This window comes from Curtobacterium sp. PhB137 (assembly GCF_003814955.1).
Lineage (GTDB): Bacteria > Actinomycetota > Actinomycetes > Actinomycetales > Microbacteriaceae > Curtobacterium.
Genome location: NZ_RKQO01000001.1, coordinates 1 through 51,132, shown reverse-complemented (window position 1 = coordinate 51,132; position 51,132 = coordinate 1). Strand labels below are relative to the sequence as shown.

Annotated in this window: 51 protein-coding genes; 18 read left to right on the top strand and 33 right to left on the bottom strand. The window is 71.7% G+C overall.

Annotated features, from left to right (window positions below; all coding sequences use genetic code 11):
• Positions 1–290: 290 nt before the first annotated feature.
• The 3 genes from rlmN to EDF28_RS00240 form a co-directional block, all read right to left on the bottom strand.
• Positions 291–1,523, bottom strand: coding sequence for a 23S rRNA (adenine(2503)-C(2))-methyltransferase RlmN (gene rlmN, locus EDF28_RS00250; RefSeq protein ID WP_111086542.1), 1,233 nt, complete (start codon positions 1,521–1,523; stop codon positions 291–293).
• Between the two features lie 90 nt (positions 1,524–1,613).
• On the bottom strand, positions 1,614–2,564 hold the full coding sequence (locus EDF28_RS00245; protein ID WP_123936788.1) for a C40 family peptidase: 951 nt from the start codon (positions 2,562–2,564) through the stop codon (positions 1,614–1,616).
• Between the two features lie 172 nt (positions 2,565–2,736).
• A complete protein-coding gene (locus tag EDF28_RS00240) occupies positions 2,737–3,471 on the bottom strand; it encodes a pyridoxamine 5'-phosphate oxidase family protein (RefSeq protein ID WP_123936787.1) in 735 nt (244 codons plus the stop codon).
• A gap of 34 nt (positions 3,472–3,505) precedes the next feature.
• Between EDF28_RS00240 and EDF28_RS00235 the strand changes: the two genes are divergently transcribed.
• Positions 3,506–5,002 carry a PLP-dependent aminotransferase family protein gene (locus EDF28_RS00235; protein WP_185094097.1) on the top strand — a complete coding sequence of 499 codons (1,497 nt, stop codon included), beginning with the start codon at positions 3,506–3,508 and terminating at the stop codon, positions 5,000–5,002.
• A 51-nt stretch (positions 5,003–5,053) separates the two neighbouring features.
• On the opposite strand, the gene EDF28_RS00230 is transcribed toward EDF28_RS00235, so the two are convergent.
• The 3 genes from EDF28_RS00230 to EDF28_RS19075 form a co-directional block, all read right to left on the bottom strand.
• The gene (locus tag EDF28_RS00230) at positions 5,054–5,569 is read right to left on the bottom strand and encodes a hypothetical protein (protein ID WP_123294941.1); all 516 of its coding nucleotides are present in this window, start codon (positions 5,567–5,569) and stop codon (positions 5,054–5,056) included.
• Positions 5,570–5,667: 98 nt separating this feature from the next.
• Positions 5,668–6,543 carry an alpha/beta fold hydrolase gene (locus tag EDF28_RS00225; protein ID WP_123936785.1) on the bottom strand — a complete coding sequence of 292 codons (876 nt, stop codon included), beginning with the start codon at positions 6,541–6,543 and terminating at the stop codon, positions 5,668–5,670.
• Between the two features lie 44 nt (positions 6,544–6,587).
• Complete coding sequence (locus tag EDF28_RS19075) at positions 6,588–6,755, bottom strand: hypothetical protein (protein WP_159572230.1); 168 nt, start codon at positions 6,753–6,755, stop codon at positions 6,588–6,590.
• A gap of 154 nt (positions 6,756–6,909) precedes the next feature.
• Here EDF28_RS19075 and EDF28_RS00220 point away from each other — a divergent pair, with 154 nt between their 5' ends.
• The gene (locus EDF28_RS00220) at positions 6,910–7,260 is read left to right on the top strand and encodes a GntR family transcriptional regulator (RefSeq protein WP_123936784.1); all 351 of its coding nucleotides are present in this window, start codon (positions 6,910–6,912) and stop codon (positions 7,258–7,260) included.
• Between the two features lie 50 nt (positions 7,261–7,310).
• Positions 7,311–8,213 carry a DUF1648 domain-containing protein gene (locus tag EDF28_RS00215; RefSeq protein ID WP_260154442.1) on the top strand — a complete coding sequence of 301 codons (903 nt, stop codon included), beginning with the start codon at positions 7,311–7,313 and terminating at the stop codon, positions 8,211–8,213.
• Between the two features lie 164 nt (positions 8,214–8,377).
• On the opposite strand, the gene EDF28_RS00210 is transcribed toward EDF28_RS00215, so the two are convergent.
• Positions 8,378–9,139, bottom strand: a complete 762-nt coding sequence (locus EDF28_RS00210) for an SDR family NAD(P)-dependent oxidoreductase (RefSeq protein ID WP_123936782.1) — start codon at positions 9,137–9,139, stop codon at positions 8,378–8,380.
• 80 nt (positions 9,140–9,219) lie between these two features.
• Here EDF28_RS00210 and EDF28_RS00205 point away from each other — a divergent pair, with 80 nt between their 5' ends.
• On the top strand, positions 9,220–10,737 hold the full coding sequence (locus EDF28_RS00205; RefSeq protein ID WP_123936781.1) for a hypothetical protein: 1,518 nt from the start codon (positions 9,220–9,222) through the stop codon (positions 10,735–10,737).
• 70 nt (positions 10,738–10,807) lie between these two features.
• Here the strand turns inward: EDF28_RS00205 and EDF28_RS00200 are convergent, their stop codons facing one another.
• Genes EDF28_RS00200 through EDF28_RS00175 form a run of 6 tightly spaced genes read right to left on the bottom strand, consistent with a single transcriptional unit; the run spans position 10,808 to position 16,988 of the window.
• Positions 10,808–11,725, bottom strand: coding sequence for a phosphogluconate dehydrogenase C-terminal domain-containing protein (locus EDF28_RS00200; protein ID WP_123936780.1), 918 nt, complete (start codon positions 11,723–11,725; stop codon positions 10,808–10,810).
• A complete protein-coding gene (locus EDF28_RS00195) occupies positions 11,722–12,567 on the bottom strand; it encodes a sugar phosphate isomerase/epimerase (protein WP_123936779.1) in 846 nt (281 codons plus the stop codon). Before EDF28_RS00195 ends, EDF28_RS00200 begins: the two co-directional genes overlap by 4 nt.
• Positions 12,564–13,379 carry a triose-phosphate isomerase family protein gene (locus tag EDF28_RS00190; RefSeq protein ID WP_123936778.1) on the bottom strand — a complete coding sequence of 272 codons (816 nt, stop codon included), beginning with the start codon at positions 13,377–13,379 and terminating at the stop codon, positions 12,564–12,566. Before EDF28_RS00190 ends, EDF28_RS00195 begins: the two co-directional genes overlap by 4 nt.
• Positions 13,379–13,864, bottom strand: a complete 486-nt coding sequence (locus tag EDF28_RS00185; RefSeq protein ID WP_123936777.1) for a ribose-5-phosphate isomerase — start codon at positions 13,862–13,864, stop codon at positions 13,379–13,381. Before EDF28_RS00185 ends, EDF28_RS00190 begins: the two co-directional genes overlap by 1 nt.
• A gap of 11 nt (positions 13,865–13,875) precedes the next feature.
• Positions 13,876–15,594, bottom strand: coding sequence for a dihydroxyacetone kinase family protein (locus EDF28_RS00180; RefSeq protein WP_123936776.1), 1,719 nt, complete (start codon positions 15,592–15,594; stop codon positions 13,876–13,878).
• Entirely contained in the window at positions 15,591–16,988 is a 1,398-nt protein-coding gene (locus EDF28_RS00175) for an MFS transporter (protein WP_123936775.1), read from the bottom strand. Before EDF28_RS00175 ends, EDF28_RS00180 begins: the two co-directional genes overlap by 4 nt.
• A 180-nt stretch (positions 16,989–17,168) precedes the next feature.
• On the opposite strand from EDF28_RS00175, the gene EDF28_RS00170 reads away from it, so the two are divergent.
• Positions 17,169–17,918 carry a FadR/GntR family transcriptional regulator gene (locus tag EDF28_RS00170; RefSeq protein ID WP_111086527.1) on the top strand — a complete coding sequence of 250 codons (750 nt, stop codon included), beginning with the start codon at positions 17,169–17,171 and terminating at the stop codon, positions 17,916–17,918.
• Positions 17,919–18,105: 187 nt separating this feature from the next.
• The gene (locus tag EDF28_RS00165; RefSeq protein WP_123936774.1) at positions 18,106–18,777 is read left to right on the top strand and encodes a bifunctional 2-polyprenyl-6-hydroxyphenol methylase/3-demethylubiquinol 3-O-methyltransferase UbiG; all 672 of its coding nucleotides are present in this window, start codon (positions 18,106–18,108) and stop codon (positions 18,775–18,777) included.
• A 37-nt stretch (positions 18,778–18,814) separates the two neighbouring features.
• On the opposite strand, the gene EDF28_RS00160 is transcribed toward EDF28_RS00165, so the two are convergent.
• From EDF28_RS00160 to EDF28_RS00145, 4 genes are all read right to left on the bottom strand, one after another.
• Positions 18,815–19,720 carry a sugar phosphate isomerase/epimerase gene (locus EDF28_RS00160; RefSeq protein ID WP_123936773.1) on the bottom strand — a complete coding sequence of 302 codons (906 nt, stop codon included), beginning with the start codon at positions 19,718–19,720 and terminating at the stop codon, positions 18,815–18,817.
• A complete protein-coding gene (locus EDF28_RS00155) occupies positions 19,717–21,021 on the bottom strand; it encodes a DUF993 family protein (protein WP_123936772.1) in 1,305 nt (434 codons plus the stop codon). The genes EDF28_RS00160 and EDF28_RS00155 overlap by 4 nt, the downstream gene beginning before the upstream one ends.
• Positions 21,018–22,220: a Gfo/Idh/MocA family protein gene (locus EDF28_RS00150; protein ID WP_260154444.1), complete on the bottom strand. Its 1,203-nt coding sequence runs from the start codon at positions 22,218–22,220 to the stop codon at positions 21,018–21,020. Before EDF28_RS00150 ends, EDF28_RS00155 begins: the two co-directional genes overlap by 4 nt.
• A gap of 587 nt (positions 22,221–22,807) precedes the next feature.
• On the bottom strand, positions 22,808–23,863 hold the full coding sequence (locus EDF28_RS00145) for a LacI family DNA-binding transcriptional regulator (RefSeq protein WP_123936770.1): 1,056 nt from the start codon (positions 23,861–23,863) through the stop codon (positions 22,808–22,810).
• Positions 23,864–24,109: 246 nt separating this feature from the next.
• On the opposite strand from EDF28_RS00145, the gene EDF28_RS00140 reads away from it, so the two are divergent.
• From EDF28_RS00140 to EDF28_RS00115, 6 genes are all read left to right on the top strand, one after another.
• The gene (locus EDF28_RS00140; RefSeq protein WP_260154441.1) at positions 24,110–25,390 is read left to right on the top strand and encodes an ABC transporter substrate-binding protein; all 1,281 of its coding nucleotides are present in this window, start codon (positions 24,110–24,112) and stop codon (positions 25,388–25,390) included.
• Between the two features lie 80 nt (positions 25,391–25,470).
• The gene (locus EDF28_RS00135) at positions 25,471–26,445 is read left to right on the top strand and encodes a carbohydrate ABC transporter permease (RefSeq protein WP_207895555.1); all 975 of its coding nucleotides are present in this window, start codon (positions 25,471–25,473) and stop codon (positions 26,443–26,445) included.
• Positions 26,442–27,365 (top strand): carbohydrate ABC transporter permease, encoded by a 924-nt coding sequence (locus EDF28_RS00130; RefSeq protein WP_260154440.1) that lies wholly within the window; start codon positions 26,442–26,444, stop codon positions 27,363–27,365. Before EDF28_RS00135 ends, EDF28_RS00130 begins: the two co-directional genes overlap by 4 nt.
• Positions 27,365–29,053, top strand: a complete 1,689-nt coding sequence (locus tag EDF28_RS00125) for a hypothetical protein (protein ID WP_123936769.1) — start codon at positions 27,365–27,367, stop codon at positions 29,051–29,053. The genes EDF28_RS00130 and EDF28_RS00125 overlap by 1 nt, the downstream gene beginning before the upstream one ends.
• Positions 29,050–31,029, top strand: a complete 1,980-nt coding sequence (locus EDF28_RS00120; RefSeq protein WP_123936768.1) for a DUF6807 family protein — start codon at positions 29,050–29,052, stop codon at positions 31,027–31,029. Before EDF28_RS00125 ends, EDF28_RS00120 begins: the two co-directional genes overlap by 4 nt.
• Positions 31,026–31,508: a tetratricopeptide repeat protein gene (locus tag EDF28_RS00115; RefSeq protein ID WP_123338400.1), complete on the top strand. Its 483-nt coding sequence runs from the start codon at positions 31,026–31,028 to the stop codon at positions 31,506–31,508. Before EDF28_RS00120 ends, EDF28_RS00115 begins: the two co-directional genes overlap by 4 nt.
• A 271-nt stretch (positions 31,509–31,779) precedes the next feature.
• Here EDF28_RS00115 and EDF28_RS00110 read toward each other — a convergent pair whose 3' ends face one another.
• From EDF28_RS00110 to EDF28_RS00100, 3 genes are all read right to left on the bottom strand, one after another.
• The gene (locus EDF28_RS00110) at positions 31,780–31,998 is read right to left on the bottom strand and encodes a PLDc N-terminal domain-containing protein (protein WP_123936791.1); all 219 of its coding nucleotides are present in this window, start codon (positions 31,996–31,998) and stop codon (positions 31,780–31,782) included.
• A 468-nt stretch (positions 31,999–32,466) separates the two neighbouring features.
• A complete protein-coding gene (locus EDF28_RS19070) occupies positions 32,467–33,900 on the bottom strand; it encodes a GAF domain-containing serine/threonine-protein kinase (RefSeq protein WP_173170924.1) in 1,434 nt (477 codons plus the stop codon).
• Between the two features lie 117 nt (positions 33,901–34,017).
• Positions 34,018–35,916 carry a family 43 glycosylhydrolase gene (locus EDF28_RS00100; protein WP_123936767.1) on the bottom strand — a complete coding sequence of 633 codons (1,899 nt, stop codon included), beginning with the start codon at positions 35,914–35,916 and terminating at the stop codon, positions 34,018–34,020.
• 106 nt (positions 35,917–36,022) lie between these two features.
• Between EDF28_RS00100 and EDF28_RS00095 the strand changes: the two genes are divergently transcribed.
• Positions 36,023–36,622, top strand: a complete 600-nt coding sequence (locus EDF28_RS00095; RefSeq protein WP_123936766.1) for a dihydrofolate reductase family protein — start codon at positions 36,023–36,025, stop codon at positions 36,620–36,622.
• Here the strand turns inward: EDF28_RS00095 and EDF28_RS00090 are convergent, their stop codons facing one another.
• The 3 genes from EDF28_RS00090 to EDF28_RS00080 all read right to left on the bottom strand — a co-directional run bounded on the left by EDF28_RS00090 (position 36,623) and on the right by EDF28_RS00080 (position 39,017).
• Complete coding sequence (locus tag EDF28_RS00090; protein ID WP_123936765.1) at positions 36,623–37,102, bottom strand: hypothetical protein; 480 nt, start codon at positions 37,100–37,102, stop codon at positions 36,623–36,625.
• A 125-nt stretch (positions 37,103–37,227) separates the two neighbouring features.
• Positions 37,228–38,088: an ABC transporter permease gene (locus tag EDF28_RS00085; RefSeq protein ID WP_123936764.1), complete on the bottom strand. Its 861-nt coding sequence runs from the start codon at positions 38,086–38,088 to the stop codon at positions 37,228–37,230.
• Positions 38,085–39,017 (bottom strand): ABC transporter ATP-binding protein, encoded by a 933-nt coding sequence (locus tag EDF28_RS00080; protein WP_123314435.1) that lies wholly within the window; start codon positions 39,015–39,017, stop codon positions 38,085–38,087. Before EDF28_RS00080 ends, EDF28_RS00085 begins: the two co-directional genes overlap by 4 nt.
• A 97-nt stretch (positions 39,018–39,114) precedes the next feature.
• On the opposite strand from EDF28_RS00080, the gene arr reads away from it, so the two are divergent.
• Positions 39,115–39,525, top strand: coding sequence for an NAD(+)--rifampin ADP-ribosyltransferase (arr, locus tag EDF28_RS00075; protein ID WP_123936763.1), 411 nt, complete (start codon positions 39,115–39,117; stop codon positions 39,523–39,525).
• 94 nt (positions 39,526–39,619) lie between these two features.
• On the opposite strand, the gene EDF28_RS00070 is transcribed toward arr, so the two are convergent.
• From EDF28_RS00070 to EDF28_RS00055, 4 genes are all read right to left on the bottom strand, one after another.
• Positions 39,620–40,162: a cysteine hydrolase family protein gene (locus EDF28_RS00070; protein WP_123936762.1), complete on the bottom strand. Its 543-nt coding sequence runs from the start codon at positions 40,160–40,162 to the stop codon at positions 39,620–39,622.
• Between the two features lie 26 nt (positions 40,163–40,188).
• Complete coding sequence (locus EDF28_RS00065) at positions 40,189–40,674, bottom strand: luciferase family protein (protein ID WP_243650159.1); 486 nt, start codon at positions 40,672–40,674, stop codon at positions 40,189–40,191.
• 35 nt (positions 40,675–40,709) lie between these two features.
• On the bottom strand, positions 40,710–41,486 hold the full coding sequence (locus EDF28_RS00060; protein WP_260154439.1) for a hypothetical protein: 777 nt from the start codon (positions 41,484–41,486) through the stop codon (positions 40,710–40,712).
• A gap of 80 nt (positions 41,487–41,566) precedes the next feature.
• Positions 41,567–42,418 carry an SDR family NAD(P)-dependent oxidoreductase gene (locus tag EDF28_RS00055; RefSeq protein ID WP_123936761.1) on the bottom strand — a complete coding sequence of 284 codons (852 nt, stop codon included), beginning with the start codon at positions 42,416–42,418 and terminating at the stop codon, positions 41,567–41,569.
• Between the two features lie 102 nt (positions 42,419–42,520).
• Here EDF28_RS00055 and EDF28_RS00050 point away from each other — a divergent pair, with 102 nt between their 5' ends.
• Complete coding sequence (locus EDF28_RS00050) at positions 42,521–43,729, top strand: MFS transporter (protein WP_123936760.1); 1,209 nt, start codon at positions 42,521–42,523, stop codon at positions 43,727–43,729.
• A gap of 39 nt (positions 43,730–43,768) precedes the next feature.
• On the opposite strand, the gene EDF28_RS00045 is transcribed toward EDF28_RS00050, so the two are convergent.
• Complete coding sequence (locus EDF28_RS00045) at positions 43,769–44,362, bottom strand: hypothetical protein (protein WP_123936759.1); 594 nt, start codon at positions 44,360–44,362, stop codon at positions 43,769–43,771.
• Between the two features lie 681 nt (positions 44,363–45,043).
• Here EDF28_RS00045 and EDF28_RS00040 point away from each other — a divergent pair.
• The gene (locus EDF28_RS00040) at positions 45,044–45,304 is read left to right on the top strand and encodes a hypothetical protein (protein ID WP_123936758.1); all 261 of its coding nucleotides are present in this window, start codon (positions 45,044–45,046) and stop codon (positions 45,302–45,304) included.
• Between the two features lie 14 nt (positions 45,305–45,318).
• Positions 45,319–45,705 carry a hypothetical protein gene (locus EDF28_RS00035; protein WP_123936757.1) on the top strand — a complete coding sequence of 129 codons (387 nt, stop codon included), beginning with the start codon at positions 45,319–45,321 and terminating at the stop codon, positions 45,703–45,705.
• A 37-nt stretch (positions 45,706–45,742) separates the two neighbouring features.
• Here EDF28_RS00035 and EDF28_RS00030 read toward each other — a convergent pair whose 3' ends face one another.
• A complete protein-coding gene (locus tag EDF28_RS00030) occupies positions 45,743–47,503 on the bottom strand; it encodes an AMP-binding protein (protein WP_123936756.1) in 1,761 nt (586 codons plus the stop codon).
• Positions 47,493–48,488 carry an amidohydrolase family protein gene (locus EDF28_RS00025; RefSeq protein ID WP_123936755.1) on the bottom strand — a complete coding sequence of 332 codons (996 nt, stop codon included), beginning with the start codon at positions 48,486–48,488 and terminating at the stop codon, positions 47,493–47,495. Before EDF28_RS00025 ends, EDF28_RS00030 begins: the two co-directional genes overlap by 11 nt.
• Positions 48,489–48,579: 91 nt before the next feature.
• Here EDF28_RS00025 and EDF28_RS00020 point away from each other — a divergent pair, with 91 nt between their 5' ends.
• Positions 48,580–49,146: a TetR/AcrR family transcriptional regulator gene (locus tag EDF28_RS00020; protein ID WP_123936754.1), complete on the top strand. Its 567-nt coding sequence runs from the start codon at positions 48,580–48,582 to the stop codon at positions 49,144–49,146.
• A gap of 6 nt (positions 49,147–49,152) precedes the next feature.
• Here the strand turns inward: EDF28_RS00020 and EDF28_RS00015 are convergent, their stop codons facing one another.
• Genes EDF28_RS00015 through EDF28_RS00005 form a run of 3 tightly spaced genes read right to left on the bottom strand, consistent with a single transcriptional unit; the run spans position 49,153 to position 50,965 of the window.
• Complete coding sequence (locus EDF28_RS00015) at positions 49,153–49,812, bottom strand: HAD family phosphatase (RefSeq protein ID WP_243834110.1); 660 nt, start codon at positions 49,810–49,812, stop codon at positions 49,153–49,155.
• The gene (locus tag EDF28_RS00010) at positions 49,809–50,450 is read right to left on the bottom strand and encodes an HAD-IA family hydrolase (RefSeq protein WP_123936753.1); all 642 of its coding nucleotides are present in this window, start codon (positions 50,448–50,450) and stop codon (positions 49,809–49,811) included. Before EDF28_RS00010 ends, EDF28_RS00015 begins: the two co-directional genes overlap by 4 nt.
• Complete coding sequence (locus EDF28_RS00005; protein ID WP_123936752.1) at positions 50,447–50,965, bottom strand: GNAT family N-acetyltransferase; 519 nt, start codon at positions 50,963–50,965, stop codon at positions 50,447–50,449. Before EDF28_RS00005 ends, EDF28_RS00010 begins: the two co-directional genes overlap by 4 nt.
• Between the last annotated feature and the right edge of the window lie 167 nt (positions 50,966–51,132).

Genomic DNA, 51,132 nt, shown 5'->3' with positions numbered 1-51,132 from the left:
AGGTCAATCAATAAATTGGCATTGACAATGTGCACGCTGTTGAGTTCTCAAGGACCAGACGCACTCCCCCGCTCGACACCCGAAGATGCTCCGCCCGAGAGGCTGGTGAATCCGCTGCCCGGGGAAGAACCGTGGCGGACAAGATCCCCGGGTAAACCCAGTGACCGTCTCAGCCGTTCCGTTCTCCGCCGCCGTGGCAACGAGAGGTAACACTACACAGGCTCCGGGGCCCTCGCCAACCGTGGTTCCTCCCGGGCGTGTCGGCTCGGCAGCCCCCGTCGGCGCCGGGGCTACTCCGCTGCAGCGAGCTGCCCGCAGGCCCCGTCGATCTCCTTGCCGCGGGTGTCGCGCAGGGTCGTCGGGATGCCCGCGGCGTTGAGCCGGCGGACGAACTCGTCCTGCACGTGCACCTCGGACGAGGTCCACACGGAGCCCGGCGTCGGGTTGAGCGGGATCGGGTTGACGTGCACCCAGCCCTTGCCGCGCTTGTTGAGCTTCTCGGCGAGCAGGTCCGCACGCCAGGCGTGGTCGTTCATGTCCTTGATGAGCGCGTACTCGATCGAGACACGGCGCCCCGTCTTGACGTAGTAGTTGTGCGCGGCGTCGATCGCCTCGTCGGCCTTCCAGCGCGAGTTCACCGGGATGAGCTCGTCGCGGAGTTCGTCGTCCGGGGCGTGCAGCGACAGCGCGAAGGTCACCGGGATGTTCTCGTCCGCCAGCTTGAGGATCGCGGGGACCAGCCCGACGGTCGAGATCGTGATGCCACGGGCGCTCATGCCGAGGCCGTTCGGCTGCGGCGCGACCATCAACCGCACGGCGTCCATCACCCGCTTGTAGTTGGCGAGCGGCTCCCCCATGCCCATGAACACGATGTTCGTCACGCGCTCGGCGTCGACGCGGTCCTTGCCGCCCTTGCGGGGATCGCCCCCGAGCTCCCCCGCGGCGATGGCCGCGTTGGCCCGGACGATCTGCTCGATGATCTCGGCGGTCGACATGTTGCGGGTCAGCCCCGCCTGGCCGGTGGCGCAGAACGGGCAGTTCATGCCGCAGCCGGCCTGCGACGAGACGCAGAGCGTGATGCGACCGGGGTACCGCATGAGCACCGACTCGACCAGGGCGCCGTCGTGCAGCTTCCACAGGAACTTGATCGTGTCGCCGTTGTCCGTCGCCAGCCGCCGGGTCTCGGTCAGCAGGGGCGGCAGCATCCCGGCGACGAGCTGCTCGCGCTGGGCGGCCGGCAGGTCGGTCATCTTGTCCGGGTCGGACGTGTAGTGCGTGAAGTAGTGGGTCGCGAGCTGCTTCGCGCGGAAGCCCGGCAGCCCGAGTTCCTTGACGCGGGCCTCGCGCTCCTCGGCCGTCAGGTCGGCCAGGTGCACGGGCGGCTTGCCGCGCTTCGGCGACGCGAACTGCAGCAGCGGACGGCCGTCGGTGTCGGTCGCCTGCTTCCAGCCCTCGGTGCGCGGGCGCACCTGCGGACGAGCAGACTGCTGCTGTTCGAACGGGGTACGGGTGTCGGAAGCCATCAGGCCAGGATACGGGAGGCCCGTGACACGTCGGTGCCGGACCCTCCGGTGGCCGGGATGGTCACCGTCGACGGCCCCGCCTGCGTCGGGTCAGCTGCCGGCGGGCAGCAGGCGCGCGAAGTGGTGCGCGGCTGAGTACATCGGCACGATGTCGACGACCTCGCCCGGGTGCGGTGCCTGCAGCACGAGCCCCTGGCCGAGGTACAGCCCGACGTGGTCCTCGTCGTCGTACACGACCATGTCGCCGGGCAGCGCCTCGGACTCGGGGATCGTCGTCGCCGCGGCGTCCTGCGTCGGGACGTAGTGCACGAGCGGGATGCCGACCGCGGCGTACGCGACCATCGTCAGGCCGGAGCAGTCGATGCCCTCGTGGCTCGCGCCGCCCTCGACGTACGGGTCCCCCATGTACTGCAGGGCGGTCTCGACGATGGTGGCGCGGTCGCCGCCGGCGGACAGCGCCGCCGACAGGGCCGACTGCGCCTGGGCCGTCGTCACCCCGAAGCGCAGGTCGAGCGTCGGGTACGAGACGACCGTGGTCGTGGTGGTCATGCCGTCGGTGGTGACGACGGGGACCTTGACGTCGTGCGCCACGGTGAAGGTCTGCGCGACCTGCGAGGTCGTCGTGCCCTGCTGCGTCTCGGCCGGGGTCGCCGCGTTCGCCGGCACGGCCAGGGTCAGGCTCGAGGTCACGGCGATCGCCGGCGCGAGCAGGATCGCGGCACGCTTGGCGTTCGCGGTGCGGCGGATGTGCCGCGGGTCGACGGCCCGCTCGGCACGCAGGACGGCCTTCCGGCTCAGCACGGCCGCACCGGCGCTCGAGGCGACTGGGAGCGGACGCGGCTGCATCCGGACGGTGCGGGTCGGCTTCGGGTGCTCCACGAACGTGGCCCGGGCAGCAGCGGGACCGAGGGCCGAGCGACGACCACGGGGACGGGACAGCTGCGGCTGCGGAGACGCCGGAGCGGGTTCCACCGCGGTGTGCGGGGTCCCTCGCGAGGGCTGTCGGTCTTCGGCTGCTGCAGGCAGGGCGTGGCGTCCCATGGGTCCTTCCGGGTCGGGACCGCTGGGCGATCCGGAAAGTAACGTATTGGTCACGGGGCGGATCGAGGCTGGGCAGTCCCGGAGTGTTCCTGCGGCTCGTCACAGGAACGGGCGATCCTCGCAGGTCGCTCAGATGCGGCGGATCCGCGCCCAGGGGCCTGAAGACCCGGCCTCAGACGGACGCGACCCGCATGACGGCGGCGATCCGGGCCTCCCGGTCGGACGACAGGCGGTCGAGGCGAGCCGCCAGCGCCACGACGGACGCGTCGACCGGGGCGTCCCCCGAGATGTCCCCCGGTACCGGGACGCCGGCGCGGATGGCGAGCGGCAGCACGCCGGCCCAGACGGCGTGGTCCTCGCCGTCGTCTGCGGCCTCGCCGTTGCCCTGGAACCGGACCTTCACGCTCGCGCGGTCGAGGGGCAGCTGCAGGACCTGGGTGGCGCGGACCTCCTTCGGGGTCATGTCACGGACCTCGTCGCGGCGGCCGGGCATGAGGTGGTCGGAGACCTGCCAGAGCGCCTCGGTGCGGAGCTCGGGCGGCACGACCGTCGCGGCGCCCGCGATCATCGCACTGCGGTAGTTCGCGGAGCTGTCGAAGGTCGAACGGGCGAACACGAGCCCGTCCAGGTGCGTGACCGTCGCTGCGACCTGCACGCCGGCGGCCCCTGCTTCGAGGAAGAGGCCGCCGCCGGTCGAGCCGTGCAGCAGCAGGACCGGGCCGGCGCCGAGGTCGCCGACGCCGCACAGGAAGGGCAGCACGATCGGGTGGCCGCCGCGGACGAACCCGACGTGGGCGAGGTGTGCTTCGGCGAGGATCGCCCGGAGGACGGCGGGGTCGTCGGACTGGCGCTCCCGGATGCGTCGGACGCGCAGGTCGGGGCCGTCGGTGGGGTTGGGGGTGCTCATGCGGGCAACGCTAGGTTCGACAGTGGTCCAGTGCGTGGACCAGATCGAGGTGATCGTGGTGGACCAGTCCGGCAAGACCGCAGGGGTCGTCGCCCGCATCCGGCGGATGGTCCACGACGGCACGCTGCGCGAGGGCGATCCGCTGCCCTCGACCCGGGCGTTGGCCGCCGAGCTCGGCGTCGCACGCGGCACGGTCGTCGCCGCCTACGACCAGCTCGACGGCGAGGGCTGGATCCGGACGCGGCACGGTGCGGTGGCGCGGGTCGTCGCGTCGGCTGGCGTGGGCGGCGTGGGCGGCCGGGGCGGCGCCGTCGTCGGGGACTTGCTGCTGGCGACGGACCCGCGTGCTCGAGCGGCGGCGTCAGCTGCGGCGTCAGCGTCCGCCACCGCCGCCCGGACCATCGACTGCCGCCCCGGGGTCCCCGCCGTCACCGCGATCGCGCAGCGGGACTGGCGCGCGGCCTGGCGGGCGGCGGCCGACGCCCCACTGCGGAACGCGGTCGCGGACCCCCTCGGCACGGTGGAGCTCCGAGCGCAGGTGGTGGCGCAGCTCGGCCTGAGTCGCGGGTTCGCGCCGTCGGTCGACCGGGTGCTGCTGACCGCAGGGACCTCCGAGGCGCTGTCGCTCGTCACCGAGGCGCTCCGCGTGCACCTCGGTCGCGCCCCCGTGTTCGCGGTCGAGGACCCGGGGTACCGGACCGGTCAGCGTGCGGTGCTCAGCGCGGGCGGGACCGTGGTCGGCATCCCGCTCGACGACGACGGGATGGACCTCGGCGCCCTGACGGCAGCCCCGCCGGTCGACGTCGTGCTCGTCACGCCGACGCACCAGTACCCGCTCGGCTCGGTGATGCCGGTGGCGCGACGACAGCGGCTGCTCACCTGGGCTGCGGCGACCGGCACGCTCGTGGTCGAGGACGACTACGACTCCGAGTTCCGACACCGCGGCAGCCCCGTGCCCGCACTCGCGGCGCTCGACGCCGACGGGGTGGTGCTGCACGTCGGCGGCTTCTCGAAGACGCTCGACCCGCGGCTGCGCTGCTCCTACGTCGTGCTGCCCGGGGCGGCAGGTGTGCCGGTCGGGGCTGGGTCCGTGGCCGGGGTCACCGACGCGGTGCTCGCTGCCCGTCGCGCCCGCGGCGCGGTCGTCGCCGAGCCCGTGCAGATCGCACTCGCGCACCTGCTCCGGACCGGCGCGCTCCGCCGGCACCTCGGCCGGGTCCGGCGCGACTACACACACCGTCGCGCTCGGATCGCGGCCCGGCTCGACGGCGTCGCCGGACTGGAGGCCCGTGCCCTGACCGGCGGACTGCACGCCGTGGTCGTGTGGTCCGGCCCGGCGACGGGGCAGGAGGTCGCGGCGCGGATGGCCGGTGCCGGCGTGCTCGTCTCGACGCTCGAGGAGTACGGGATCGCTCCGGGCAGCACGCCGGCCGGGGTCGTGCTGGGGTACGGGGCGGTGACGGTGCCGGAGCTGGACCGTGCGCTGGACGCGCTGGTCGGGGCGGTCGAGCGGACCGAGACCGTTGCGTGACCCTGGTGTTCTTGGTGCCCCGGTGCGCTCTGGCCGCCGGACGAGTCGCGATCAGCCGCCGGACTGAGCGGTCGCCACCACGTTCGATCCGGCCTGCTGGCACGCGGTGTTCAGGGTGCGCCCGACGAGCTCCCACTCGGGGCTGTCCTGGAGCGCCGGCCCCGACGCGGGTGCCGGGTGGGCGTCGAGGTACTCGAGCGCGTAGTCGATGGCGTTGTCGAGCCGCTCGTCGGTGCTCGACAGGTGCTCGTACCCGAAGCGCTCCGCCGCGATCAGCGCCTCGTACTGCGCATCGGTCAGGGCACCGCGGGAACGACCGTCCGAGGCGTTCAGGGCGATCGTCGACAGCGCGCTGATCTGCCCGCAGACGGCCGCGGCGCTCCGGTCCTCCTCCATCGGGTCCACCGTGGGGGATGCCGCCGGTGCGTCCACCGCTGCGTCCGCCGACCGAGCGCTCGACGAGGTCGGCGCCGGTGCCGACGAGGCGTCGGCCGAGCACGACGACAGGGCGACGGATGCGAGCAGTGCGCCGACGACCAGGGGCAGTGCGAGTCGGAGGGAAGCCATACCCGCCATCGTGGCAGCGCCGTGGTCACGCACGGGGCGTCGTGTCGCGATCGAGACCTCGTCGATACCGGATCGTGAGCAAGCGGGCGAGCCGGTGGTCAGGGTCGCTGCAGGTGTGCGCGCACCTGTGCTTGCACGGTGGCGGCATCGCGGTGGTCCCAGAGCGCGAAGTGCGTGCCACCCGGCAGCGTGACGAGCTCGGCGCCGGGGATCTCCGCGGCGGCGCGGGTGCTGTCGTCCGGTCGGACCTCGGTGTCGGCGTCGCCGTGCACCAGGAGCGTCGGGGCTCGGACGGCACCGAGGTCGAGCGATTCGACGGCCGCGAGCTGGCGCACGTCGTTGTCCCAGCCGGCGCGTCGGGGTCCGGAGGCGTTGCCGGTCCGGGCGAGGCCGAGCAGGAACGCCCGCCGCACCGGGTCGGCCAGGACGCCGGCGACGTGTTCCCGCAGGGCCCCACCACGCAGGGTGCTCACGCCGGCCACCGCAGCGCGTGCCGCGGCAGCCGGGGCGATGCGCGCAGCGGCCGACGCCAGACCGGCGCCGAACACCGTGTCGGTCACGAGTCGTTCGGCCGGTCCCGCCGACCCGGGGACCCAGCGACCGGACACCCCGGAGGCGACGGCGAGCGCCCTGGTCCGATGCGGGTGGCGGACCGCCAGTCGGTACGCGGCCGGGGCGCCACCGGACCAGGCCAGCACACCGACCCGGTCGATGCCGAGGTCGTCGAGGACCCCGGCGAGCTGGTCGGCCTCGTCGTCGATCGTGGAGTGGTCGGCGTCGAGCCGGGTGCCGAGGTAGCCCGGTCGCGAAACCGTGACCACGCGGAAGTCCTCGGACGGCAGGAACGCCCCCATCAACTCGGCGACGTCGATCCCGCCCGGGCTGCCGTGCAGGACCAGTACGGGGACGCCGGTGTCGGAGCCTCGGGTCCCGACCTCGACGCCACGGGTGACCGCTCGGGTCGAAGGGGGCATGGGCCGACGATACTGCTGCCCCCCGTGCGGCGTCGGCGGCGGGGTCAGCGGGCCTCGGGGCGCGCGGAGCCGCGGGTGCTCACGAGGTCGGCGAGGGACGGTTCGGCCTCGTCGGTGGGCACGGCCCAACCACGTCGGGCGGCCTTGCGGACGAGACGGTAGGTGGTGACCTGGACGGGCTCCACCCCGTCGGCGGATTCGTAGTTCGTCATCGTGGTTTTCTCCCTGAATAGCGAGTGGTTCGCTGCAGCCGAAAGTACCCGGACGCCGTACCCCCGGACGGGGGCCTGCGTTCCATGGCCAAAGGCCGGAGAGCGCGACACGAGAACCCTCGCCACGGCGGGATTGTTCGCATACAATGCGAACATGTTGATCACCGTCGACCCGACCGCACGGGCCACGCTCGCCGAACAGGTCGCGTCGCAGATCCGGTACGCGATCGCACGCGGAGACCTCACGAGCGGGGAACGCCTGCCGTCGGCGCGCGACCTCGCCGCCGCGGTCGACGTCAACATGCACACGGTGCTGCGCGCCTACGCGCAGCTGCAGGACGACGGACTGATCGAACTGCGGCGGGGTCGCGGAGCAACGGTCTTGCGATCGGGCAACGCGTCGTTCGACCGGCTGCGCACGCTCGTGGACGAGCTGCGCGACCAGGCCGACACGCTCGGGGTGCCGCTCGACGACCTGTTCACGATGATCAAGGGGGCACGATGACGAACCGACCGATGCGTTTGAGGACCCGAGTGGCAGTGGTGGCACCCGGGATGGTGGTGTTGCTGACCCTGGTGGTCGCGGCGCTCGTCGCCGCACCGAACCTGCCGGACCGGATGGCCGTCCACTTCGGGGCCGGCGGCACCGCGGACGGCTGGAGTTCGCCCTGGCCGGTGTTCTGGATCACGCTCGCGGTGACCGCCGGCGCCGTGGCTCTGGCCTTCGCGGCGCTGCGGATGCCCGATCGCCGGACCGCCGCCACCCTGGTGCTCGTCGCCAACCTGTTCGCCGGCAGCCTGGGCACCGCCTGGATCGTGCTCGCCGCGACGAACACCGTCGGCGACGGGACGCTGTCCGGCTGGTGGACCGTGCCGTTCCTGGCCGTCAGCGCGGTCATCGCCGCGGTGCCGGTCGTCGCGCTCGTCCGGTCGGCTCCCCCGGTGCCCGCGCACGACGTCGAACCGCTGCGCATCGGGTCGGACACACGGGTCGCGTGGCGCGCCCGCATCGGCAGTCGCTGGTTCGCGGCGCTCGGGGCCGTCATGGTCGGACTCGGGATCGGCACGGGGCTCGCGATGGCTCCGGCCGACATCGGTACGGCCGTCGCGTCCGGAGCGGTGCTGGTCGTCGCCGGGCTCGCCGTGCTGGTGCTCGCCCGGGTCGAGCTCACCGTGGACCGGCGTGGGATGCGACTGACCTCGACGTGGACCCGCATCCCGCTCATGCGCGTCCCGCTCGAGCGGATCGAGTCCTGCGGGTGGGAGGACGTCTTGCCCGGACAGTGGGGTGGCTGGGGCTACCGGTTCTCCGGCCGCGGGGTCGCCTACGTGGTGCGGTCGGGGCCGGGCCTCGTGGCACGGCTCCGCGGTGGGCAGGCACGGATGGTGACGGTGCCGGACGCTGCGGGCGGGGCCGCGGCCCTGGGCGCACTGCTCGCGCACCGCACGCCGGCCTGACGGGGTTGCGCCGGGCCTCCCGGTCGGGGTAGTGGTGCGTCCTGCGAAGGCGACAGATCTCGCCGGCCGCGCGCCGTCACGTCCGCAAGAGCGACAGTGTGCCGCGAACCGTTGGCGGCACACTGTCGCTTTTGCGGAGAGGCCTCGCCGCGCGCCGCAGGCGGTCAGAGGCTCGTCATGCCGCCGTCGACGCGGAACTCGGCGCCCGTCGCGTAGGACGACTCCGCGCTGGCGAGGTAGACCATGATGCCGGTGACGTCGTCGGGGGTCCCCGGGCGACCGAGGGGCGTGCGGGCGACGATCGCGGCCCGCGCTTCGGGGTCGCCGGAGATCGCCGAGACGAGGCCGGTCTCGGTGTAGCCCGGCACGACGGTGTTCACCCGGATGCCGTCCCGCGCGTAGGCCATAGCGGTCGCGCGGACGAGCGAGTGGATACCGCCCTTGGTCGAGGAGTAGGCCGCGAAGTCCGCACCCTCGCCGTTCAGCCCGGTGGGTGAGCCCGTCGCGATGATCGACCCGCCGCCGCCGGCCGCGAGCATCGCCCGGACGGCGTGCTTGACGGTCAGGAACGTGCCCGTCAGGTTCACCGCGACCGTGCGGTTCCAGGTGTCGAGCGACACGTCCGCGACCGCAGCGTCCTGCCCGAAAAGTTGCACGCCGGCGTTCGCGACGACCACGTCGGGCGTCAGGTCGCGCTCCTCGAGGGCGGCGAACCCGGCCGCGACGCTCGTCTCGTCGGCGATGTCCATGGTGAGCGGCAGCGCGAGCGCGCCGGCTGCCGCTGCTGCGGTGCCCGCCGCCGTCGCGTCCCGGTCGGCGTAGACCACACGCGCTCCCTCGGCGACGAACCGGTCCGCGATCGCACGGCCGATGCCGGAGCCCGCCCCCGTGACGAGTGCGGTCCTGTGGTCGAGTCGTGCGGTCATGCGGGAGCTCCGTCCTGGGAGCGTCGTCGCTCCACGGACCCATCATTGCCCAACCGGTTGACCGGTGGTAGTCATGAGCCATGACTCTGACGTCGATGGGCACTACGGTGTCGATCGGTGCGTGGCGGTTCACGCTGCGCGGTGCCGAGCTCGCCGACCTGGCGTACGACGGCGAACCGGTGCTGCGGGCGATCCGCTTCGTGACGCGGGAACACGACTGGCGCACCGCCGACGACACCGTGCTCGCCCAGATGACCGACACGGATGCCGACAGCACGAGCGGGCGGCTCCGCATCGAGGCCAGCGCCAGCTACGACGACGCCGAGGTGCTGCGGTACGTCCTCGAGGTCACCGTCGACGGCCCCACCCTGCACGTCGACGCGGTCGGCACCACGACGACGCCGTTCCGCCGCAACCGCATCGGCTTGGTCGTGCTCCACCCGCCGACCCTCGCCGGCGTGCCCGTCACCGCGCGGCACCCGTCCGGCACGGTCACCGAGGCCGTGTTCCCGACCTGGATCGCGCCGCACCAGCCGGCCGCCGACCTGTCGGGGCTGGACTGGTCGACGGGTCGGGTCGCGCTGACGCTCGACCTGGCCGGCGACGTGTTCGAGACCGAGGACCAGCGCAACTGGACCGATGCCTCGTTCAAGACCTACTCGACGCCGCTGTCCGAGCCGTTCCCCGTCGCGCTCGACGCGGGTTCCGTGGTCCACCAGTCGCTCACGCTGCACGCGACGACGGACGACCGACCGGGAGGCACGGCCTCCCCCGCCCCGGACCTCGCGTTCCTGGACGGGCCGGCTCCCACCGCCGTGGTCGCCCCGCCGCCGACGCTCCAGCTGCTCGCTGCCTCGGCGCCGGCGGCTGCGCGCCCGGCCGGCGCGCGGCCACTCGGCGTGCCCGTCCTGGTCGAACCCGTGCTCAGCGATCCGAACGTCGGGGCGGTGCTGGCGTCAGCTCGGCTCGATGCGGGTGGCGGGCCGCTCGACGTCCGGTTCGTCACCGACGACCCGGATCGACTGCGCGCCGCGATCGACGACGTGCTCGACTCGGGCGCGGTCGTGCGGATCGGCGCGTTCGACCCGACCTCGCACGTGACGACCCCGGCGCTGCAGCAGGCCCTGCGCGACGCCGCGGCTGCTGTGGGCGACCTCGCAGTCGTTGCAGGCACCCGCGCGCACTTCACCGAGCTGAACCGGACCGTCGACCTGTTCCGCGACTGGGACGGGCCCCTGACGTTCAGCGTGACGCCGCAGATGCACGACCGGTCGCCCGAACAGGTGACCGAGTCGGTCCGGATGCAGCGCTGGGTGGTGATGAGCGCCTCCAGGCTGGCCGCCGGCAGGGCGCTGCACGTCGGACCGGTGACGCTGCGACCACGGTTCAACGCGGTGGCGACCTCCGCGCGCGCCGTCGTGACCGACGCGACGATCGAGGCCGGGTACGGGCCGCAGTTCGTGGCGGACGCGACGGACCCGGCGCAGCACTCGGCGGCGGCGCGAGCGTGGTTCGCGGCGTCGGTGGAGGCGCTGACGGTGCCGGGGGTCGCCTCGATCACCCTCGCCGAGGCTTGGGGACCCCGCGGCGGGCGGTGAGTACCGCGAGAGCGACAGATCCCCGCTGATGGTCGGCGGGAATCTGTCGCTTTCGCGGGTCAGACGGGTGTCAGCGACGGACGGCGTCGATCTTGAGCATCTTCGCGATGACGCTGTCGAGCTCGCTGTCGTCGAAGACCTGCTTCCAGTCCTCCTTGATGAGCTTCTCGCGGCCGTAGCCCATGGCGATGTGGCACGCGTCCGAGAACGGGTTCGAGCCACGCAGGCCGTTGGTCAGCGCGATCCAGGTGTGGCCGTAGAGCATGGCGCGGGCGGCCTCGCGGGGCACGCCGACACCGGTGACGGTCTCCTCGAGGGCGTCGTTGAGGAAGTCACCGATCATGCAGGCGATCGTCTCGACCAGGGTCGGCTCGAGCACGGCCAGCTGCTTCACGGTGACCCAGTGCACCTGGATGACGGGCGCGTACATGGTGGTGATGACGGCCTCGGCGATCGCCTTGGCGCGCTCGTCCTGGTCGCCGAGGGACTCGGACGCGTCGAAGGCCGCGATGACCTCCTGCGGAGCGGCGATGCCCCCGAAGGTGTCGTCCCACTCGGCCTTGGTGGTGCGCTCGAGGAACACCGACGGGTGGCACGGGTGCGCCACGGCGTAGTGGATGTCCTCGCGCTTCGCGAGCAGTCCGGCGTAGGCGGCGGCCGGGTCGAGCGTCAGGATGCTGGCGCCGGACTTCATGACCGGGACGAGCTGCTCCGAGATGCTCCCGAGCAGGACGTCCGGCACGGCGAGGATGACCACGTCGGCGACCTTGGCAGCGTCGAGGCTGTCGGTGAGTGACCGGCCGAGGGCCTGGATGCGCGCCTGCCCGGCGGGCGAGGCCTCGCTGTAGAGCGTCGTGTACTCGCTCTTCGCGAAGTTGTTCGAGACGCGGGTGCCCATCTTGCCGCCGGCACCGATCACGGCGACGGTGACGTCGGCCGTACCGGATCCGGCAGCGACGGTGTGGGGGGTGGTGACGGTGTCGGTCATGATTCCTTGCTCCTGATGTGCTCGATGGTGTGTTCGGTCCACGCCGCCTCGATGCGGGTGGTGGTCTGTGCGGGCGTCTCGCCCGGTCGCGGGTCGGCGCCCGCGTGCTCGTCCTGCCAGGGCAGCCAGAACTCGATGACGCGGTTGATCCCCCGGGCGTCGGGGTCGATCGCGGCGCGGATGCTGTCGTGGTCGACGACCCCGGTGCCCATCGGGAGGCCGGTGTACTGGAACCCGACCCACCCCGGCGACCGGGTGAACCCGGAGTCCTTGACGTGCCAGTTGACGACGTGCGGGGCGGTCATCGCGACGACGTCGGCGGGGTGTTCGAGCCGTGCGACGGTGTTCGCCGGGTCCAGGCAGATGCCGAGGTGGTCGGAGCCGATCGCCTGGACGACCGCGACGAGGTCGGCGGTGGCCACCACCTCGTAGGTCTCGAGGGCGAGCGTCACCCCGGCCGCCTCGTAGGCGGGGAGCGCCTGGCGCAGACGGCGTTCGGTCTCGGCGGCGTCCGGCTGGTCGTCGCCGCTCGTCCACATCGACCGGACGAGCGTCGCACCGAGCACCTGCGCGACGTGCAGGTACCGAGCGAGGTGCGCCGGGTCGGTGCCGCGGGTGCCGACCTCGAGCGTGAGCCCGAGATCGTCGGCCAGCGACCGGATCGCGGCCAGCCGGTCGTCCGACGCGGTGTCGAGCGGCAGGTGGTCGCAGATCTGGAACAGGTCGACACCGTCGTGGGCCGCGGCGTCGCGCAGGGCGTCGTCGAGGGACAGCGGTGCCGGCACGCGGTCGGACATGCGCCAGGTGTAGGCGTAGGTGGAGAGGCCGAGCAGGGAGGTCACGCCGGTGCTCCGTTCTCCGTCGCGGCCAGCGCCTCGGCTTCGTCGAGGATGGTGCGGATCGCCTCGGGGTCGTGGGCGAAGCGGCCGAGGAACAGGCCACCGATACGGCCCTGTCCCCGGGTGAGCAGACCAGGCCCGGCGCTGCCGCCGTAGATGACGACCGAACCGGCGAGTTCCGGGCGGTTCGCCAGGTGCTGCTCGATGCCCGCGAGCACCGCGACGATGTGCTCGTCGGGAGCGGGCTGCGGTGCGCCGATGGCCCAGACCGGCTCGTAGGCGGCGATGACCGGCCCGGCGAGCCCGTCGGCGACCGCCGTGGCGACGAAGCGGTCGAGCTGCGCGGTGACCTCGGCGACGGCAGCGGACGGGTCGCCGTCGGTCGCGCGGTCGGTCTCACCGATGCAGATGAGGGGACGCAGGCCGTTGCGGAAGGCGGCGTGCACCTTGCCGGCGATGTCCTGGTCGGACTCGTGGAACAGGGACCGGCGTTCGGCGTGCGCGATCTCGACCAGGTCGACCCCGACCTCGCGGAGTTCGCGGCCGGACACCTCACCCGTGAAGGCACCCTCGTCGGCCCAGGCCAGGTCCTGCGCGCCGAGGAGCACCGGGGTGCGCTCGAGCACGGCGTGCACCGGCACGAGCGACGGGAACGTCGGGATGACGAAGAGTTCGACGGCGCCGGACTGCACCGCCGGGTGGGTCCGGGCGATGTCGGCCACGGCGGCCGCCCACTCGAGCGTCCGGGCGTGCCCGAAGTACATCTTGAGCGACACCCCGATCGTGATCGGGGCCGCCACCGTGGTCGCCGGCATCAGGCGTCGGTCCCGACCGGGGCCGAGCCGTCGTAGGAACAGATCGCCGCGACCTTCTCGGCGCTCGCGCTCGTCTGGTCGAACGTGTAGCCCAACCACTCCTTCGCCATCCGGCGGGCGACCTCGACGCCGACGACCCGCTGGCCCATGCAGAGGACCTGGGCGTCGTTCGACAGGACCGAACGCTCGACGCTGAACGAGTCGTGCGCGGTGACGGCGCGGATGCCCGGGACCTTGTTCGCCGCGATCGCGACGCCGAGTCCGGTGCCGCAGATCAGGATCGCGCGGTCGGCCTCACCCGACGCGACGAGCCGTGCAGCATCGACGGCGACGTGCGGGTACGCGGTGTGCCCGTCCGCGTCGACGCCCACGTCGGTGACGCTGACCACGCGCGGGTCCTTCGCGAGGTCGGCCTTGATGATCTCCTTGTAGTCGAACCCGGCGTCGTCCGAGCCGACGACGATGCGGAACTGCTGCTCGGTCATGGGGGGCTTCCTTACTTCTCGGCCAGCGTCGCGAGGACCGCGGCGGTGATCAGGGCGAACGAGATCGCGCCGGCGTCGGGGGTGCCGACCGCGTCCTCGCCGTGGGTGCGGGCGCGGCCCATCTTCGGCAGCAGGTCAGCGGTCGCGTCGGCGGCCGCCGTCGCCGCGGCGGACGCGGCCGACCAGGCACGGACCAGGTCGTCGCCGGCCGCGACGCGGTCGGTGAGGACCTGGTCGAACGGGACGATCGCGTCGACCATGGTCTTGTCGCCGGGGACGGCGCCGAACGCGAGGACCGCCTCGGTGGCGGCGTGCACCGCGCTCTGGACCGTGGCGGCTGTCGGACGCTCGTCGTCCCCGAGGACGCGACCCAGTGCCTCCAGGGCGGCTCCCCAGATCGCGCCGGACGTGCCACCGGCCTTGTCGGACCAGGCATCTCCGGCGATCGCCAGGACGCTGCCGGCGCCGGCGCCGCGCGTCACCGCGTCCGCAGCGGCGCGGTCCGCGGCGGTGGAGCCGCGCTGCATGCCGATGCCGTGGTCGCCGTCGCCGGCGACGGCGTCGATGCGACCGAGCTCGTCGGCGTGGTCGTCGATGGTGGTGCGGATGGCCGTGATCGCCTCGGCGACCCGGGCGGCGGACGCCTGCGACGCCTCGGTGCCGGGCGTGACCGGTGCCTGCTCGTCCGCGGCGAGGGCCTCGGGTGCGACCGGCTGTTGCGGGACGGCACCGCCCTTGCGGTACGCGGGGCTGTCGGCGGGCGCGCCCCAGAGCTGCTCGAGTTCGTCGTCGAGCCAGAAGAGCGTCAGCGAGACGCCGGCCATGTCGAAGCTCGTGACGAGTTCGCCGACCTCGGGCTCGACGACGACGGCGCCGGCCGCCGTCAGCTTGCGTTGCACGGCGCCGAAGACGACGAAGAGCTCCTCGTACTTGACGCTGCCCAGGCCGTTGAGGATCGGGACGACGCGTGCCCCGTCGACGACGACACCGGATGGCAGCTCGGTGAGCAGCTTGTCGACGAGCAGGTCGGCCAGTCCGGACGCGGTGGGGACGTCGGCTTCGGCGATGCCGCGTTCGCCGTGGATGCCCATGCCGATGGCCATCCGACCCTCGGGGACGGTGAAGAGTGGTTCGTCCGCGCCGGGGAGCGAGCAGCCGGAGAAGGCGACGCCGAAGCTCCGGGTGCGGTCGTTGGCGCGGGTCGCGATCGCGGTGACCGTGTCGAGGTCGTCCCCGCGTTCCGCGGCGGCACCGGCGACCTTGAAGACGCACAGGTCACCGGCGATGCCACGACGCTTGTGGGCTTCGGCGCTCGGGGCGGAGGCGACGTCGTCGGTCACCCGCACGGTGCGGACGTCGATCCCGCTGTCGGCCAGTGCCCGCGCCGCAGCGTCGAAGTTGAGCACGTCGCCGGCGTAGTTGCCGTAGCTCAGCAGCACCCCGCCGCCGTGCTCGGACGCCTTCGCGACCGCCGTGACCTGCTGGGCGCTCGGGCTGGCGAAGAGGTTCCCCATCGCCGCACCGGCTGCCAGTCCGTGCCCGACGAGTCCGCCGAAGGCCGGGTAGTGGCCGGAGCCACCGCCGACGACGAGCGCGACGGTCCCCTCGGGGCTGGTGGTCGAGCGGGCGACGCCGCCGTGGACCTTGCGGACCCGGGCCTGGTTCGCGGCCACGAAGCCGTCGACCATCTCGTCGGCGAAGTCGGCCGGGTCGTTGAACAGGCGGGTCATGCGTGGCTCTCCTGGGTCGTGGTCGTCGTGGCCTGCGCCGCAGCGTCGGCGTCCCGTCGTTCGTTCCGCTTGGTGTTCCGACCGAGCACGAACATCAGCACGCTCGACAGCACCATGAAGAAGCCGACGATGAACATCGGGACCTGGTAGCCGCCGGTCCACCCGCTGACGACGCCCGTGATGTACGGGGCGGCGAACCCACCGAGGTTGCCGATCGTGTTGATGAGTGCCACACCCGCGGCAGCGGCAGCACCGGTCAGGAACTGCGTCGGCACGGTCCAGAAGTTCGGCAGCGCCGCGAAGATCGCGCAGGCGGTGACCGCGATGACGGCGATCGTGGCGGCCGGGCTGTTCATGTAGAGCGCGACCGGGATGCTCAGACCACCGACGAGCGCGGGGACGGCGATGTGCCAGACCCGGACGCCACGGCGGAAGGCGTCACGCGACCAGAAGTACAGGACGACCGCGGCGGGGACGTACGGGATCGCCGTGATCATGCCCTTCTGGAACAGGTCGAACGTGGTGCCGAACTGCTCCTGGAAGCCGTCGATGATGGTCGGCAGGAAGAAGCTCAGTGCGTAGAGGCCGTAGATGAAGCCGAAGTAGACCGCGGCGAGCATCCAGACGCGGCCGGAACCGAAGGCCGCACGGAGACCGCCCTTGGCGTGCCCGTCTCCCCCGCCCTTCGCGGCGCTCTCGGCAGCGAGCGTCGTCTCGAGCCAGACCTTCTCGTCCTCGTCGAGCCACTTCGCCTGCGACGGCTTGTCCTTGAGCACGAAGAGGCACAGGACGCCGACGATGATCGCCGGGATCGAGACGCACAGGAACATGAAGCGCCAGCCGGCCAGGCCGCCGAGCATGCCCTCGTGGGTCATCAGCCAGCCGGCGAGCGGAGAGCCGATGACGCTCGTCAGGGGCTGGGCCAGGTAGAACAGGGCGAGCATCTTGCCGCGGTGCCGTGCGGGCACCCACGTCGACAGGAACAGGATCGCGCCGGGGAAGAATCCGGCCTCGGCGATGCCGAGCAGGAAGCGCAGCCCGACGAGCTGCGGGTAGTTCTGCACCCACGTGAAGAGCAGCGAGACGATGCCCCACGTGATCATGATGCGCGCGAGCCAGATGCGTGCGCCGAACTTGTGCAGCGCCAGGTTGGAGGGCACCTCGAGCACGAGGTAGCCGATGAAGAACACGCCGGAGGCGAACCCGAACTGGGCGGCGGTCAGACCGAGGTCCGCCTCCATGCCGTTCGGGGCCGCGAAGGAGATCGCGGTGCGGTCGAGGAAGTTGATGAAGAACATCAGTGCCACGAACGGCACGATGCGGATCGCGATCTTGCGGATGGCCGTCTTCTCGACGACCGAGGTGGGGATGCCTCGCGTGGCGGGGATGTCCACGATGACTCCTGCTCGGTGGGGGTGGTACGACTCCGACCCGTGCTGCTGCGCCCGGACGGAGCGGGCGCATCGGTGCGCCTGGTCCAGTGTGCGGATTCGAATCCGACTTGTCAACCGGTTGACCAAACCGGCCCGAGTGCCTCGAAGCCCAACCGGTTGACCGAACGGTACGCTCACTGCATGCCCGCGTTCAGCCCGGACGATCCCCTCAACATCCGACTCGAACTCGAGTCCGTGCCCGCGGGGTCGCCCGCCTCCGAGGTCGCCCGACAGCTCGTGTCCCTGCTCACCGCGGGTGAGCTGGCCCCCGGTTCGCGACTGCCGTCCGAGCGGATCCTGGCCGAGCGGCTCGGTGTCGGCCGCTCCGCCGTGCGCGAGGCGCTGGCGGCCCTCGAGATCCTGGGGATCGTGCAGATCCGGCCCGGCTCGGGCACGTACCTGCAGGGCGGCACCTCGGACCTGCTGCCGACGACGCTGTCGTGGGGCCTCATGCTCGCCTCGAACCGCACCCGCGAGCTGCTCGAGGTCCGGTCGTCGCTCGAGCGCACGGTCGCGATCCTCGCCGCGCAGCGCGCCACGCCCGAGCAGGTCGCGGAGCTCGGCGAGTACCTCGTCCGGCAAGAGGCCACGCTCGACGACCCCGAGGCCTTCATCGACGCCGACGTCCGCTTCCACGTCCTGCTCGCCCGGGCCGCGGGGAACGACGTGCTCGGCGACCTGCTGCAGAGCCTGCGCTCGATGCTCAGCGTGTGGGTCGGCCGCCGCGTCCAGACCCGCCAGGCCACCGAGGCCGCCTACGACGAACACCGCGCGATCTACGAGGCGCTCCGGGCCGGCGACGTGCCCGCCGTGCAGCGTGCGATGGACGAGCACATGGCCACGGCGAGCGCCCGCATCGAGAACGCGGAGCCCATCCCACCCGCCGAGTAGCGGTGGCGGGCGCGCGGCGCGTGCGCTTCGTGAGCAGAAATGGTCGGGTCCGTGGCGCCGACCCGACATCTTCTGCTCACGATCGGGCGGCCGGGAGGCGCGGTGCGGGTCCGCCTCGCACCGTGCGACGTTGCTGGGGCGGCAACAGGGCTTGGGTCGGGCCCGGCGGGTGCGCTGGAGTGGGCGGATGCATGCACACGAGACCACCACCGATGGCGTCGGCTCGGCCCGCGACTGGTGGGAGCAGCGGTACGCCGAGCGCGACGGGATCTGGTCGGGCCGGGTGAACGCGGTGCTGGCCGACGTCGCCGGGGCGCTGCCGACGGCGCCGGGCGGCGGTGCGCGCCGCGCGCTCGACCTCGGCTGCGGTGAGGGCGGCGACGTCGTCTGGCTCGCCGAGCAGGGTTGGGACGCACTCGGGGTCGACCTGTCGGTGACGGCGATCGAGCGCGGTTCGCGGGCGTCCGTGTCGGCCGGGGTCGAGGAACGGACGGCGTTCGTCGCCGCCGACCTCGCCACGTGGGAGACGGCTGCGCGCTTCGACCTGGTGACGGCGTCGTTCCTGCAGTCGTGGCCGGTGGAGATCCCGCGCGCGGAGATCCTGCACCGGGCGACCGGGTTCGTCGCGGTCGGCGGGCACCTGCTCGTGACCGCGCACGCTGCCCCACCGCACGACGACCTGCCGGTCGAGATGCGGGAGTACCGGTTCCCGACGCCCGACGAGGACCTGACGGCCCTGCAGCTCGACGGCTCGTGGGACGTCGTCGCCGCCGAACTCCGGCCGCGCACCGCGACGACTCCCGAAGGCGACCCGCACGAGGTCCTCGACAGCGTGGTGCTGGTCCGCCGCGCGCGCTGACGACGGCTGCAGCGCCGGACGGTGCAGCGCCCGGCAGTCAGCGCGGGAGCGGGACCGCGGCGTCGAACGCCTGCACGACGCGCGCCACCACCTGGGCGGGCGGGGTGTCCCAGATCGCCTGGTTGAAGAGCTCCACCTCGACGTCACCGGTGTACCCGGCAGCGACCACCGCGTCCGTCACCGGCCCGAAGTCGACGTGGCCGTCCCCCGGGTAGCCCCGGGACAGCAGCGGGTCCGCCGCGATCGGGGTGGTCCAGTCGCACACCTGGTACGACGCGATCCGCCCGGCAGCCCCGGCGCGGGCGATCGACCCCGCGAGTGCCGGGTCCCACCACACGTGGAACGTGTCGACCACGACCCCCACGGCAGCGGCCGGGAACGGCGCGGCCAGGTCGATCGCCTGCGCGAGCGTGGACACCACGGCACGGTCGGCGGCGTACATCGGGTGCAGCGGCTCGACGGCGAGCTGGACACCGGCGTCGAGGGCGTGCGGCACCAGGTCGGCGAGCGCATCGGCCACCCGGCCCCGGGCGTCGACCAGGTCGCGCGACCCCTCGGGCAGTCCCCCGGCGACGAGCACGAGCACGGGCGCCGAACCGGGTGCTCCAGCCGCGGCGAGGGCGGCGGTCTCGTCGATCGCACGGCGGTTGTCGTCGAGCGCCCGCTGCCGCGCGGTGCCTGGCGGGAGCGTGAAGAAGCCTCCGCGGCAGTGCGACGACACCCGGAGCCCGGAGTCCGCGACCATCCGGGCGGCCTCGGCGAGACCGACCTCGGCGACGGGCTCCCGCCAGGTGCCGATGGCTCCGACGCCGGCCTCCGCCACGGTGTCGAGCGCCTGCCGGAGCGGCGCGTACTTGATCGTCGCCTGGTTGACCGACAGCCGCGGATGCGGCGCAGCGCCGGCGGACCGGACCGGCGTGACGGCGTCCGTCGCGGTCGTCACGCGACCACCTCGGCGACGGTGCGGTCGACGGCGGGTGATCCGGGCCTCCCGGTCGACCGCGTCCCCACGCCGGCCACCGCGAGCAGCGCGTGCCAGCGCGAGGCGGCGAGGTCCGGGTGTTCGAGGGCGCCGCAGGCGTTCGCGAGCCGGATGGTCTCGGACAAGTGCGGCAGGGAGCGGCCGGCGTGCTGGCCGCCGACCATCTGGAAGGCAGGCTGGTGGCCGTTCAGCCAGGCGAGGAACGCGATGCCGGTCTTGTAGTGCCAGGTCGGGGCGCTGAAGACGTGGCGGGAGAGCGCCTCGGTGGGGGCGAGGAGGGCGCGGTAGGCGGTCTCGTCGGGCAGGGCCTGGACGGCGGCGGAGGCGATCGGGGCGATGGCGGCGAAGGCGCCGAGGAGGGCGTCGGAGTGGGCTCGGCCCCGTGCTCCGGCTCGGTCTCCGGCCCGGTCTCCGGCTCGGTCTCCGGCCCGGTCTCCGGCGATCAGGTCCACGTAGTGGAAGTCGTCGCCGGTGAAAATCCGCGCGGTCGCGGGCAGCTGGGAGCGGAGGGCGACCTCGGCGCGGGCGTTCAGCAGGCTCATCTTGATGCCGGAGACCTTCGGCCCGGCGTCGCGCATGATGTCGAGCACGGTGTCGGGGCCTTGCTGCCCGCCGAAGTAGCCGGCGAGGGCGGGGTCGAAGGCCTCCCCCAGCCAGTGCAGGACGACGGGGGCGCTCGCCCGCTCGACGACCTGGCCGTAGACGCGGCGGTAGGTGCTGGCGGCGGCGTTGCTGCTGTCGCTGTCGCTGTCTGCGCGCTGCGCGAGTCGGGCCAGGTGACGGCTCGCCATGAGGACGACGCCGGCGCCGGCATCCTCGGCGTGGTGGAGCTGGGCGACGTAGGCGTCGACGACCTGCTGCTCGGTGGGCAGGTCGTCCCCGTCGTCCGGCAGGTCGTCGGTGTTCACGCCGACGACGATGCGGCCGCCGACGGACTGCGCCTCGCGGGCGCTGCGGGTGATGAGTTCGCGCGTCGCGGCCGGGTCGAGGCCCATGTTCCGCTGCGCGGTGTCCATCGCGTCGGCGACGCCGAGTCCCCACGACCACAGGTGGTGGCGGAACGCGAGGGTGGCGTCCCAGTCGAGGTCGGCCGGGGCGCCGGGGGTGTTGTCGGCGGCGGCGCGCGGGACGACGTGGGCGGCCGCGTAGACGAGGCGCTCGGTCAGGGGCGCGGTCGGCTTGGCGGCGGCCGTGACTGCCGGCGGGTTCAGGGTCGCCCGTCTGGTCGAGCCGTCGGCGGCGAGGAGGGTGAGGTCGGTCATGCGCGTGCGCCGACCGTTTCGGTGTGCTGGGCGACCTCCGGTGTCTCGACCTGGAGGCGCGGCTCGGCCCCCGTGGGCAGGTGCAGCTCCGGCAGGTCCACGCGTCGACCCTCGGCGCTGGACCGCAGGCCGGCCTCCGCCAGCGCCACGCCGCGGGCACCGGAGAGCAGGTCGTAGGGGTGTGGGCGGCCGGCGACGAGGTCCTGCAGGAAGTCCTCCCACTGGGCGCGGAACCCGTTGCCGAACACCTCGTTGTCGGGGACCTCGAGCCACTGCGCCTTGTAGTCGCGGTCGTCCTTCAGGTCCGGGTTCCACACCGGCTTCGGCGTCGCCGTCCGGGGCTGGATGCGGCAGCCGAACAGTCCCGCGACGGCGCTGCCGTGCGTGCCGTCGACCTGGAACTCGACGAGCTCGTCACGGTCCACCCGGACCGCCCAGCTCGAGTTGATCTGCGCCGTGATGCCGCCGGCCAGGTCGAAGACCCCGTAGGCGGCGTCGTCCGCGGTCGCCGGGTACTCGTGACCCTGCTCGTCGGTGCGCTGCTCGATGTGGGTGACGGCGCGGGCGTACACGGACTCGACGCGGCCGAACAGCTGCTCGAGCACGTAGTTCCAGTGCGGGAACATGTCGACGACGATCCCGCCGCCGTCCTGCTGCCGGTAGTTCCAGCTCGGGCGCTGTGCGGTCTGCCAGTCCCCCTCGAACACCCAGTAGCCGAACTCGCCGCGGACGCTGAGGACCTTCCCGAAGAACCCGGAGTCGATCAGGCGGCGGAGCTTCCGGAGGCCCGGCAGGTAGAGCTTGTCGTGCACGACGCCGTTCGGCACCCCGGCCTCGGCGGCCAGTCGGGCGAGCTCGAGCGCTTCCGAGGAGGTCTCGGCGGTCGGCTTCTCGGTGTAGATCGCCTTGCCGGCAGCGATCGCCTTGCGCAGGGCGTCGGCACGGGCGCTCGTGACGGCGAAGTCGGCGAAGACGTCCCAGCGCGGGTCGGCGAGGGCGGCGTCGAGGTCGGTCGTCCAGTGCTCGAGGCCGTGGCGGGTGGCGATCTCCTCGAGCTTCGCGGCGTTGCGGCCGACCAGGATCGGTTCGAGCTGCACGCGGGAGCCGTCCGGCAGCCGGAGTCCGCCGTCCTCGCGGATGGCCAGGATCGACCGGACGAGGTGCTGGCGGTAGCCCATGCGTCCGGTGACGCCGTTCATGATGATGCCGATGGTGCGCGTGGTGGTCAACGCGTGCTCCCTTGCTCGCTGTGGCCTGCTCTCCGCTTGGTGGAAAGCGCTTGCCCGGAACCGTACACCACGCCCGGCGCGCTGCAGTAGTACCCGAACACGAACGCACACGCGCGGCCCGGGCCCGGCGGCTCCGGCTGCTGCGGCCCGCGCCCGAGGTTCCGAAATCTTGGAGACTCGGGGCGCTGAGCGGCATTCCGTGGAACCTCGGCGCCGAACCCGCGGCGTGTTGTGGAACCTCGACGCCCCGGGCGTCGGAGTGTCGTGCGACGCTCCGCATGCGCCGGTGGCCGATGGGGACCGCCTGGGACGCTCCCGACCGCGCCAGCCGAGGTTCCGAGATCTCGGAACTTCGGCGCGCCAGACGGCGTTCCGTGGAACCTCGACGCCGAACCCGCGGCATGTTGTGGAACCTCGACGCCCGACCGACGGCGTGTAACGCACCCTCGAGCCCGACCGGCCGCCGGCGCCGCACTCAGTGAGCAGAAAAGGTCGAGTGGCGGCGCCGGACTCGACCTTTTCTGCTCACCAAGCGCGAGCGCCCCGCCCCCGCCGCGCTACCGCGCCGTGCTCGCGCGCAGGACGACCTCGCCGTCGATGGCCCCGTCGGCCTCGAGCCCCAGGGCCCGCCGCACCGCCCGCTCCCCGATCTCCTCCAACGGGAGCCGCACCGTGCTGAGCGCCGGCACGACGTCGGCGAGCATCTGCACGTCGTCGAACCCCGCGACGCCGACGTCCACCCCGGGGACGAGCCCACGCTCCCGGATCGCCGCGACCGCCCCCACCGCCATCAGGTCGGTGACCGCGAACACGCACCGCGGCAACGCCCACGCACCGCCCGCCGCCCGGTCGAGCAGGGTCACCATCGCCTGGTACCCGCCGTCGCGCGTGAACGCCGAGGGCACCACCGCGTCGTCCGGCACCCGGATGCCGTGCGCGGCGAGCCCTGCGACGAAGCCCTCGACCCGCGCGTGCGCCGTCGCCAGGTCCGGGTCGCCGGACAGGACGGCGAAGGAGTCGTGCCCCTGCTCGACCAGCGCACCCGCAAGGGCCGCGGCACCACTGAGGTTCCGGATGACGACCCCGTGCACGCCGGGCACCCCGGCGGCGGCACCGTCGAGGTCGGACACGAGCGCGGACACCCCGGCACCGGCGGCGACGAGTGCGCCGACGGCAGCTGCGGAGTCCGACGCTCCCGACGTCTGCCCGGCACCGAGTCGACGACTCACGGCGAGCACCACGGCCCGCGGCCGGAGTCCGGCGACGACGCCGAGCACCGCGGCCTCGCGCGAAGGATCCCCGCCGGTCGAGGTGATCGTCACCACGAGCCCGGCGTCGTCGGCAGCCCGGATCGCCCCCGCGGCGATCGCGGCGAAGTACGGGTCGGCGATGTCGCCGACGACGAGCGCCAGGGTCGTGGTGGTCCCGCGAGCGACGGCCTGCGCCTGCACGTTGGCGGTGTACCGGAGCTCGTGGGCGGCGGCCTGCACCCGGTCCACCGACTCCGGTCGGACCTTCCGCGTGCTGCCGTTCAACGCCCGCGAGGCGGTCGCGAGCGACACGCCTGCGAGCTCGGCCACGTCGGCCAGGGTGACGGTGCCTCGCTCGGGCATGTCGTGCCTCCAGTCCGGTCCGCGCCGTGCGCGGTCTGTGGCGAGGATAGCGATTTCCCGGGAGGCCCGACCAGCGTCCGCGCCGTCGGCGCGGCCTTCCGAGACGGCTGGTCACATTGTCAGAACATCGCCCAGGAAAGCGCTTGCCATGAGCGCTCACGTCGTGTAGACCTGGGGTCCTCGGCCGAGACACCCCGAACGCTCGCCCACGGCAGACGCCAGTGGTCCCGAACGAAAGCAGTGACGATGAAGTCATCCAAGAGAATGCTCGCGCTCGCCGGCGGCATCGCCGCACTGGCCCTGTTGAGCGGCTGTGCCTCCGGCAGCTCCGGCGACGGCGGCAAGGTCGATCAGCTGACCTTCTGGCTCTCCACCTCCACCGCGCAGGAGAAGGGCTACCAGGACCTCGCCACCGCGTACGAGGAGAAGACCGGCGTCACGGTCAAGATCGTGAACCTGCCGTACGACGGACTGCAGACCAAGCTCCGCGAGTCCGCCCAGGCGAACTCGCTGCCCGACGTCGTGCGCGCCGCCGGCATCGACCCGATCTGGACCGGCAAGACCGTCGACCTGGCCTCGATCGTCGACGACGACGCGAACAAGATCGACCAGGACATCATCGCGAAGGACGACGACGGCAAGGTCACCTCGATCCCGTCCGACGTCACCGCTGCCGGCCTGTTCGTCAACAAGTCGCTGTTCGAGAAGGCCGGCGTCGACTACCCGACCGACCCCGCGAAGGCGTGGACCTGGGACGAGTTCCTCACGGCCGCCGACAAGGTGAAGGCGAAGACCGGCGCGAAGTACGACATGGTGTTCGACTCGTCGCCGTCGCGTCTGCGTGCCTACATGTTCACCAAGGGCACCGACTTCATGCAGCAGGATAAGGACGGCTCCTTCCCGACCGACGCGAAGACCGTCGACGCACTGCAGGACTTCGCCGACATGAACGACGACTCGGTCATGCCGAAGTCGGTGTGGACGAGCGGTCAGGACCCGAACGCCCTGTTCAAGAGCGGTCAGGTCGTCGCGTACTTCTCGGGTGTCTGGCAGTCGTCGGACTTCGCGTCGAACATCACCGACTTCGACTGGGCGAGCGCCGCCACACCCGCCGACCCGACCCACGCCACCGAGATCAACTACGGCGGGAACATCGTCGGCTTCGAGAACTCGGACGCCCGCGGTGCCGCCGCCAAGAAGTTCATCGACTACATGTACGACCCGACGAACTACGCGAAGCTCGTGACGACGAACGGCTTCCTGCCGGTCGAGACCGGGCTGGACATCCAGTACCCGTTCGAGTCCCAGGCAGCGAAGGACTCCTTCGCGCTGTACCAGAAGGAGATCGACGCAGCCGACCCGATCTCGAGCTCCTACGCCAAGGAGAGCGCGAAGTGGGCGGTCGAGGGCAAGGAGCTCGGCACCGACCCCACCACGGCCGAGGTCGGCAAGCTCATCAACGGGCAGCAGTCGGCCAAGAAGACCCTCGAGACGATCACGAAGTACTACGAGGAGCACGTCGGCTGACGGAACGGGGTCGGGCGCACGCGTCCGGCCCCGTTGTCTCTCCTTCCACAGCAGCACCACGTCGAACGAAGAGGATCATCGTGAGCATCCCCACCGCAGCCGGTGACGTGCAGACCGCCGTCCCCACCCCGGTGCCGCCCCGCCGGCCCGGAGCCGCGAAGACGACGAAGCGCCGCCGCTCCGGCGTCAGCAAGCCCGTCCTCGCCCCGATCCTGTTCGTGAGCGTCAACGCCGTCCTGTTCGTCGTGTTCTTCGTGTGGCCCGCCGTCATCGGCCTCGGCTACTCGTTCACCGACTACAACGGCGTCGTCGACCCGAAGTTCATCGGGTTGGCGAACTACTTCGAGCTGTTCGCCGACGACACCTTCTACGCAGCCCTCGGGCGCACCTTCCTGTACGCGATCGTCGCCGTCCCGCTCGGCTTCGTCCTCGCACTGTCGATGGCGTTGATGCTGACGAGTCCGGCGGCGAAGGGCCGCAGCGTCGCCCGCATCGTGTTCTTCGTGCCGTGGCTCATCTCCCCGATCGTCACCGGTGTGATCTGGCGGTGGATGTTCGGCGAGAACTTCGGCCTGGCGAACTTCGTCATCGAGTCCCTCGGTGGCAAGGCCGTGCCGTGGCAGTCGAACGCCGACCTGTCGCTGCTCGTGGTGGTGTTCGCCACCGCGTGGGCCGGAGCCGCCTTCAACATGCTGCTGTTCGTCGCCGCGATCCGGAACGTGCCGCAGTCGTACTACGAGGCAGCGTCCCTCGACGGGGCCGGCGCCTGGCACCAGTTCCGGTACATCACGCTGCCGAGCATCGCACCGACGTCGTTCATCGTGATCCTGCTGTCGTCGCTCGGGGCGTTCAAGGAGTTCGCCACCATCCAGGCACTCAACGGCGGCGGACCCGGCACCGACAACAACCTGCTCGTGCAGTACATCTACACGAACGGCTTCCAGAACGCCCACATCGGCTACGCGAGCGCAGCGTCGATGGTCCTCATGCTCATCCTCATGGCCATCGCGCTCATCCAGTTGGCCGTGAACCGTCGGACGGAGGCCCGTCGATGACCGCCACCCTGCCCAGCGCCCCCGGCGCACCCGCAACCGACAACACGACCAAGAGCAAGATCAAGAACACGCGCAAGAGCACGACCAAGCGCCTCGACGGCCCGCCCCGTCCGAAGGCCATCGCCGCCACCGCCCTGCTCTGGGTCTTCATCATCGCCTTCGGCTTCCCGGTCCTCTGGTTCGTGCTGAGCGCCTTCAAGCCCGGCGGCGAACTGTTCTCGTATCCGCTGACCCTGCTGCCGAAGAACTGGTCGGTCAGCGGCTTCACCGAGGCGTGGGCGAGCTACGACTTCGCCCGCTACTTCGGCAACACCGTGATCGTCGCGCTGGTCACCACCGTGCTCACCGTGCTGGCGAGCGCCGCCACCGGCTACGCCCTGGCGAAGTACGACAACAAGTGGCTCAAGGTCTTCTTCGTCTGCATCCTGGCGACGACCATGCTGCCGACCGAGGTCATCCTCGCGCCGACGTTCATCGTCATCCGCGACCTCGGCATGTACGACTCGTTGGCCGGCATCATCGTGCCGTCGGTCATCACCGCGACCGGCATCTTCATGTTCCGGCAGTTCTTCATCACGGTGCCCGACGACCTGGTGGAGGCCGCGCGCATCGATGGTGCGAGCGAGTTCGGGATCTTCTGGCGGATCATGCTGCCGATCTCCCGGCCGATCATGCTGACGCTCGCGATCTTCTCGTTCCAGTGGCGGTGGAACGACTACATCTGGCCGCTCCTGGTGCTCAACGACCCGCACCAGTTCACGATCCAGATCGCACTGCAGAGCATCGTCGGGGCCGAGAACGTCAACTGGACCGTCCTGCTCGGTGCCTCGGTGATCTCGATCATCCCGCTCGTGCTCATCTACCTGGTGTTCCAGAAGTACGTGAACGGCGCAGACCTCAACGCGGGACTCAAGGACTGATGGGGCTCCTCGACGCGGTCGGCCCGGCCGCGGACGCCGCCGTCGCGCGCCTCCGGCTCGCCGACGACGATCCGGCTGCGCTGCAGCACCGCGAACTGATGGCGCGTGCCCTCACCCTGGTCGGGGCGTGGGTCCGGAACGAGCGGACGGGAGGCGCCGATCGCCTTCCCGACGACGACCTCGCCACCGCGCACGGCTGGGTCCGACACCTCGCGGCCCGGCAGTCCCCCGGCGGCACGTTCGTCGGCGGCGACAACGTGCTCTCGCCGCCGGACTCGGCGTTCACGGTGAACGATGTCTGCGACGCCCTCGAACTGCTCGCGCCGTACCGGGCGTCGGTCCCGGCGGCCGCGGTGCTCGCCGACGACCTCGACCGGATCGTGCACCGTGCGACGCCGGCGCTGCTCACGGGTGGCGTGCACACGCCGAACCACCGGTGGGAGGTCTCGGCCGCGCTCGCCCGGATCCACCGACTGCACCCGGCACCAGCGCTGGTCGCGCGGATCGAGGAGTGGCTCGCCGAGGGCGCGGACATCGACGCCGACGGGCTGTGGTCCGAGCGCAGCCCGAACTACGCGGCGGCCGTCTCGTGCCCGTCGTTCCTCGTCCTCGCCTCGGTGCTCGACCGGCCGGAGCTGCTCGAGCCCGTCCGCCGGTCGCTCGACGCCACCCTCGCGCTGCTGCTGCCCGACGACACCGTCGAGACCGTCCAGTCCCGCCGCCAGGACCAGTCGCAGGCGTTCGGCATCGGCGCGTTCGCTCCCCTGCTCTGGCACGTGGCCGTGCTCGACGACCGCGCCGACCTCGCCGCCGTCGCTGCCCGGGCCGCCGTCGCCGAGACGTGGCAGCCCGGTGCGGTCGCCGCCCGCGCGATGACGGATCCGCTGCTCGCCCGTCCGTTACCCGTCGGTGCGCCGCTCGAACCGGCCGTGCACTCCTTCGCCGACGCCCGGCTCGTTCATGTCCGCGAACCCGACCGCAGCGTCGTCCTGTTCGCCGGCTCGGACGTGCCGTCGCAGGGCCACGTCCGATCTGGCCTGGCGAACAGCCCCACGTTCCTGCGCGTGTTCGCCGGTGCCGGCTCGGTCGTGCTGTCCGACGTCCGGCTGTCGCGGGAGTTCTTCGGGCTCGGACCGTTCCGTCCGACCTCACTGGAGTCCCTCGGCGACGGGCGGTACCGGCTCGCCGAGACCGTGTCCGCCGGGTACCACCAGCCCTTGCCCACCGCGGCTCGACGGACCGACGGCGCGTACGCGCTCGGTGACGAGGGCCGGTTCTCGGCGTCGATGTCCTTCGGCTCGCGAGCGGCGGACACCGTCTCCCTCACCACGACGGTCGACGTCACCGTCACGCCGGACGCCGTCTCGATCGACGTGACGACCGAGGGCGCCGACGTGCCGTGGTCGCTCCAGCTGACGTTCCGCGGCGGGGGTACGTTCACGGGTGTGAGCACCGACGCCGCGACCGGGGAGACCGTCCTCGCCGACGGGACCGGCACCTACCGTGTCGGCGACGACGCCGTGTCCTTCGGGGCCGGCAACGGCAGCGGCCCGACCCAGCCAGCGTTCTACGCGCCCGGACAGGACTACGCGTTCCTCGGCGGCACCGACCGACCGGACGGCGAGCACGTCCACGTGACCGGGCGCTCCCCCGGCACGACGCGCATCGTGATCGGCACCGCTCGATGACCCTCCCCGGCGTGGTGCTCGTCGGTGCGCGTGGTTACGGCCTGCACCACCGGGCGAACATCGACCGGCTCGTCGCCGCGGGGGTCTGCACGCTGACCGCCGTCGTCGACCCCACGCTGGGCACCAGCACCGACGACGGGGCGGTCGTCGTGGCCGACGTCGTGGCAGCGCGCGACCACGGCCCGGTCGACGTCGTCGTCATCGCTGCCCCGATCGCCGCGCACCTGCCGCTGGCGCTCGCTGCCCTCGAGGCCGGTGCCGACGTCCTGCTCGAGAAGCCCCCGGTGACCACCCGCGACGCGCTCGGCACCCTGCTCGACGCCGAGCGGCGCACCGGCCGCGTCGTGCAGGTCGGGTTCCAGAGCCTCGGGTCCGAGGCGCTGCCGGCGTTCCGGGACGGGTCGCTCGTCGGTCCGGTCCGCTCCGCCGCGGCCGTCGGCACGTGGACCCGGAACCGGGCGTACTGGGACCGCTCCGCGTGGGCCGGACGGCGTCGGGTCCAGGGCGTCGACGTCCTCGACGGCGTCGTGACGAACCCGCTCGCCCACGCGGTCGCGACGGCCCTGGCGCTCGTCGGCTGCCGTCGGGCGTCCGACGTCAGGCGCGTCGAGGTCGAGCTGTTCCGGGCGAACGACATCGAGGGCGACGACACCTCGGCCGTCCGGGTCACGACCAGCGCCGGCCTCGAAGCCACCGCGGCCCTGACCCTGTGCGCTCCGTCCGAGGTCCTGCCGACCGTTCGGGTCCGCGGCGCCGCCGGGAACGCCGTGCTGCACTACACGGCCGACGAGGTCACCATCGGCGACACCACCCGGACCGTCGGCCGGACGGACCTGCTCGAGAACCTGCTCGCCCACCGGTCCCGCGGCGACGAACTGCTCGTCCCCCTGGTCTCCACGGGTGCGTTCGTCGAGGTGCTCGAGGCCGTCCGTGTCGCCGAGCCCGTCCGCATCGACCACCCCTGGGTGACGTGGGAGGGCGAGGGGCCTGCCCGTCGTCCGCTCGTCGCCGACGTCGAGGCGATCGTCGACCGCGCCGCCGACGCACGAGCGTTGTTCTCCGAGGTCGGCGCGCCCTGGGCCCACACCGCCCGCGACGAGGTGCTGCAGGTCCTGCGCGTCAGCGGGGCCCCGGTGGCCACGGAACTCGACGGCTCCGGGACCATCGCGACGTCGTCCCCGCGCCCGTACCTGCACCCCGTGCGGACCCTCGGCGGCACCGTCCTGAGCGCCGACCACCCGGCCGACCACGACTGGCACTGCGGCGTCGGGGTCGCGATCCCGGACGTCGACGCCGTGAACTGCTGGGGCGGCCGCACCTACGTGCACGGTCCGGGCTACGTGTGGCGCGACGACCACGGCCGCGTCGACGTCGTGCGTGCCGAGCAGCACCCCGCTCCGAACGGTGGCGGCACGGTCCAGGAACTCGTCTGGCGCGGGCCCGACCACACGGTCGTCCTGCACGAGGACCGCACCCTCGCCTGGCGCGCCGTCGACTCCGGGTGGGAGCTGACCTGGTCGTCCTCGTTCCGAACCCCCGGCGACGCCGTCGTGCACCTCGGCGGTCCGGGCAGCAACGGCCGGGTCGGTGCCGGGTACGGCGGGTTCTTCTGGCGCTTCGCCGACTGCACCGACGTGGTCGTCCGGACCGCTGACGCGCAGGGCGAAGCGGCGGTGCACGGCTCGGTCGCGCCCTGGGTGGAGTGGTCCGCGGTGTTCGAGGGAGCGCCTGCGACGATCCGACTCGAAGCGCTCGACCACCGCGATCCCTGGTTCGTCCGGGCCGCCGAGTACCCGGCGATCGGTTCGGCCCTCGCCTGGCGTGCGCCGGCGCTCGTGCACCCCGGTGTCCCGCTCGTCCGGTCCTTCCGCGCGACCATCACCGACGGTTCGACGGTCGCCGACGGTGCGACGGTCAACGACGGAGCGACGTTCGCCGACGGTGCGACGCCGGGCGGCAATACGCTGGACCGATGAGCACCGCAGACTGGGAAGCCCGCGTCGCCGCACTCTGGGCCGATGACACGATCGACGACCAGCAGCGCATCGACCGCATGCGCGAACTCGCCGACGCTGCGCCGCACCCGGCCCTCGGCGCGTTCGAGCTCGGCGGCGCGAACGACTCCGGCGGCCACGAGGCCGAGGCCGACGTCCACTACGCAGCCGCCACCGCCGCGGGACTCGCCGACGTCGATCCCGCCCGTGCAGCGCAGATGGTCGTGCAGCACGCCTCGACCCTGCGGAACCTCGACCGCGTCGACGAGGCCATCGCTATGCTCCGCGACGCCCCGGAACACCCGTCCACCGGTGCTGCGCCGAAGGTGTTCCTCGCGCTCGCCCTGCACAGTGCGGGCCGTCACGACGAAGCGCTCCGTGTCGCGATCGAGGCCGTCGAACCGACGCTCCCCCGCTACCACCGCTCGGTCCGCGCCTACGCTGCTGCCCTCACTGAGTGAACTGCACGAGCCGGGCGACGGTGAGGGCCCGGCTCGCGGGGACGCGGACGTCCCTCCCGTCCGGTCGCGACACCCGAATCGCGGCGGGACGAGCTGCGGGGCAGGACAGGAAGGAAGCGTCGACGCTCGACAGAGGCCCAGAGAGGCGCTCCCTCCCCACGGGTCGATCGTGCTTCGACCACTTGCGGATTCGGGTTCCGTTACCTCGCACAGCATGCGCCTGCGCGGCCTGAACCGATAGGGGCAGTGCCCGATCAGCCGGGATCGGCGGTCAGGCGTTCCGTCGCTGCAGCGCTTCTGCAGCCTTGCCGAGCAGCCAGTTGACGGCCCAGCCCAGCACGCCGATGACCGGCAGTGCGAGGATCACGAGCGTCCAGAGGACCTTGACCACGAGCGTGCGCCTACGGTCACGCCAGACCTGGACGAGCGCGAGGACCTCGAGGGCCAGCATCAGCAGGAGCACGAACACGTGCGACTCGGACAGGTCCATGAACACAGTGCGATCCCTCCGTGGCGGCCGCTGCCGCGCAACGAACCGACAGTAGGGCCGACGCCGCCGCCCACGCCACCTCCCGTCCAGGTGTCACCGCGCCACCGTTCCCGCACCCGCAATGTCTCGCCACTCCCGTGAACGGGCGAAATACCCCGGCCGGCCGGCTCCTCACCCCGGCATTTCGCCCGCTCGCGCGAACGAGCACTCGTATTCCACCGGATGCATGCGAGTTGCGGCATGCGACCGCGAGCGGGCGAAATGCCCGGGTCGCGGGGCGCACAACCCCGGTATTTCGCCCGCTCGGCATCCAGCGCGCGCCGACCGGGCGAGCAATCAGGCCAGCGGGAGGCGCGGGCAGGCAGGCAGCCGCCCGTGCGCGGGACCGACGCGCGAGGCGCGACCGCGGGCGGACGGGAGGCGCGGGGCGGGCCCGCACCGGGCCTCCCGTCGGTCAGCGGCGACCGTCTAGGGCCGCGCGCCCTCCTGCGGGACCGCCTGCGCGACCGGCAGGGAGTCGCTCGTCGTGCGGAGCGACTCCTGCCGGATCTCGAGCTGCGTGACGGCGAGGGCGGCCAGGTCGTGCAGGTTGGCGAGGTCGGCCTCGGTCGCCTGCCGCGGCTTCGTGTCGAGCACCGCGAGGGTGCCGATCGGGACGCCGTCGTGCCGCACGAGCGGCACGCTCACGTAGAACCGGATGCCGAGCGCGCCGGTGACGAGCGGGCTGTGCTGCATGTCCGGGTGGATCGACCCGTCCGGGATGACGACGGGGACCGCGACGGGCGCGAAGCCGTTGCCGAAGTTGATGTTGCGCGCTGCTTCGTCGACGCCCTCGGCGATGTACGACTGCGACCAGGCGCGGTCCTCGTCGAGCACCTCGACCAGGGCGATGGGCGCGTCGAACAGGCGGGCGGCCATCGCGGTGGTGCGGTGCAGGGCCTCGTCGGGCAGGGTGTCGAGCGTCGCCGGGCGGGCTGTGTCGGCGTCGGCTCGCGGCGCACCGGCAGCGGCGGTCGGAGCCGCGGCCGTGGTGTCCACGACGTGGTCGGTGCCGGCGGTCTCGGTCATGACGACGTCGCGCAGCATCGTGACCAGCTCGGCGCCGGCGGGGCGTGCGGCCGGGTCCTGCGCGGTCATCGCGCGGAGCAGTTGCTTCCAGTGCTCGGGCAGTGGCTCGGGCACGACCGGGTCGCGGGACAGCCGGGCGACCGCGGACTCGACGAGCGAGCCGGGGAACTCGCGGCGGCGGGTGAAGCACTGCAACAGCACGAGGCCGAGCGAGTAGACGTCGCTCGGGCTCCCGACGTCGCCGCCGCGGGCCTGCTCGGGGCTGAGGTAGGCGGCGGTGCCGGTGGTGACGCCGTCGGCGGTCATGCGTTCGACGCCCGCGGCGAGCGCGATGCCGAAGTCGGTGAGCCGCGCGCGGGCGCGGTCGGAGTCGTGGCCGTAGTCGACGAGCAGGATGTTCGACGGCTTGATGTCGCGGTGCACGACGCCGTGGCTGTGGATGTAGTGCAGCGCCTCGGCCATGTCGTAGCCGATCTCGGCGATGTGGCGGGAGGCGAGCGGGCCGACGGCGAGGCGTTCCTCGAGGTCCTGGCCGACGACCAGCGCCATCACGAGGTACCGCTGGTGGGTGCCGTCGTGGCCGGTGACGACGCCGGTGTCGAGCAGGCTGACGAGGTTGTGGTGCTCGAGCGAGGCGAGCACGCCGAGTTCGGCCTCTTGCCGGGCGATGTCGACCGTGCCGGCGTGGAACACCTTGACGGCGACGGGGCGGTGCAGGCTCTCGTCGATGCCGCGGTACACGACGGACATGCCGCCCTGGCCGATGGCGTGTTCGAGTCGGTAGCGCCCGTCGAGCAGTGGGGCCGCGGACTGGGTGTCCTCGGTCGGACTCATCGAACCTCGTTCTCGGTGCGGGCAGGCGTCGGTGCATCCTCCCATCCCGACGGGGATCGTGGGGGCCCGCGGCGTTCTCCGGATGGACGGCGCCGGCGTGCGCGGCACGTCAGACCGTCACCGCCGGTGCGTCGCCACCGTGCTCACCCGCAGGTCCTCGAACGTGCTCGTGAACCCGGCACCGCCGAGCGAGATGAGCCCGATCCTCGGCGCGCTCCCGAGGTCCGCCGTCCAGGTCCCACCTCGGACGAAGTGCCGCCCGTCGACGCTCGTGGACGCCGTGTACCGGTGCTCTCCGCCGACCACCCGGTGCACGATCCGGAGCGTGGTGGTGTCCCCGACCGGTCCGACGACCGTGTTGCCGTAGCTCGGCGACCCAGCCGGTTGCCCGGACACCTGCTTGCCGAACTCCGTCTGCCGGGTGTTGAAGATCGAGTTCGACGTCAGCCGGACGTAGTTCCCGTCGTCGCCCCACACGATCAGTCCGCCCTGCACGTAGTTCACCCCGTCGCCGGTGGCGGGGGTGTCAACCGCGACGGTCGTCTGCAGCACGTAGTCGCCTCGCGGCGCCGGTTCGGACAGGACCGAGGCGAGTGGCGTCGCCGGTGGGTGGATGTCGGCGTCCTGTGTCTGCCAGCGGAACGTGCCGCCGCCGACGGTCCAGGTCGAGCGGTCGGGTTCGCGGGTCCAGCGGAGCGCCGCGGGGAGCGTGGTCCCGTCGAACGACGTCGACAGCGCGCGGATGGTCCGTCCGGGAACGTCGACGGGTGCGGTGGTCGCCCGGTAGGTCGCACGCTGCCCCGGTTGTGCGACCGGCCCCGGCTGCACCGTGTCGGACGGCCCCGCTCCGCCCCGCACGACGGGCCAGCCGTTCCGCCAGTCGAGCGGGTCGATGAGCGCCGGCCGCTTCGTGTACGTCGGCTGCCCGGTGTAGTACGGGTCGCCACGGTCGACCGCGTGGGAGATGATCCAGTCCTGGCCGGCGAGGTCGGTGACCACGGTGTTGTGCCCGGTGCCGACCCAGCGGTTGCCGTTCTGCGCGAGGAGGGGTGTCCCGCCGACCCGGGTGCTCGTGATCGCGACACCGTCCTGGTCGGTGAAGGGTCCGAGGGGGCTGCGCGACCGGGCGACGAAGACGCCGTACCCGGTCAGGGCGCCGTTGCAGCAGTTCGTGGCGGAGCCCGTGAAGTACCACCAGCCGTCGTGGCGCATCAAGTACGCGCCCTCGTACCGGTTGTCGATCGCGATCTGCCGCTCGCTCGCGGGGTCGGAGCGGAGTCCGTCGGCGCTGAGCGTGCGGACGTTGACGCCGCCGAAGTAGCTGCCGAAGTACAGGTACGTGGTGCCCTTGTCGGTGATGACCTCGGGGTCGAACGCCCAGCGCGCCCCGGTGCCGTTCGCGGCGGTCTGCGGTGCCACGACCGGGCCGCCGGAGTCCTTCCACGGACCGGTCGGACTCGAGCTCGTCGCGACGCCGACCGCGGATCCCCCGCCGGTCGGTGCCGATGCCGAGGGCGTGTCGGACGCGGCGTAGTACAGGTACCAGGTGCCCGCGCGACCACGGTCGCCGGCCCGGTACACGACGTCCGGCGCCCAGATCCCGTTGGCGGACCCCACCCACGCCGGTCGCGTCGGGAACGCGTCGTTCACGTACGTCCAGTGCGTCAGGTCCGTCGACCGGTAGGTCGGCACACCGTGCTGCACGAGCGACCCGTCGGCGTTCTGCTCCGTCGCCGTCAACGCGTCGGTCGTGCAGTACAGGTACCAGTTGCGGTCGCGCCCGACGCCGCGGATCGCGGTCGGGTCGGCGCAGCTCGCCGCCGTCTCGCCGTCGGGCAGGCTGAGCGCGACCGGGTTCCGGTGGGTCGGCGCAGCCGCGCCGTGTCCCGAGCCGCTGTGTCCGGTGGTCCGGTCCGCCACGGGCGTGGACGCTGCGGCGGGGCCGACCGGGAGGCCCGTGGCCGCGACCGCCGTGAGCGTCACGACGGCGAGGATGGTTGCGACTGTTCGGCGCACGGGGTCCTGCTCTCATCGTCGAGGAAGGGCTGCGTGCGCGAGCGTACGCTCGCGGGCAGCGGACCGGGCCGGTTCCGTCCGGTTCCGCGCGACGAAGGAGTCTGCGATGCCCGCGAGGTTCGTGTACTGGATGAACGTGTCGATCGACGGCTTCGTCGAGCGCGACGCCGGAGAACTCGGCGACGTCGAGGGGCCCGAGTGGATGCGGATCGACGAGCCGCTGCACCGCGAGTTCAACGCCCGCGCCGCCGCGATGACCCTGTCCGTCGAGGGGCGGGTCGTCCGCGACATGATGGACCCGTTCTGGCCGGACGCCCGCACCGACGAGTCGATGCCGGCGTTCATGCGCGAGTACGGCGAGGTCTGGACCGACCAGCCGAAGGTCCTGGTATCGCGCACCCGGACCAGCGCCGACCACAACACCCGGGTCATCGGAGGCGACGACGCCATCGCGCAGCTCGCCGTCCTGCGCGAGGAGTCCGAGGGCGACATCGGTGTCGGCGGCCCGAACCTCGCGACGCAGTTGCTCGACGCGGGGCTGCTCGACGAGCTCTTGCTCTACACGCACCCCGCGGTGCTCGGCGCCGGTCGGCCGCTGTTCGACCCGCCGGTGACGGGCGTGCGATCGCCGGTGCTGCTGGACCTGCTCGAGCAGCGGGAGTACCACAACGGGGTCACGCTGCACCGCTACCAGGTGCTGCGGTAGTCACTCTCCCGAGGGGCCCGGACCGAAGATGACGAGTCGCCAGGCGCTCGGCCGGTCGCTGTCGAAGTCGTTGAACGCGACGCTGTCGACGTCCTTGCTCGATGACAGTTCGATCTGGTGCGGGCTGTCGCGGCAGTCCATCGGATCGAGTTCGATGCTCTGCGATCCGCCCGGCAGCACCGTCCGCACGATGCCACGCATGTGCCCGTTGCCGTAGCAGGAGAACTCGAGGTGGTCGATCGTCCGGGAGTCCGGGAACTGCACGCGGACGCCGGGCTCGAGATGGGCGGGGTCCTCGTCGCCGGGGGTCGTGTCGGCGCTCAGCACGCCGAGGACCGCGTCCTCGGTCTCGGTCGTCGCCTCCTGCTGCGTCTTCCACTTGGCGAGGGCCTGCTCGTCGACGGGCGGCGCCGACGTGCAGCCGGCGAGCAGGGCCACGACGGCGAGCGCCGGCAGGACCAGGGCGGGAAGGTGTCGCACGCCGTGAGCCTAGCGACGCCGCGGGGCCACTCGTCGCACGGGCAGTCGATGCGTGTGCAACGAGCGACGTCCCACCTGTCGATCGACAGGTGGGACGTCGCAGGACGCGTGCGCAGTCGGTCGGGTCAGACGTCGCGTCGACGCGCGACCGTCAGCGCGAGTGCACCCACGACGAGCACCTCGGCCGCCAAGACACCGAAGCCGCCCCAGCCGTTCAGGACGATGTCGTCCTGACTGGCTTCCTGGCCGTCGTAGGAGTACGCGAAGAGCTGGCTGCCGGCCTGGTCGGGCAGGAACTTCATGATGTTGACCGGCCAATCGAGGTTCATCAGCCCCGCCATCAGCGACAGGACCACCGGCAGCACCAGCAGGATCCCGAGCGTGATCGCGATGCCGCCGGCGCTCGACCGGACCAGCAGGCCGATCCCGTACGCGAGCAGCGCGAGCAGCGTCAGGTAGACGGACGACCCGAGGATCGGCAGGAACACCGACGGGTTGCCGATCTCCGGCTCCACCCCGTTGCCGGCCAGCAGCGGCAGGGAGATGAGTACACCGATCCAGGTCGCGACGGCACTGACGACGAACGTCGTGACCGCCAGGACCACGGCCTTCGCGAGGATCACACCGGTGCGCCGGGGGTCGGCCGTGAACGTCGAGCGGACCTGACCGGTGCCGTACTCGCCGGTGATGATGAGCACGCCGAGCACACCCACGACGAGCGACGAGAGCAGGACGCCCACGGTGTTGACGTTCACGAGGGTGCCGTTGGCGATGTCCGTCGGCATCTGGTCGCCACCACTGTTGGTGTTCGCACCGACGAGTGCGGCCATGCCGATCGTCACGAGCACCAGGATCGCATAGCACCAGAACGTGGACCGGATGCTGCGCAGCTTGATCCACTCGCTCCGCACCAGGTGCGGGAACGACAGACGGGTCGCGCCGTGCATGCGGGTCGACGGCGTGGTGGGCGAGGTGGTGGCGCTCATCGAGTGCCCTCCGATCGGTACTCGACGTCGTCGCGGGTGAGGGCCATGTAGGCCTCCTCCAGGCTCGCGCCGGTCGGGGTGAGTTCGTGCAGTGCGACGCCGGCCTGGGCGGCGATGTTGCCGACCGTCGGTGCGTCGGGACCGACGACCAGGAAGGTGCCGTCTTCGCGCGGGGTGACCGTCGCGTTCGGGCCGATGGCCTGGAACAGCTGGTCGGGCGACGGCGTCCGGACGATGACCCGGCTGCCACCGCCAGCGGCGCCCGGTGCGGCTCCCCCACCGGCGACGAACTCGGCGATCGGGGCGTCGGCCAGGACCTTGCCGCGGCCGAGCACGACCACGCGGTCGGCGGTCTGCGCCATCTCGCTCATCAGGTGGCTGGACAGGAACACGGTGCGACCGTCGGCGGCCATGCGTCGGGCGAGCTGCCTGACCCACAGGACGCCGTCGGGGTCGAGACCGTTGACGGGCTCGTCGAGGATCAGGGTCTTCGGATCGCCGAGCAGTGCGGCAGCGATTCCCAGGCGCTGCCCCATGCCGAGCGAGAACCCGCCGACGCGCTTCTTCGCGACCGACTCGAGGCCGGTCATGTCGATGACCTCGTGCACGCGGGCCTTCGGGATGCCGTGGGTCGCCGCGAGCGAGAGCAGGTGGTTGTAGGCGCTGCGGCCCGAGTGGACCGCCTTCGCCTCGAGCAGGGCGCCGACCTGTCGGAGCGGGTCGCGGAACGTCGTGTACGGCTGGCCGTTCACCGTCGCGCTCCCCGCGGTGGGCCGGTCGAGGCCCATGATCATGCGCATCGTGGTGGACTTCCCGGCGCCGTTCGGCCCCAGGAAGCCGGTCACACTGCCGGGTCGGACGACGAACGAGACGTCGTCCACGGCGGTCTTCGGACCGTACTGTTTGGTGAGGTGGCTGACTTCGATCACGGCGGCCACGCTATTGCAGCGGTGTCCGGCGGCGCGTCCGTCGGAAGGGGGATATGTCAGGTGCCTGGGGTTAACCCGCTCGGCGTAGCCTGTCGCCGTGAAGCAGGCACACGACGACGGACCGTTCTTCCACGGCACCAAGGCCGACCTCGTGCCGGGCGACCTGCTCACCGCGGGCTTCCGGTCGAACTACCGCCCCGAGGTGGTCATGAACCACGTCTACTTCACGGCGGTCTCCGACGGCGCCGGGCTCGCGGCCGAGCTCGCCGCCGGTGACGCCGAACCGCGGGTCTACGAGGTCGCGCCGACCGGTCCGTACGAGGACGACCCCAACGTCACCGACAAGAAGTTCCCCGGCAACCCGACCCGGTCCTACCGCAGCACCGAACCGGTGCGGATCGTCCGCGAGGTCACCGACTGGCCCCGACTCACGCCCGACGCGCTGCGCCTCTGGCACGAGCGCCTGGCCGCACTGCGCGCGGACGAGCGCGGCGAGATCATCAACTGAGCCGGCTGGCGGACGGGAGGCGCGGGGCGGGGCCGCCACGGGCCTCCCGTCCGCTTCGCCCTGGTCTCAGTGCCCCGAACGCGCCCTGCGGACGTCAGCGGCTCAGCGCGTCGCTCGTCGTGACGGTCGCGAAGCTGCCGTCGAGCGCCGCCATGAAGGCGGCGTGGACGCTCGCGCCCGGGACGGTGACGCCCCCGGAGGTCAGGTCCGGCGCGGCGCACGCGTCGGCGACGACCGTCGCGGTGAAGCCGAGTTCGTGCGCGGCCCGGGTCGTCGAGTCGATGCACATACTGCTCATCATCCCGACGATCGTGACCTCGTCGACTCCGGCGTCGGTCAGCAGTTCCTGGAGTCCGGTGCCGATGAAGCTGTTCGGCTCGTGCTTCTCGAGGACCGGCTCGCCATCGACGGGCGCGACCGACGGGTGGAAGTCGAGGCCCGGCGTGCCCGGCACGAAGAACGTGGCGTCGGGGTCGGTGGACACGTGGAAGACGTGCACCACGAGGTCGCCGGCGGTGCGGAAGGAGTCGAGCACGGTGCGGGCCGCGGCGGCAGCGGCCTCGGGTTCGACGAGGGGGAAGGCCCCGCCCGGGAAGTAGTCCAGCTGGATGTCGACGAGGAGCAGCGCGCGGGTCATCGGTTCAGTATGGCGGGCGGCGGGCTTCAGGCCGGGCCGTGTCCGGGCTGTTCGTCGCCGGGATCGCGGGCGAAGGCGAGGCTCTCCGCGATGATCGAGAGCACGACGTCCACCTCGTGGTCGTCGCGCGGCCCGTAGACGAGGAACTCGGTGCCGTGGTCCTCGTACTGGTGCGGGGTCGCCCACCCGAGAGCGGTGAGCTCGACGCCGCGCGCCGCCGGCAGGCACAGGTGCACCGAGGTGTCATCGACACCGTGCAGGTGCACGGGTTCGAGGCGCCCATCGGGAGCGAGCGACGTCCACGGCACGACGTGGTCGGCACGGTCGCGGAGGAACAGTGCGCGCGACGACGCCGGCGAGACCTGACTGTGCCCCTCGACCACGTCCGGTAGTGCCAGTGCGTCCGCGACGAGTCGTCCCCACCGCTCCGGGGTCGCGCGGTCAGTGAGCTGACGCTGTGGCCCGTCGTCGGACACGGACGGGCGGACACCGGGGCGAGGTGTGGAGATCACCGTTCGACGCTACCGGCGCGCTCCGCCGCCGCGGGTCACGGTTTCGCGCCGTTGCCGAACGCGCCGTGCAGGGTCGTGTCCGCGAAGGCCGTCGTGTCGATCACGGCGCGGACGCCATCGAGGACGCCCTGGTCGTCCGAGTCCACGCCGATGACGAGCGAGCCGTAGTCGACGCGCATCGTGTACGGGATCGAGGCCTCGAGCCCGGTCACGTGCGGGGTCGCGGCGAGGGTCGCCAGACCCTGCGCCACCGCAGTGGACGTCGAGATCGGGATCTGCTGGTCGAACGTGCCGTTGTAGTGGACGGTGCTGGCGATGTGCCCCTCGTCCGCCGGCACGGTCAGCGTCAGGGAGACGCCGGTCCACGCCAGTTCGGTGGCCATCGTCGTCGGGACGGCTCCGGCCTCGGACGGGGTCGCGTCGGGGTCCATCGTGACCGTGAACCGCGACGCGAAGTGGTTCGACGTGACCCACCGGGTGGAGCAGGTCGGGTCCGGGGCGGAGCTGGGGGTGTTCGTGGTCGTCTGCGTCGCCTCGGCGACGGCCGGGAGCGCACGGACCTGTCGGAGGGCGGTGCGCACCTGGCTCGCAACGGCGGGGTCGAGTGTCGGCGCCGGGGTCGGGTCCGGTGTCGCATTCGCTGCGTCCGGCGCCGGCGCCTCCGAGCTCGGGCAAACCGCCGTCTCGGTGCCGCTCCATCCGCCAGACGACCCCAGTGCGTTCCGGGCCAGGCCCTCCGCGGCCGAGCACGCCGTGAGCGGTACGGTGCAGGCGAGGGCGACGAGGAGTCCGATGACGAGACGAGAGCGCACCGACCCAGTCTCGCTGCCGCGTGCTGCACGCTGGAGCCGGATCCGTGCGCTGTGTCCCGAGTGCTACCCGGTCGCCCTCCTCAGTTCGACTGGTCGTCCAGGTCGAGCGACGTGGTCAGTTCCGGGAACGCCCGCGCCTGCTCGATGAGCTGCTGCGCCTTCCGCACGACCCCCTCGACGCTGTCGGCACCGGCGACGAGGCGCACCGGTGGTGCGGACATCTCGGTCAGGGCGAGGAGCGTCCGGGCGAGCTTCGCCGGGTCGCCGCTCTGCTTGCCCTCCATGCCGCGGAAGAACTCCTTGGTCTGGTCCGACGAGGACCGGTAGTCGTCGAGGTGGACGTCGCCCCAGAACGTGGAGCTGCCCTCCGCGAGCAGGTCGGTCCGGAAGAAGCCGGGCTCGACGACCGTGGTGTGGATGCCGAACGGCAGGACCTCGTCGTGCAGCGCTTCCATCCACCCCTCGAGCGCGAACTTCGACGCGGCGTACGCGCTCCCACCGGCTCCGGCGACGATGCCGGCGGTCGAGCTGATGCTGATGACCCGACCGGAGCCCTGCGCGCGCATGACGGGGAGCACCGCGCGGGTGACGTTCATCGCACCGAAGAAGTTCGTCTCCATCTGCGCGCGGAACTGCTCCGCGGAGACCTCTTCGAAGAACCCGCCCTGGAAGCTCCCGGCGTTGTTCACCAGGACGTCGATGTGGCCGAACCGCTCGATCGCTGCCTCGACCGCGCTCCGGACGGTGCGCTCGTCCGTGACGTCCAACGCGACGGCGAACAGCTCGTCGTGCTGGCCGACCGCTGCGACGACACGTTCCGGGTCCCGCCCGGTCGCGACGACGTGGTGTCCGGCGTCCAGGGCGGCGCGCGCGAACTCGGTGCCCATGCCGCGGCTGGTCCCGGTGATGAAGAAGGTCTGGGGTTCGGTCATGCCCCCAGCGAAGACCACTTCCGCGCAGCGAGTGAGGCTCTGCCGAAACGGGGTCGAGCAGAACCTCCCTCCCGACGCTCGAGCCGCCCTACCGTCAGGGACATGGACCCCCTCGTGACCACGACCCCGTCGACTCCGTCGACCACTCCGGTTGCCGACGACCGGCTGCCGTGGTTCCCGCTCGCACTGCTCGCGGCGATCGGGTTTGTGCTCGTCGCCATGGAGACCATGCCCGCGGGCCTCCTGCCGGTCATCGCGGACGGCATGGGGACGTCCGAGGGCACGGTCGGACTGTTCGTCAGCGCCTACGCGATCGGCACGGTCATCGCCACGGTGCCGGCGATCGCCCTCACGCGGGGCCTGCGCCGCAAGCCGTTGATCATGACGGCCATCGCCGTGCTGATCATCGCGAACACCGTCACCGCGTTCGCCCCGAACGTGACCATCGCGCTCGTCACGCGGTTCGTCGCCGGCGCCGCTTCCGGGATCATCTGGGGCATGTTCGCCACCTACGCGCGGCGCATCAGTCCCGCCCGGTTCGCGGGCGTCTCCCTCGCCATCGTCTCCACCGGTGCGCCCGTCGGCTTCGCGCTGGGCACGCCGCTCGGGTCGTTCATCGGCACCGCCCTGGACTGGCGCTGGTCGTTCATCGGCCTCAGCCTCGTCGGGGTCGTCATCCTCGGGTTGATCGCCGTGTTCGTGCCGGACGCACCCGGCCAGACCGGCACTGCGAAGCTCTCCGTGGTCAAGGTGTTCCGCATCCGTGGGATCGCGATCATCCTCGCCGTCATCGCCGCTTGGATGGTCGCGCACAACACGATCTACACCTACATCTCCCCGTACCTGCGGGTGACCGGCACCGACCTCAGCGCCGGGCTCGTCCTCCTCGTCTACGGCATCGCGGCGATCCTCGGCGTCGTGATCACGGGCGCGCTCCTCGACCGGCATCCCCGGCCCCTGCTGCACCTGAGCGTCGGACTGTTCGTCGTCACCGGGGTCGTCCTGCTCGTCGGCCACTCGTCGCCGGTCGCCGTCCTCGTCGCCGCCGTCCTGTGGGGTGTCAGCTTCGGAGGCGCCTCGACGCAGCTGCAGGCGGCGCTCACCACGGCAGGTGGGGAGAACGCCGACGTCGCCAGCGCCTTCCTGCCCGTCGCGTTCAACATCGCGATCTTCGTCGCCGGGATCTTCGGAGCCGCGCTGTTGACCGTGTTCGACGGACTGGTCCTGGCCGTGGTGATGATCGTGTTCGGGGCGATCGCGGCGCTGCTCACGCTGGTCGGCCGGCGGTCGGCGTTCCCCGCGCGGCTCTAGGCGACGGACGGCGGACGAGGCCGCCGACACCGCCACGGTTCAACCGTTGACGAGGTCCCCGCCCCACGTCAGGTCGCTGTCCTCGTCGACCGGGAAGGCCTCGAACCGGTCGTCGGCAAGGACCGCGTCGACCAGGGCACGTGACCCGGCGACGATCGTCGAGTCCCAGTCGATCTCCGACGCGAGCACCCAGGAGTGGTCTTCCGGCCAGAGCATCTGCGGGGTGTGGGCGAGGTCGACGACCGTCCCGATCCGAGCGCGGTCGAGCCACGTCGGGTCGGCGAGCTGCGGCAGGGTCACCGAGAGGAGGAAGCACTCGCGGTGCGGCGACGGGAAGAGCTCGACGGCGAGGGCGGCGCGGATCGCCGCCTGATCTCCGTCGTGCACTGCTTGCTGCTCGACGACGTACCGCTGCATCGACTCGATCTCCTCCGCAGTCGGCTCGTCCGGACCCTGCCAACCGACGGCGAGCGTCGAACCGCCGCTCAGATCACCCCACCCGCCCCAGACCGCTGCGACCAGATCGTCCGGGGTCGACGTGGCCTCGGCCAGGTGCTCGGTGAGCGCAGCAAGCAGGATCGGCTCGAACCAGCCTTCCTCGGGCGGGTGGACGCGCCATCCGTCCTCGAACACCAGGTCGGACTCGTCGGTCCGGCCGGTCAGGCTCCGCCACTGGACGAGTGGGTGCGCGATGCCGCCCGTTCGCGACGCGACGTCGGACCACCGACCAGGCGGACTCGAGGACGGGGTGGTCGTCCCATTCGTCCACGATCGAATGGTCCTCGCGGTCCGCCGACACCGGGTGGAGGATGCGCGCGTAGGCGTCGAAGCCGGTTCCGACTGTCCCGCCCACGGTGCCGAACGCCCCCGCGCGGGCGAGCAGCCAGGCGCCGCGGGACACGTCGGTGATCAGTTCCACGAGTCGACCCTAGACACCCACGCGATCGTGGGTCGACTGACGACTCGAGTTGCGGGACAGGGTGAAGCGCGCCAGACTCGTGGATAGTATTTGATAGTTGAAACTTCAGGAGATCGATGTCTGTTCGGCGGAGAATGAGGTCTGCCCTCGGGGTAGTGATCGGCGTCGCGCTCACCGTGTCAGCGCTGGGCGCCGCTGGGCCGGCGACCGCGGCGGAGAAACCGGGCGCACGGGACGCTCGAGCAGCGTGGGGCAGCTACCACAAGATCATCAGCAAGACGTCGACCGGAAGCCACGTAGGATCCCAGAAACTCGCATCGTGTGGATCACGAACCGCCGCGATGGACTGCTCACTCACTCGCGGAAGGACGGCCAACCGCACGATCGGACTCGACTTGGGCGCCTCTCGCGGCTGGGCTGCTGGCCAGTTGAAGATCAGCGCCTCGACCACCCAGAGCGTCTCGGTGACCTGCAGCAAGCGGAAGGTCCCCAAGGGCAAGCAACTCGTCGCGTACCCGGTCGGCGTTCGCTACAAGTACAAGATCCAGAAGCACATCACCGGCGCTGGCAAGGACTACGTGTCGGGCACGTCGAAGTGGCTGTACGCGTTCAATCCTGGCAGCGCACGCGTCTCCTGCGACATCAGGAGCTTCTAGCTGAAGGAGGACGCATGCGCATCACTCTCGTTTCCGTTGCGATCGTGACCACACTGCTCGGGTTGTCAGGGTGCACTTCCGCTCCTGACGTCGCGACCACCGATCTCATCGGCAAGAGCGTCGCGCTGGCCACCGAGCAGGTCCCCTCGGGTCGGTCGTACGCATGGTACGACCTCACCGAGCAGATCCTCCACCGGGAAGGCGACTTGATCGGAGGGGCCGAACCGGATGGCGAAGGCGGCGTGATCGTCGCCGTGTGCGCGGACGCTGAGGCCATCGGACGCACCTCGAGCATCACCACTGGCGCCATCCCTGCCGGCGATTACCACGGACGGATCAAGCGCGAAGCCGAGGCGGGAGCCTTTGACGCACTCCTTCCGGAGTGTCAGCGTCAAGGCTGATCCCGTGCGACTCCGGCCGTCAGGGCCAACCCGGCAGTCAGGCCTCCATCGACGGCCTGGCTGGACGGCCAACGCGCAGCTCGGGGAACTGCTCGTCGCGCCACTCACCGTCGATCGGCGTGCCACTTGCGGCCGCACGCTCCTCGCGCTCCCTCAGCTCCACGCGCCGGATCTTGCCCGAGATGGTCTTCGGCAGCTCCGCGAACTCGACCCGACGCACGCGTGCGTACGCCGGGAGTGCGGTCCGCGCGTACGCGAGCACCTGTTCGGCGGTTTCCGCCGTCGCGTCGAACCCGGCGGCGAGCGACACGTACGCCTTGACGACGTTGAGCCGGGCGTCGTCCGGCGCGGGTACGACGGCGCTCTCTGCCACGGCGGGGTGCTGCAGCAGGGCACTCTCGACCTCGAACGGTGACACCTTGTAGTCGGACGACTTGAACACGTCGTCGGTCCGACCGATGAAGGTCAGCTCCCCGTCGGCGTCCCGCACCGCGATGTCGCCGGTGTGGAAGAAGCCGTCACGCATCGATGCCGCGGTCCGGTCGGGGTCACCGAGGTACTCGGCCATCAGGTTGACCGGTCGCTCGTCGAGGTCGAGGCAGACCTCGCCCTCGTCGCCGGGCTGCCCGGTGACCGGGTCGAGCAGCGTCACGGTCACACCGGGCAACGCGCGGCCCATCGCCCCCGGGGTCACAGCGCTGCCGGGGGCATTGCCGATGATCGCGGTGGTCTCGGTCTGCCCGTAGCCGTCGCGGATGGTCAGACCCCAAGCGCGTTCGACGCGGTCGATGACCTCGGGGTTCAGCGGTTCTCCGGCCGACACGACCTCGCGCAGTGCCCGAGGGCGCGCACCGAGATCGGACTGGAGCATCATCCGCCAGGCGGTGGGCGGTGCGCAGAACGTGCTCACCTCGGCGGACTCCAGCTGGGCGAGGAGCGCGGCCGGATCGAACCGCGGGGTGTCGTGGACGAAGACGGTCGCCTCGGCGATCCACGGCGCGAAGAAGCAGCTCCAGGCGTGCTTGCCCCAGCCCGGTGAGCTGATCGCCAGGTGCACGTCTCCGGGCCGCAGACCGAGCCAGTGCATCGTGCTGAGGTGTCCGACCGGGTACGACGTCTGGGTGTGCACGACCATCTTCGGCTTCGAGGTCGTGCCCGACGTGAAGTAGACGAGGCAGGGATCGGCGGTCTTGGTGACCACGACCGGTCGCGACTCCCCCGCGGGCGCTGGTTCGCCGAGATCCGACGGGTAGTCCGTCCACCCGTCCGCCGTGCCGCCGATCACCACGCGCGAGAATTCCCCGCGGACGTCGTCGTACTTCGCGGTCTCGCTGCGGTTCGTGACGACGTGTGCGACGGCTCCGCGGTCGACGCGGTCCTGCAGGTCGGCGGTGTCGAGCATCGTCGACGTCGGCAGGATCACCGCTCCGAGCTTGATCACCGCGAGCATCGTCTCCCACAGCTCGAGCTGGTTGCCGAGCATGACGAGCACGTGGTCGCCCTTCCGGACGCCGTGCTCGTGCAGGCGAACGGCCAAACGGTCGGACCGGGCGGCCATCTCCGCGTAGCTGAGCCGCTGTTCCGAGCCGGCCGCGTCGACGATCCAGAGCGCGATGCGGTCGTTCCCGGCCGCGATGACGTCGAACCAGTCGTCCGCCCAGTTGAAGGTGTCGCCGAGGTCCGGCCACCGGAAGGCGGCGCGGGCGGCATCGGCGGACTCTGCGGAGAGCAACTGGTCACGGGCAGCGCGGTACGCGGCGGTCACGTTCGGGTTGGGCACGGACCGATCATGCCGCATCCTTCTGGTCGCCGATCCTGAACAGCCGACGTGCGTTCCCCGACGTGAACGCGTCGCGGGCCGCGTCCGAGGGGAACTGCTGCAGGAACGTGTCGATCTCGGCGGCGGAGGGTCGCTGGAACGGGTGGTCGGTGGAGAACAGCAGCCGATCGGTCGTCGTGACGTCCAGCGCGTGCCGGAGCAGCGTGGGGCTGAGCATCCCTGAGCTGGTGATGTGGAGGTTCGAGCGGACGGTGTCGGACACCGTCCGCTCGAGTCCGGCGACCCGCGACAGGCTGTCCGCACGGTCGAGCCAGAACAGCAGCAGCTCGCCCCAGTGGCCGAGCACGACCTGCAGGTCCGGGTGCCGGTCGAAGGTGCCGCCGACGATCAGGCGCAGTGCCGCGCGTGCCGCCTCGAGGTGCCACCCCCACCCGAAGGTCGCCAATCCGAGCTCGACCATCGGGTCGAACCCCTCGTACGCCGCCTCGCGCAGGCGCTTCGACGGGATCTGCGGGTGGATGAAGACCGGCTGCCCGAGCGACGCCGCGACGGCGAAGAGGTCGTCGTACCGGCGGTCGTCGAGCTGCACCTCGCCCGTCCGCCCGTAGACCATCGCCCCCACGCAACCGAAGCCGGCAGTGCGCTCCAGCTCGGCGACGGCAGCGTCCGGGTCGGCCATCGGCAGGGTCGCGAACGCGCGGAACCGGTCCGGGTGGTCCGCGACCGCGGCGATCGCGATGTCGTTCGCCTGCCGACTCAGCGGGATCGCGTCCGCGGCATCGAGCGGCTGCGCTCCGGGCGGCGCAAGGGACAGCACCTGGACGTCGATCCCCTGCGCGTCCATCGCTGCGAGCCGGGCGTCACCGAGGTCACGGAGCAGCTCGCCGTTGTCGCCGAGTTCGTCCAGCGCCGTGCTCGGGTCGCGGCGGTCGTCGGGCAGGGCGTTGACGGCGTCCGTCAGGGCCGGGTGGTTCCAGTGCTCTTCGATCGCGATCAGGGTCATCGGGGTTCCTCCGTCTGGTCTCGCGCCAGTGCATTCACTCATCGGCGTTGAGTGAACCGTACACCTCGCTCAACGCCGTAGAGTCGGACGCATGACCGAGACCTCACGCGACGCGAAACGCGCACAGACCGCCGAGCGCATCCGCGCAGCCGCTCGGCGGCAGTTCGGTGCGAACGGGTACGAGGGCACGACGATCCGGAGCATCGCCGCAGCAGCGGGCATCGATCCGTCGCTCGTCATGCAGCACTTCGGGTCGAAGGCAGCGCTGTTCGCGACCGCCGTGCAGCTGCCGGCCACGTCGGACGGTGGGAGCGAGCGCGCGGCGGCCGACCACCTCCTCGACGTCCTGGGCATCCGGTTCGACGCGCTCCCCGCCGAGACGGCGGCGCTCGTCCGGTCGATGCTGACGGTGCCCGAGGCGGCGGACACCATGCGCGGCTACCTCGACGAGCGGGTCGAGAACCTGGCGCGCTCTCTCGACGGCGACGACGCCCGGCTGCGGGCGTTGATGACCGTGAGCGGCATCCTCGGCATCACGATCACGCAGCACTTCCTGCGCCTCAGCGCGTTCGAAGGCGCGTCACGTGACGACCTGCTCCGCGCGGCGCAGGGCTGGGTGGAGTCGCTCACGACGGAGGCCGGGGCATCCACTCGCTGAGCCGGGTCAGTCCAGACTGTTCAGCCACGTCTCGAGCCACGGCACGACGTCCGACAGGTCCGCCGTGTCGATCGCGGTCGATGCTGCCGCCCTGGCCGCTCCGGTCGCGTTGAGAGCCAGCGCCGCGGGGACCACCTCGAAGAGTGGGATGTCCGACCGACTGTCCCCGATCGCACAGCACCGCTCGATCGGCACACCACGGGCCAGCGCGTACCGGAGCGCACGGTCTCGCTTGTCGAACTCGTCGAAGTGCTCCGCCACCGCCCCGTCGTAGGTGCCACCCGTGACCCCGACCCGCGGTCCGCCGTGCGCGACGAACCCGAACCGCCGCGCGAGCGACCGAGTGACCGGCTGCCACGCGAGCGACGCCAGCACGGGGACGACCTGGTGCGTGCGGCACCACGCCACCACGAGCTCCACACCGGGGAGCACCGGTAGGTCGTCGAGCCAGCGGTCCACGGTCGTCGTCGATGCGCCGCGCCAGCCCGCGGCATCGATCTCGCTCACCTGTCGATTCGTGAGCGAGCCGTCGGCGTACCGACGCTCAGCCTCGTCCAGCGCGTCCTGGTGCCCGAATCGTTCCGCGAGATGACTGCTGCTCGAACCGGTCGACACGAGCGTCCCGTCGACGTCGAAGAAGACCATGCCGCGCACCGGCTCCGTCACTGCTCCCGATCCTCCGGCATCGCCGCGCGGATTGCTGCGATCGTGTCTGCGGTCTCGACGTGCAGGTGCGCCCGGATCCCGACCGCCCGCGCAGCCTCGATGTTCTCCGGTACGTCGTCGACGAAGAGGACATCCGCGGGCGCGGCAGCGAGCCGATCGAGCGTGATCCGGAAGGCCTCTGGCTCCGGCTTCGTGACCCCGATCTCGTGGCTGTAGCAGATCGGGTCGAACACGGCCGCGAACCCGAATCGTCGCTCCTCTTCCTGACGGGCGCCGTCACCGGAATTGGACAGGATCGCGAGCCCGACCGTCCCGCGCAGACCGGCGACGAAGTCGAAGAGCGGCTCGTTCAAGGAGCCGCAGTACGCGTCCCAGAAGTCGGCTCGCATCGACGCGAGCACCTCGGCCGAGGCGCCGAGAGCGGCGCCGATCTTCCCCCAGTACTCGTCGTCGACCCCGGTCCGTCGCGCGGCATCGGGCAGGTCGGCGTCCGACAACCGCGAGGAGAACTCCTCGTCCGTCATGCCGAACGCAGCCGCCCACCACGCGCGGAACTGCCCGGGCCATGCCGCGTCGTCGACCATCTCGAGCACGCCACCGACGTCGAGCAGCAGCCACCGCACCCCACCGCCGGTCATGCGGAGATCCCGTCGAGTCGACGGATCATCTCGAGCTCCCGCTCGTCGGGCGCGAGGACGTACGGCTCGGTCGCCCCGGTCAGCTCGTACCCACGTCGCGCGTAGAAGGCCTGCGCCCGGAGGTTGCGCTCGTGCACGTGGAGTCGGAGCGTGGCGCCGTGGCCGGAAGCCCACGACTCGATGGCGTCGAGCAACGCATCGGTCACGCCGGCCGCACGGCCGCGGTGCGACGGCGCGACGTACACGCCGACCAGCAATGGTCCGGTGGCGGCGTCCGGGATGAACGCCCCCATCGCACCGACCCAGCGGCCGTCGGCGTCGATCGCCACGAGCGAGGTTCCCCCGACGTCCTGACCGCGGCGACCCCGCGCACGCCACTCGGTCTCGTCGTGCTGCTCGGCGTCCGCCAGGTGCTCCGCGTAAGCCATCGGGGTGTCCTGGATCATCTCCAGGCGGAGCGCTCGGACGGCTTCCCAGTCAGCCTCGGTCGTCGTTCGGATCGTTATCCCCTGCATGGACCGAGCGTAGGACAGACAGCCGTCGGCGAAACTCGTCCAAACGGATTCCAATCGACTTGGGGCAGGGCGCCGAATCACCTGCACAGACCGGGAAACACCCGGAGCGCTCACCAGCCGCACATTGCTGGTTCTCCACCCTGCACCAGGGTGTGTTCGGCGCGCAC

Bases quoted from the DNA above. Each gene is read 5' to 3' on its own strand.
- rlmN (WP_111086542.1), bottom strand. From the start codon at position 1,523: ATGGCTTCCGACACCCGTACCCCGTTCGAACAGCAGCAGTCTGCTCGT.
- EDF28_RS00245 (WP_123936788.1), bottom strand. From the start codon at position 2,564: ATGGGACGCCACGCCCTGCCTGCAGCAGCCGAAGACCGACAGCCCTCG.
- EDF28_RS00240 (WP_123936787.1), bottom strand. From the start codon at position 3,471: ATGAGCACCCCCAACCCCACCGACGGCCCCGACCTGCGCGTCCGACGC.
- EDF28_RS00230 (WP_123294941.1), bottom strand. From the start codon at position 5,569: ATGGCTTCCCTCCGACTCGCACTGCCCCTGGTCGTCGGCGCACTGCTC.
- EDF28_RS00225 (WP_123936785.1), bottom strand. From the start codon at position 6,543: ATGCCCCCTTCGACCCGAGCGGTCACCCGTGGCGTCGAGGTCGGGACC.
- EDF28_RS19075 (WP_159572230.1), bottom strand. From the start codon at position 6,755: ATGACGAACTACGAATCCGCCGACGGGGTGGAGCCCGTCCAGGTCACC.
- EDF28_RS00220 (WP_123936784.1), top strand. From the start codon at position 6,910: ATGTTGATCACCGTCGACCCGACCGCACGGGCCACGCTCGCCGAACAG.
- EDF28_RS00215 (WP_260154442.1), top strand. From the start codon at position 7,311: ATGGTGGTGTTGCTGACCCTGGTGGTCGCGGCGCTCGTCGCCGCACCG.
- EDF28_RS00210 (WP_123936782.1), bottom strand. From the start codon at position 9,139: ATGACCGCACGACTCGACCACAGGACCGCACTCGTCACGGGGGCGGGC.
- EDF28_RS00205 (WP_123936781.1), top strand. From the start codon at position 9,220: ATGACTCTGACGTCGATGGGCACTACGGTGTCGATCGGTGCGTGGCGG.
- EDF28_RS00200 (WP_123936780.1), bottom strand. From the start codon at position 11,725: ATGACCGACACCGTCACCACCCCCCACACCGTCGCTGCCGGATCCGGT.
- EDF28_RS00190 (WP_123936778.1), bottom strand. From the start codon at position 13,379: ATGCCGGCGACCACGGTGGCGGCCCCGATCACGATCGGGGTGTCGCTC.
- EDF28_RS00185 (WP_123936777.1), bottom strand. From the start codon at position 13,864: ATGACCGAGCAGCAGTTCCGCATCGTCGTCGGCTCGGACGACGCCGGG.
- EDF28_RS00180 (WP_123936776.1), bottom strand. From the start codon at position 15,594: ATGACCCGCCTGTTCAACGACCCGGCCGACTTCGCCGACGAGATGGTC.
- EDF28_RS00170 (WP_111086527.1), top strand. From the start codon at position 17,169: ATGCCCGCGTTCAGCCCGGACGATCCCCTCAACATCCGACTCGAACTC.
- EDF28_RS00165 (WP_123936774.1), top strand. From the start codon at position 18,106: ATGCATGCACACGAGACCACCACCGATGGCGTCGGCTCGGCCCGCGAC.
- EDF28_RS00155 (WP_123936772.1), bottom strand. From the start codon at position 21,021: ATGACCGACCTCACCCTCCTCGCCGCCGACGGCTCGACCAGACGGGCG.
- EDF28_RS00150 (WP_260154444.1), bottom strand. From the start codon at position 22,220: ATGAACGGCGTCACCGGACGCATGGGCTACCGCCAGCACCTCGTCCGG.
- EDF28_RS00145 (WP_123936770.1), bottom strand. From the start codon at position 23,863: ATGCCCGAGCGAGGCACCGTCACCCTGGCCGACGTGGCCGAGCTCGCA.
- EDF28_RS00140 (WP_260154441.1), top strand. From the start codon at position 24,110: ATGAAGTCATCCAAGAGAATGCTCGCGCTCGCCGGCGGCATCGCCGCA.
- EDF28_RS00130 (WP_260154440.1), top strand. From the start codon at position 26,442: ATGACCGCCACCCTGCCCAGCGCCCCCGGCGCACCCGCAACCGACAAC.
- EDF28_RS00125 (WP_123936769.1), top strand. From the start codon at position 27,365: ATGGGGCTCCTCGACGCGGTCGGCCCGGCCGCGGACGCCGCCGTCGCG.
- EDF28_RS00120 (WP_123936768.1), top strand. From the start codon at position 29,050: ATGACCCTCCCCGGCGTGGTGCTCGTCGGTGCGCGTGGTTACGGCCTG.
- EDF28_RS00115 (WP_123338400.1), top strand. From the start codon at position 31,026: ATGAGCACCGCAGACTGGGAAGCCCGCGTCGCCGCACTCTGGGCCGAT.
- EDF28_RS00110 (WP_123936791.1), bottom strand. From the start codon at position 31,998: ATGGACCTGTCCGAGTCGCACGTGTTCGTGCTCCTGCTGATGCTGGCC.
- EDF28_RS19070 (WP_173170924.1), bottom strand. From the start codon at position 33,900: ATGAGTCCGACCGAGGACACCCAGTCCGCGGCCCCACTGCTCGACGGG.
- EDF28_RS00095 (WP_123936766.1), top strand. From the start codon at position 36,023: ATGCCCGCGAGGTTCGTGTACTGGATGAACGTGTCGATCGACGGCTTC.
- EDF28_RS00085 (WP_123936764.1), bottom strand. From the start codon at position 38,088: ATGAGCGCCACCACCTCGCCCACCACGCCGTCGACCCGCATGCACGGC.
- EDF28_RS00070 (WP_123936762.1), bottom strand. From the start codon at position 40,162: ATGACCCGCGCGCTGCTCCTCGTCGACATCCAGCTGGACTACTTCCCG.
- EDF28_RS00055 (WP_123936761.1), bottom strand. From the start codon at position 42,418: ATGACCGAACCCCAGACCTTCTTCATCACCGGGACCAGCCGCGGCATG.
- EDF28_RS00050 (WP_123936760.1), top strand. From the start codon at position 42,521: ATGGACCCCCTCGTGACCACGACCCCGTCGACTCCGTCGACCACTCCG.
- EDF28_RS00035 (WP_123936757.1), top strand. From the start codon at position 45,319: ATGCGCATCACTCTCGTTTCCGTTGCGATCGTGACCACACTGCTCGGG.
- EDF28_RS00030 (WP_123936756.1), bottom strand. From the start codon at position 47,503: ATGCGGCATGATCGGTCCGTGCCCAACCCGAACGTGACCGCCGCGTAC.
- EDF28_RS00025 (WP_123936755.1), bottom strand. From the start codon at position 48,488: ATGACCCTGATCGCGATCGAAGAGCACTGGAACCACCCGGCCCTGACG.
- EDF28_RS00020 (WP_123936754.1), top strand. From the start codon at position 48,580: ATGACCGAGACCTCACGCGACGCGAAACGCGCACAGACCGCCGAGCGC.
- EDF28_RS00010 (WP_123936753.1), bottom strand. From the start codon at position 50,450: ATGACCGGCGGTGGGGTGCGGTGGCTGCTGCTCGACGTCGGTGGCGTG.
- EDF28_RS00005 (WP_123936752.1), bottom strand. From the start codon at position 50,965: ATGCAGGGGATAACGATCCGAACGACGACCGAGGCTGACTGGGAAGCC.